Annotated in this window: 52 protein-coding genes and 2 pseudogenes (2 of these 54 cut by a window edge); 31 read left to right on the top strand and 23 right to left on the bottom strand. The window is 71.5% G+C overall.

Features of this window, described 5'->3' with window-relative positions; translation table 11 throughout:
* Together glgB and ACZ48Z_RS16140 are read left to right on the top strand one after the other, a co-directional pair.
* Positions 1–794: the end of a 1,4-alpha-glucan branching enzyme gene (glgB, locus tag ACZ48Z_RS16135; protein ID WP_468736470.1), read on the top strand. 1,414 nt of this gene lie to the left of the window's left edge; only the last 794 of its 2,208 coding nucleotides appear in the window; the start codon falls outside the window, past its left edge; the stop codon is at positions 792–794.
* Positions 795–922: 128 nt separating this feature from the next.
* Positions 923–2,011 (top strand): glutamate--cysteine ligase 2, encoded by a 1,089-nt coding sequence (locus tag ACZ48Z_RS16140; RefSeq protein WP_468736471.1) that lies wholly within the window; start codon positions 923–925, stop codon positions 2,009–2,011.
* Between the two features lie 44 nt (positions 2,012–2,055).
* On the opposite strand, the gene ACZ48Z_RS16145 is transcribed toward ACZ48Z_RS16140, so the two are convergent.
* Entirely contained in the window at positions 2,056–2,202 is a 147-nt protein-coding gene (locus tag ACZ48Z_RS16145) for a DUF6480 family protein (RefSeq protein WP_468736472.1), read from the bottom strand.
* Between the two features lie 152 nt (positions 2,203–2,354).
* Here ACZ48Z_RS16145 and ACZ48Z_RS16150 point away from each other — a divergent pair, with 152 nt between their 5' ends.
* Entirely contained in the window at positions 2,355–4,259 is a 1,905-nt protein-coding gene (locus ACZ48Z_RS16150; RefSeq protein ID WP_468736473.1) for an AMP-dependent synthetase/ligase, read from the top strand.
* A gap of 135 nt (positions 4,260–4,394) precedes the next feature.
* Complete coding sequence (locus ACZ48Z_RS16155; protein ID WP_468736474.1) at positions 4,395–4,829, top strand: ATP-binding protein; 435 nt, start codon at positions 4,395–4,397, stop codon at positions 4,827–4,829.
* 16 nt (positions 4,830–4,845) lie between these two features.
* Here ACZ48Z_RS16155 and ACZ48Z_RS16160 read toward each other — a convergent pair whose 3' ends face one another.
* Entirely contained in the window at positions 4,846–5,205 is a 360-nt protein-coding gene (locus ACZ48Z_RS16160) for a PRC-barrel domain containing protein (protein WP_468736475.1), read from the bottom strand.
* 268 nt (positions 5,206–5,473) lie between these two features.
* Here ACZ48Z_RS16160 and ACZ48Z_RS16165 point away from each other — a divergent pair, with 268 nt between their 5' ends.
* The 3 genes from ACZ48Z_RS16165 to ACZ48Z_RS16175 all read left to right on the top strand — a co-directional run bounded on the left by ACZ48Z_RS16165 (position 5,474) and on the right by ACZ48Z_RS16175 (position 9,452).
* Positions 5,474–6,850, top strand: a complete 1,377-nt coding sequence (locus ACZ48Z_RS16165) for an NAD(P)/FAD-dependent oxidoreductase (RefSeq protein ID WP_468736476.1) — start codon at positions 5,474–5,476, stop codon at positions 6,848–6,850.
* A gap of 94 nt (positions 6,851–6,944) precedes the next feature.
* Entirely contained in the window at positions 6,945–7,157 is a 213-nt protein-coding gene (locus ACZ48Z_RS16170; RefSeq protein WP_468736477.1) for a DUF4287 domain-containing protein, read from the top strand.
* A 63-nt stretch (positions 7,158–7,220) separates the two neighbouring features.
* A complete protein-coding gene (locus ACZ48Z_RS16175) occupies positions 7,221–9,452 on the top strand; it encodes an FUSC family protein (RefSeq protein WP_468736478.1) in 2,232 nt (743 codons plus the stop codon).
* A 10-nt stretch (positions 9,453–9,462) separates the two neighbouring features.
* Here ACZ48Z_RS16175 and ACZ48Z_RS16180 read toward each other — a convergent pair whose 3' ends face one another.
* From ACZ48Z_RS16180 to ACZ48Z_RS16200, 5 genes are all read right to left on the bottom strand, one after another.
* Positions 9,463–9,894 (bottom strand): hypothetical protein, encoded by a 432-nt coding sequence (locus ACZ48Z_RS16180; RefSeq protein ID WP_468736479.1) that lies wholly within the window; start codon positions 9,892–9,894, stop codon positions 9,463–9,465.
* A gap of 28 nt (positions 9,895–9,922) precedes the next feature.
* Positions 9,923–10,756 carry a DUF1206 domain-containing protein gene (locus ACZ48Z_RS16185; RefSeq protein ID WP_468736480.1) on the bottom strand — a complete coding sequence of 278 codons (834 nt, stop codon included), beginning with the start codon at positions 10,754–10,756 and terminating at the stop codon, positions 9,923–9,925.
* A 54-nt stretch (positions 10,757–10,810) separates the two neighbouring features.
* A complete protein-coding gene (locus ACZ48Z_RS16190) occupies positions 10,811–11,029 on the bottom strand; it encodes a DUF5133 domain-containing protein (protein WP_468736481.1) in 219 nt (72 codons plus the stop codon).
* 5 nt (positions 11,030–11,034) lie between these two features.
* Positions 11,035–11,910: a SigB/SigF/SigG family RNA polymerase sigma factor gene (locus ACZ48Z_RS16195; RefSeq protein ID WP_468736482.1), complete on the bottom strand. Its 876-nt coding sequence runs from the start codon at positions 11,908–11,910 to the stop codon at positions 11,035–11,037.
* A 203-nt stretch (positions 11,911–12,113) separates the two neighbouring features.
* Positions 12,114–12,557, bottom strand: a complete 444-nt coding sequence (locus ACZ48Z_RS16200) for an ATP-binding protein (protein ID WP_468736483.1) — start codon at positions 12,555–12,557, stop codon at positions 12,114–12,116.
* 217 nt (positions 12,558–12,774) lie between these two features.
* Between ACZ48Z_RS16200 and ACZ48Z_RS16205 the strand changes: the two genes are divergently transcribed.
* The 4 genes and pseudogenes from ACZ48Z_RS16205 to ACZ48Z_RS16220 all read left to right on the top strand — a co-directional run bounded on the left by ACZ48Z_RS16205 (position 12,775) and on the right by ACZ48Z_RS16220 (position 14,454).
* Entirely contained in the window at positions 12,775–12,984 is a 210-nt protein-coding gene (locus ACZ48Z_RS16205; protein ID WP_468736484.1) for a hypothetical protein, read from the top strand.
* A gap of 200 nt (positions 12,985–13,184) precedes the next feature.
* Positions 13,185–13,352: pseudogene (locus ACZ48Z_RS16210) on the top strand (Orn/Lys/Arg family decarboxylase); the annotation flags it as partial.
* A 259-nt stretch (positions 13,353–13,611) separates the two neighbouring features.
* Positions 13,612–14,067, top strand: coding sequence for a cyclic nucleotide-binding domain-containing protein (locus ACZ48Z_RS16215; RefSeq protein ID WP_468736485.1), 456 nt, complete (start codon positions 13,612–13,614; stop codon positions 14,065–14,067).
* A 60-nt stretch (positions 14,068–14,127) separates the two neighbouring features.
* Entirely contained in the window at positions 14,128–14,454 is a 327-nt protein-coding gene (locus ACZ48Z_RS16220; RefSeq protein ID WP_468736486.1) for a hypothetical protein, read from the top strand.
* A 171-nt stretch (positions 14,455–14,625) separates the two neighbouring features.
* On the opposite strand, the gene ACZ48Z_RS16225 is transcribed toward ACZ48Z_RS16220, so the two are convergent.
* Entirely contained in the window at positions 14,626–15,924 is a 1,299-nt protein-coding gene (locus ACZ48Z_RS16225; protein WP_468736487.1) for an MFS transporter, read from the bottom strand.
* Positions 15,925–16,034: 110 nt separating this feature from the next.
* Entirely contained in the window at positions 16,035–16,652 is a 618-nt protein-coding gene (locus ACZ48Z_RS16230; RefSeq protein WP_468736488.1) for a LysE/ArgO family amino acid transporter, read from the bottom strand.
* A gap of 69 nt (positions 16,653–16,721) precedes the next feature.
* Here ACZ48Z_RS16230 and ACZ48Z_RS16235 point away from each other — a divergent pair, with 69 nt between their 5' ends.
* Positions 16,722–17,612 (top strand): LysR family transcriptional regulator ArgP, encoded by an 891-nt coding sequence (locus ACZ48Z_RS16235; protein WP_468736630.1) that lies wholly within the window; start codon positions 16,722–16,724, stop codon positions 17,610–17,612.
* A 69-nt stretch (positions 17,613–17,681) separates the two neighbouring features.
* On the opposite strand, the gene ACZ48Z_RS16240 is transcribed toward ACZ48Z_RS16235, so the two are convergent.
* A complete protein-coding gene (locus ACZ48Z_RS16240; protein ID WP_468736489.1) occupies positions 17,682–18,386 on the bottom strand; it encodes a TetR/AcrR family transcriptional regulator in 705 nt (234 codons plus the stop codon).
* 119 nt (positions 18,387–18,505) lie between these two features.
* Between ACZ48Z_RS16240 and ACZ48Z_RS16245 the strand changes: the two genes are divergently transcribed.
* Together ACZ48Z_RS16245 and ACZ48Z_RS16250 are read left to right on the top strand one after the other, a co-directional pair.
* Entirely contained in the window at positions 18,506–19,726 is a 1,221-nt protein-coding gene (locus ACZ48Z_RS16245) for a saccharopine dehydrogenase family protein (RefSeq protein ID WP_468736490.1), read from the top strand.
* Between the two features lie 109 nt (positions 19,727–19,835).
* Complete coding sequence (locus ACZ48Z_RS16250; RefSeq protein ID WP_468736491.1) at positions 19,836–20,087, top strand: WhiB family transcriptional regulator; 252 nt, start codon at positions 19,836–19,838, stop codon at positions 20,085–20,087.
* A 49-nt stretch (positions 20,088–20,136) separates the two neighbouring features.
* Here the strand turns inward: ACZ48Z_RS16250 and ACZ48Z_RS16255 are convergent.
* The 5 genes and pseudogenes from ACZ48Z_RS16255 to ACZ48Z_RS16275 form a co-directional block, all read right to left on the bottom strand.
* Positions 20,137–20,362: pseudogene (locus ACZ48Z_RS16255) on the bottom strand (DUF6098 family protein); the annotation flags it as partial.
* Positions 20,363–20,390: 28 nt separating this feature from the next.
* Entirely contained in the window at positions 20,391–22,232 is a 1,842-nt protein-coding gene (locus ACZ48Z_RS16260) for a sensor histidine kinase (RefSeq protein WP_468736492.1), read from the bottom strand.
* Positions 22,229–22,939, bottom strand: a complete 711-nt coding sequence (locus ACZ48Z_RS16265; RefSeq protein ID WP_468736493.1) for a response regulator — start codon at positions 22,937–22,939, stop codon at positions 22,229–22,231. Before ACZ48Z_RS16265 ends, ACZ48Z_RS16260 begins: the two co-directional genes overlap by 4 nt.
* 19 nt (positions 22,940–22,958) lie before the next feature.
* Positions 22,959–23,702: a L,D-transpeptidase family protein gene (locus ACZ48Z_RS16270; protein ID WP_468736494.1), complete on the bottom strand. Its 744-nt coding sequence runs from the start codon at positions 23,700–23,702 to the stop codon at positions 22,959–22,961.
* A gap of 41 nt (positions 23,703–23,743) precedes the next feature.
* Entirely contained in the window at positions 23,744–25,129 is a 1,386-nt protein-coding gene (locus ACZ48Z_RS16275) for a M1 family metallopeptidase (RefSeq protein WP_468736495.1), read from the bottom strand.
* A 143-nt stretch (positions 25,130–25,272) separates the two neighbouring features.
* Between ACZ48Z_RS16275 and ACZ48Z_RS16280 the strand changes: the two genes are divergently transcribed.
* The gene (locus ACZ48Z_RS16280) at positions 25,273–25,623 is read left to right on the top strand and encodes a DUF488 domain-containing protein (protein ID WP_468736496.1); all 351 of its coding nucleotides are present in this window, start codon (positions 25,273–25,275) and stop codon (positions 25,621–25,623) included.
* 130 nt (positions 25,624–25,753) lie between these two features.
* Here ACZ48Z_RS16280 and ACZ48Z_RS16285 read toward each other — a convergent pair whose 3' ends face one another.
* Both ACZ48Z_RS16285 and ACZ48Z_RS16290 read right to left on the bottom strand, forming a co-directional pair.
* Entirely contained in the window at positions 25,754–27,427 is a 1,674-nt protein-coding gene (locus tag ACZ48Z_RS16285; protein ID WP_468736497.1) for an FAD-binding dehydrogenase, read from the bottom strand.
* Between the two features lie 17 nt (positions 27,428–27,444).
* Positions 27,445–28,083: a TetR/AcrR family transcriptional regulator gene (locus ACZ48Z_RS16290; protein ID WP_468736498.1), complete on the bottom strand. Its 639-nt coding sequence runs from the start codon at positions 28,081–28,083 to the stop codon at positions 27,445–27,447.
* Between the two features lie 115 nt (positions 28,084–28,198).
* On the opposite strand from ACZ48Z_RS16290, the gene ACZ48Z_RS16295 reads away from it, so the two are divergent.
* From ACZ48Z_RS16295 to ACZ48Z_RS16305, 3 genes are all read left to right on the top strand, one after another.
* The gene (locus ACZ48Z_RS16295) at positions 28,199–28,828 is read left to right on the top strand and encodes an alpha-ketoglutarate-dependent dioxygenase AlkB (RefSeq protein WP_468736499.1); all 630 of its coding nucleotides are present in this window, start codon (positions 28,199–28,201) and stop codon (positions 28,826–28,828) included.
* A 175-nt stretch (positions 28,829–29,003) separates the two neighbouring features.
* Positions 29,004–29,750, top strand: coding sequence for an MBL fold metallo-hydrolase (locus tag ACZ48Z_RS16300; RefSeq protein ID WP_468736500.1), 747 nt, complete (start codon positions 29,004–29,006; stop codon positions 29,748–29,750).
* Positions 29,751–29,791: 41 nt separating this feature from the next.
* Entirely contained in the window at positions 29,792–31,033 is a 1,242-nt protein-coding gene (locus tag ACZ48Z_RS16305) for a DUF4032 domain-containing protein (protein WP_328744459.1), read from the top strand.
* Position 31,034: 1 nt separating this feature from the next.
* Here ACZ48Z_RS16305 and ACZ48Z_RS16310 read toward each other — a convergent pair whose 3' ends face one another.
* Positions 31,035–31,907, bottom strand: a complete 873-nt coding sequence (locus ACZ48Z_RS16310) for a universal stress protein (protein ID WP_468736501.1) — start codon at positions 31,905–31,907, stop codon at positions 31,035–31,037.
* Between the two features lie 60 nt (positions 31,908–31,967).
* Here ACZ48Z_RS16310 and ACZ48Z_RS16315 point away from each other — a divergent pair, with 60 nt between their 5' ends.
* The 5 genes from ACZ48Z_RS16315 (at position 31,968) to ACZ48Z_RS16335 (ending at position 38,924) form a co-directional block, all read left to right on the top strand.
* Positions 31,968–32,321, top strand: coding sequence for a VOC family protein (locus ACZ48Z_RS16315; RefSeq protein WP_468736502.1), 354 nt, complete (start codon positions 31,968–31,970; stop codon positions 32,319–32,321).
* 122 nt (positions 32,322–32,443) lie between these two features.
* The gene (locus ACZ48Z_RS16320; RefSeq protein WP_468736503.1) at positions 32,444–34,120 is read left to right on the top strand and encodes an NAD(P)/FAD-dependent oxidoreductase; all 1,677 of its coding nucleotides are present in this window, start codon (positions 32,444–32,446) and stop codon (positions 34,118–34,120) included.
* The gene (locus ACZ48Z_RS16325) at positions 34,117–35,574 is read left to right on the top strand and encodes an ATP-binding protein (RefSeq protein ID WP_468736504.1); all 1,458 of its coding nucleotides are present in this window, start codon (positions 34,117–34,119) and stop codon (positions 35,572–35,574) included. The genes ACZ48Z_RS16320 and ACZ48Z_RS16325 overlap by 4 nt, the downstream gene beginning before the upstream one ends.
* Positions 35,571–35,924, top strand: coding sequence for a UBP-type zinc finger domain-containing protein (locus tag ACZ48Z_RS16330; RefSeq protein WP_468736505.1), 354 nt, complete (start codon positions 35,571–35,573; stop codon positions 35,922–35,924). Before ACZ48Z_RS16325 ends, ACZ48Z_RS16330 begins: the two co-directional genes overlap by 4 nt.
* 54 nt (positions 35,925–35,978) lie before the next feature.
* On the top strand, positions 35,979–38,924 hold the full coding sequence (locus ACZ48Z_RS16335; protein ID WP_468736506.1) for an ATP-binding protein: 2,946 nt from the start codon (positions 35,979–35,981) through the stop codon (positions 38,922–38,924).
* A 7-nt stretch (positions 38,925–38,931) separates the two neighbouring features.
* On the opposite strand, the gene ACZ48Z_RS16340 is transcribed toward ACZ48Z_RS16335, so the two are convergent.
* Genes ACZ48Z_RS16340 through ACZ48Z_RS16355 form a run of 4 tightly spaced genes read right to left on the bottom strand, consistent with a single transcriptional unit; the run spans position 38,932 to position 45,471 of the window.
* The gene (locus ACZ48Z_RS16340) at positions 38,932–40,137 is read right to left on the bottom strand and encodes an SGNH/GDSL hydrolase family protein (protein WP_468736507.1); all 1,206 of its coding nucleotides are present in this window, start codon (positions 40,135–40,137) and stop codon (positions 38,932–38,934) included.
* Entirely contained in the window at positions 40,134–42,464 is a 2,331-nt protein-coding gene (locus tag ACZ48Z_RS16345; protein WP_468736508.1) for a glycosyl hydrolase family 95 catalytic domain-containing protein, read from the bottom strand. The genes ACZ48Z_RS16340 and ACZ48Z_RS16345 overlap by 4 nt, the downstream gene beginning before the upstream one ends.
* Positions 42,465–42,484: 20 nt before the next feature.
* Entirely contained in the window at positions 42,485–44,263 is a 1,779-nt protein-coding gene (locus ACZ48Z_RS16350) for an alpha-galactosidase D (RefSeq protein ID WP_468736509.1), read from the bottom strand.
* A gap of 29 nt (positions 44,264–44,292) precedes the next feature.
* Positions 44,293–45,471, bottom strand: a complete 1,179-nt coding sequence (locus tag ACZ48Z_RS16355) for an ROK family protein (RefSeq protein ID WP_468736510.1) — start codon at positions 45,469–45,471, stop codon at positions 44,293–44,295.
* Between the two features lie 94 nt (positions 45,472–45,565).
* On the opposite strand from ACZ48Z_RS16355, the gene ACZ48Z_RS16360 reads away from it, so the two are divergent.
* The 7 genes from ACZ48Z_RS16360 to ACZ48Z_RS16390 all read left to right on the top strand — a co-directional run bounded on the left by ACZ48Z_RS16360 (position 45,566) and on the right by ACZ48Z_RS16390 (position 54,054).
* A complete protein-coding gene (locus ACZ48Z_RS16360) occupies positions 45,566–46,759 on the top strand; it encodes a serine hydrolase domain-containing protein (protein ID WP_468736511.1) in 1,194 nt (397 codons plus the stop codon).
* Positions 46,760–46,835: 76 nt separating this feature from the next.
* Entirely contained in the window at positions 46,836–48,260 is a 1,425-nt protein-coding gene (locus ACZ48Z_RS16365; protein ID WP_468736512.1) for a CAP domain-containing protein, read from the top strand.
* A gap of 90 nt (positions 48,261–48,350) precedes the next feature.
* On the top strand, positions 48,351–49,028 hold the full coding sequence (locus tag ACZ48Z_RS16370; RefSeq protein WP_468736513.1) for an AIM24 family protein: 678 nt from the start codon (positions 48,351–48,353) through the stop codon (positions 49,026–49,028).
* Positions 49,029–49,199: 171 nt separating this feature from the next.
* Entirely contained in the window at positions 49,200–50,240 is a 1,041-nt protein-coding gene (locus ACZ48Z_RS16375; protein ID WP_468736514.1) for a tetratricopeptide repeat protein, read from the top strand.
* Positions 50,237–51,211 carry a polyprenyl synthetase family protein gene (locus tag ACZ48Z_RS16380; protein ID WP_468736515.1) on the top strand — a complete coding sequence of 325 codons (975 nt, stop codon included), beginning with the start codon at positions 50,237–50,239 and terminating at the stop codon, positions 51,209–51,211. The genes ACZ48Z_RS16375 and ACZ48Z_RS16380 overlap by 4 nt, the downstream gene beginning before the upstream one ends.
* Positions 51,212–51,283: 72 nt before the next feature.
* Positions 51,284–52,243, top strand: coding sequence for a threonine/serine dehydratase (locus ACZ48Z_RS16385; RefSeq protein ID WP_468736516.1), 960 nt, complete (start codon positions 51,284–51,286; stop codon positions 52,241–52,243).
* 164 nt (positions 52,244–52,407) lie between these two features.
* Positions 52,408–54,054 carry a serine/threonine protein kinase gene (locus tag ACZ48Z_RS16390; RefSeq protein WP_468736631.1) on the top strand — a complete coding sequence of 549 codons (1,647 nt, stop codon included), beginning with the start codon at positions 52,408–52,410 and terminating at the stop codon, positions 54,052–54,054.
* 8 nt (positions 54,055–54,062) lie between these two features.
* On the opposite strand, the gene ACZ48Z_RS16395 is transcribed toward ACZ48Z_RS16390, so the two are convergent.
* The gene (locus ACZ48Z_RS16395) at positions 54,063–55,487 is read right to left on the bottom strand and encodes a serine hydrolase domain-containing protein (RefSeq protein WP_468736517.1); all 1,425 of its coding nucleotides are present in this window, start codon (positions 55,485–55,487) and stop codon (positions 54,063–54,065) included.
* Positions 55,488–55,574: 87 nt separating this feature from the next.
* Here ACZ48Z_RS16395 and ACZ48Z_RS16400 point away from each other — a divergent pair, with 87 nt between their 5' ends.
* Positions 55,575–56,059, top strand: partial view of an LLM class F420-dependent oxidoreductase gene (locus tag ACZ48Z_RS16400; RefSeq protein ID WP_468736518.1) — the start only. Its footprint extends 487 nt past the window's final position; 485 of the gene's 972 nt are visible here — the first part of the coding sequence; the start codon lies at positions 55,575–55,577; the stop codon falls past the right edge of the window.

A 56,059-nucleotide genomic window follows, 5' to 3' on the forward strand; every position in this document is an offset into this window, starting at 1 on the left:
CCTGGGAGGGCGTGACCCGGCCGACGGACAGCGGGGGCCTGGGCTTCGGCCTGAAGTGGAACATGGGCTGGATGCACGACTCCCTCGGCTACATCAGTCATGAGCCGGTGCACCGCAAGTACCACCACAACGAGATGACGTTCTCGATGGTGTACGCCTACAGCGAGAACTACGTCCTGCCCATCTCCCACGACGAGGTCGTCCACGGCAAGCAGGCCCTGGTGTCCAAGATGCCCGGCGACTGGTGGCAGCAACGGGCCAACCATCGCGCGTATCTGGCCTTCATGTGGGCCCATCCCGGCAAGCAACTCCTCTTCATGGGCCAGGAGTTCGCCCAGGGGGCGGAGTGGTCCGAGGCCCACGGCCCGGACTGGTGGCTCCTCGACCCCGCCTACCCGGCCGAGGCCGACCACCGGGGCGTCCGCGATCTGGTGCGCGACCTGAACACGGTCTACGGCGCGACCCCCGCCCTGTGGCAGCGCGACTGCGACCCCGCCGGATTCCGTTGGGTGGCCGGGGACGCGGCCGAGGACAACGTGTTCGCCTTCCTGCGGTTCGACGCGGCGGGCAACCCCCTGCTGGCGGTCTCCCACCTGTCTCCCGTGGTCCGCGACGACTACCGCCTCACGGTTCCCGACGGCTTTCCCCTCTGGCAGGAGTCCCTCAACACCGACCGCGCGCGGTACGGCGGCGGCGACCTCTCCCAGCGTGACCCGGTCAAGGCGGAGGACGGAGTACTGCGGCTCACCCTGCCGCCCCTCGCGACGGTGTGGCTGGTCCCGGTGTCCGGCTGAGGCCGCCCGGCGACTTCGAGGTGTCCGACCGGTCCGAACGGGGCAGTCGGGGTCGTACACGGTCGAGCATCCTCGATCTCGACCGAGCATCCTCGTTGTCGCCGAGGGCCACAGAAGGGCTGCATCACGTGCGCACCGTCGGAGTGGAGGAGGAACTCCTCCTGGTCGACCCGGAGACCGGCGAACCACAGGCGCTGTCCGCGGCCGTACTCGCGCGGGCCGAGCAGAGCGAGCCGGACCAGGACGTCTTCGAGAAGGAACTGCACAACCAGATGCTGGAGTTCGCCACCCACCCGCAGTCGGGCATGGACGAACTCCGCGCGGAGATCGTGCGCTGCCGCAAGGAGGCCGCCCGGCTGGCCGGCGAGAGCGGCTGTGCCGTCGCCGCCCTGGCCTCCTCACCGTTGCCCGTCAGCCCCTCCGTCGGCGTCGGGCGCCGCTACCAGTGGATGGCGGAGCAGTACGGCATCGCCACCCAGGAGCAGCTCGTCATGGGCTGTCACGTCCATGTGTCCGTCGAGTCCGACGAAGAGGCCGTCGCCGTCGTCGACCGGATCCAGCCGTGGCTGACCGTGCTGGCCGCGCTGAGCGCCAACTCGCCGTTCTGGCAGGGCAAGGACACCGGCTACAGCAGTTACCGCAGCCGGGTGTGGCAGCGCTGGCCCTCGGCCGGCCCGACCGAACCGTTCCGCTCCGCGGAGCGCTATCACCGACGGGTCGCGGGCATGGTGGCGACCGGCGTCATCCTCGACGAGGGGATGATCTACTTCGATGCCCGGCTGTCACGGGCCTACCCGACGGTGGAGATCAGGGTCTCGGACGTCTGTCTGCACGCGGACACGCCCGTGCTTCTGGCGACCCTCGCCCGGGGCCTGGTGGAGACCGCAGCCCGCGAGTGGCGGGCGGAGCGGGAGCCGGTCACGCACAGCGTGAGCCTGCTGCGGCTGGCGGCCTGGCGGGCCGCGCGCTCCGGCCTGACGGAAGAGCTGCTGCACCCCGCGACGATGCACCGCATGCCCGCGGAGACGGTGGTGCGAGCCCTGCTGGAGTACATCGGGGACGCGCTCGCCGAGAACGGCGACCTGGACATGGCCCGCGAGGCCTGCGACCGACTGCTGCGGTACGGCAACGGCGCCCGGGTGCAACGGGAGTTGCTGGAGCGCACCGGGAGTCTGCGGGACGTGGTCACCGAGTGCGTGCGCCTGACCCAGGCGTAGCTGTCACAGGGCCGGCACGATCGCGTACGCCAGGAAGAACGCGGCTACGAGGACGGTCGGGACGAGGATGGGCCGGCCCCCTGGAGACACATGCTGCTCTCGGCGGGCGGGGTCTCGCCCGGAGGCACGCCACCGCCCGGTTCCAGGCCGGTGGTGCGCTCGGGTTCGGGGTCGGGGTTCGTATGGCTCATGCGTTCCGAGTCCCCCGATCACGGCGGGATCACCGTTGACCGTCTACTTCCGTATTCCGGTTACCGTCCGGTCCGACCTGGACTAGATTCGAGCACCGCCGATGACCCAGCTCATCGGCGCAGTCACAGCCCGTACACGTCAGGAGCAGCGCATGCGCGACTTCGCCCTCGCTCCCCGGACCATCTCGCACTCCAGTGGTGGTCTGGCGGACAGCGTCTTCGAGAGGGCGGAACTCGATCCCACACTCCCGGTGCTCGCCCGCCGTCCCGAGGGCTCCTCGGCCGGCTGGCAGGAGGTCACGGCCGTGGAGCTGCGGGACGAGGTCATGGACCTCGCGAAGGGGATGGTGGCGTCGGGGATCTCCCCCGGCCACCGCGTGGCGATCATGGCGCGCACCCGTTACGAGTGGACGGTCCTGAGCTACGCGCTGTGGGCGGTCGGCGCCGAGGTCGTGCCGATCTATCCGACGTCGTCGCGCGAGCAGGTCGAGTGGATCCTGCGGGACGCCGGCTGTGTGGCCGTGGTGGTGGAGGACGAACAGGCCGTGATGACGGTCGGGTCGGTGTGCGCCTCGCTGCCCCGGCTGCGGCACGTCTGGCAGCTGGACGCGGCCGCGCTGGAGGACCTGACGGAGCGGGGCGAGGTGATCCCGCTCGCCACGGTCGAGTCGCTGCGCCGCATCGTGCTGCCGGACTCCACGGCGGTCGTCGCCTACACCTCCGGCACCACGGGACGTCCGCTGGGCTGCGCGCTCAGCCACCGCGGCCTCGCGAGCCCCTGCGACACGATCCTGGAGGGCTGGGGCCACACCGCGGCGTCGCCGGGACAGCAGCCGTCCGTCCTCGCCTTCCTGCCCTTCTCCCATGTGTTCGGCCTCATGATCCAGGGCGTGTGCATCCGGGGCGGTGTGCTCATGGCCCACGAGCCCGACCTGAGCGAGGAGGCGCTGGCGGCGTCCCTGCAGTCCTTCCGCCCCACGTACTTCTACGCCGTCCCCTCGCTCTTCGAGAAGATCTACAAGACCTTCCTGCGCACGGCCCAGCAGGCGGGCCGCGGTGCCCTGTTCGAGCGGGCCGCGGACACGGCACGCCACTTCGCCCTGGCCTGCGAGCGGCAGCGGCTGGGCGAGGGCCCCGGCCCCGGTTTCGACCTGCGCCTGCAGCACGCCCTGTACGAGCGGACGGTGTACCGCAGACTGCGGGCCGCGCTGGGCGGCCGGGCCCGCCGTGCCACGTCGGGCGGCTCCACCCTCAACCGCGAACTCTCCCTGTTCTACGAGGGCATCGGCGTCTACGTGCACGACGGATACGGCCTAACGGAGACCAGCGGCGGGATCACCATGCAGCCGCTGGGCCGGGAGAAGTCCGGTACCGTCGGCCGGCCCCTGCCGGGCGTGGACCTGCGGGTGGCGGACGACGGGGAGATCCTGGTGCGCGGGCCGTCGGTCTTCCAGGGCTACGTCAACGACGAGGCCGCCACCCGGGCCGCGCTGTACGGCGGCTGGCTGGCCACCGGGGACCTCGGACGGCTGGACGCCGACGGCTATCTGACGATCACCGGCCGCAAGAAGGACATCCTTGTCACCACCAGCGGCAAGAGCGTGGCCCCGTCCGCCCTGGAGCACCGGCTGAGGATGCATCCGCTCATCCACCAGGCGGTGGTGGTGGGCGACAACCGGCCCTGTGTGGGCGCCCTGCTCACCGTGGACCCGGTGTACCTGGCCCACTGGCGCCGGGTCCTGGCGCCGCAACAGGACCCCTCGGCGAGGGAGGCCAGGGAGGAGAACGCGCTGCGGGAGGAGATCGGGCGAGCCGTGGCCTCCGCCAACAGCATGGTCTCGCGCTCGGAGTCGATCCGGGTCTTCCGGGTGCTGCCGGAGCCGTTCGACCTGGCCAACGGTCTGCTGACGCCGTCGATGAAGCTGCGCCGGGACGAGATCGTGCGCCGGTACGCGATGGAGATCGACGCGATGTACCAGGCCCGCTCGGCCGGCGCCCGGCGCTACCCCGCGGACGACCTGCTGAGCTGGGACGACTCGGACGACGTTTTCAGGTGACCGGTCGCCCGCGGACCACGTCAGGTGAGGTGAGGACGATTGGGCCGCGCGCCCAAGGGAACACGGCTCAGTGGCGACACGAGAGAGAACGAGACAGCCGACACAGCCGTGTTGACGCCAAGCCGTGAGAGCGGCATGGCGACCGAGCCGCGTAGGGACGAGACACTGACTTCCGAGGCGATTCCGAGCCGTACCACCCGTTTCGCGGGCGAACCGCAATGTGTGACGGGTGCGCGGCTCGCTGCCGAAGAGTTCCTCTGCGACCTGGGCGAGAGCGTGCCTCCCGCCAGTCCCGAGCACTGGGACGACATCCTGCTGGTGGTCACGGAACTCGCCGCCAACGCCGTCCAGTACGCACCCGGCCCGTTCGCCCTGCGCATGCGGCGGACCTTCGACGGCGTGCATGTGACCCTGCGCGACACCAACACCACGCCGCCCGCACCCCGCGCCTTCGATCCCCACGCCGGTGGCGGGGGCATCGGATGGCACCTGATCCACGCGCTGTGTGACCAGGTCAGCGTGGTGACGGACGAGCGTGGCAAGGACGTGCACGTCTTTCTTCCGTGGTGACGTGCTCCGGGGCCGGTCAGGCCGTGGCCGAGAGCCGCAGATAGTAGGTGCCGACCGCCGCGAGGTACTCGCGGTCCCTGGTCTCGCTGTCGGTCCCGAAGCGGGGGGCCGCCTTCACCTCGGATCCGGTGCAGGCCAGCGTGACCCGGTGGTCGTGGGTGTCGATGCCGGTGATCACGCCCACCGGCACCAGGACGCTTCTGCCGAAGACCCACACGCCCGTGTCGACGACGAGGTGGGCCATCCCGTGGGGAGCGGCCTGCCGGTCCACGTGCCCGATCGTGCCGTCGCTCGCGACGACGCTGAAGCCCGTCAGGTCCTGTCCCTCGGCGTATCCGCTGTCCGGCGCGTACGACCAGATTCTGTCGGTGGTCACACTGCTCCTTCCCTGTTCGTGCGCTGCGCGGGTCCCGGCGGTCCGCTGCGTCCGGGCCCACAGCACCAAATACCCGTCTGTCGCACGCGCATTCGGCGACGGCCCCCTCACAAGCGGTGGCCTCGGGTCCGGTCCGTGCACCTCCTTCACCTTTCTCCCGGTGCACTTTCAGGCCAGGGCGGGCATGGTGGTCCTCGACGCGTTTCGTCGTGGCCCCGCGGGCAGACGAAGGGCGTTCGAGGCAGACCGCCTGGAGCCGCAGAAAGGGATGAAAACCGTGACACGACCCAGGATCCTGGTGGTTGGCGCCGGCTTCGCCGGTGTCGAGTGCGTTCGCCGGCTGGAGCGGAAGCTCTCCCCGGACGAAGCCGACGTCACCCTGGTGACGCCGTTCGCCTACCAGCTCTATCTCCCGTTGCTGCCCCAGGTCGCCTCCGGCGTGCTCACGCCGCAGTCGATCGCCGTGTCCCTGCGCCGCAGCAAGAAGTACCGCACCCGGATCATTCCGGGCGGTGCGATCGGCGTGGACCTCAAGTCCAAGGTGTGCGTGATCCGCACCATCACCGACCAGATCGTCAACGAGCCGTACGACTACATCGTGCTGGCTCCCGGCAGCGTCACCCGTACCTTCGACATCCCGGGCCTCACCGACCACGCGTTCGGCATGAAGAGCCTCGCGGAGGCCGCCTACGTCCGCGACCACGTGATCTCCCAGCTGGACCTCGCCGACGCCAGCCAGGACGAGGCGGAGCGCACCTCGCGGCTCCAGTTCGTGGTGGTGGGCGGCGGTTACGCCGGTACCGAGACCGCGGCCTGTCTTCAGAAGCTCACCCACGCCGCCGTCAAGCGCTATCCGCGTCTGGACCCGGCGCTCATCAAGTGGCACCTGATCGACATCGCCCCGAAGCTGATGCCCGAACTCGGGGACAAGCTGGGCAGCAGCGCCCAGGAGGTGCTGCGCAAGCGCGGGATCGACATCTCGCTGGGCGTCTCCATCGCGAAGGCGGGCCCGGAGGAGGTCACCTTCACCGACGGACGGGTCGTTCCCACCCGCACCCTGATCTGGACCGCCGGAGTGGTGGCCAGCCCGCTGATCGCCACGCTCGGCGCGGAGACGGTCCGGGGCCGGCTCGCGGTCACCGCGGAGATGAACCTCCCCGGCCAGGACGGGGTGTTCGCGCTGGGAGACTCCGCCGCCGTACCCGACAAGGCCAAGGACCAGCAGGACGCGGTCTGCCCGCCCACCGCGCAGCACGCGATGCGCCAGGGCAAGCACGTCGCCGACAACGTCATCGCCACGCTGCGGGGCCGGGCGCTCACGCCGTACGTCCACAAGGACCTCGGTCTCGTGGTCGACCTGGGCGGCAAGGACGCCGTGTCCAAGCCGCTCGGCATCGAACTGCGGGGCATCCCCGCCCAGGCCGCCGCCCGTGGCTACCACTGGTCGGCACTGCGCACCAACGTCGCCAAGGTCCGCGTGGCGACGAACTGGTTCCTCAACGCGGTCGCGGGCGACGATTTCGTCCGTACCGGTTTCCAGGCCCGAAAACCCGCCAAGCTGAAGGACTTCGAGTACACCGACGCGTATCTGACGCCGGAACAGGTCAAGGCGCACGTCGACGGGACGCAGCGGCTGGACCAGTAGAGGTGACATACATCACTCCGTATCGTCGATCGGCTTCCGGCCGGTCGACGGTCATAGGAGGGACGGCACAACGCCCCTGCGAAAGGACACCACCATGGCCGAGACAGTGAAGGGCCCCGCGAGCTACTTCCCCTCGATCGAGAAGAAGTACGGCCGCCCGATCACCGAGTGGCAGGACCTCATCCGTTCCTCGCCGCTGACCCGGCACATGGAGCTCGTCGCGTGGCTGAAGACCGAGCACGGCCTGGGACACGGGCATGCCAACGCCCTGGTCGCCCACACCCTCGCGGAGACCGGAGGGAAGTGATGTCATTCCGCCGTGCCATGCTGGAAACGGATCATGACATGACACGGGAGTGAGTACGGCGGAGTGAACACAGCAAGGCTGCGCGATCGCGTCGCGGCGTCGGACCCCGGGCTGCTGCGGCTGGCCGCCGGTCTGCGCACGGTGGGCGCGATCGCACTCACGCTGGTCGTGCTCGGTCTGCTGGGGATGAGCGTCCCGCATCTGGTGGCGGGCGCGATCGCGGCGATGGTCGCGACCTTCGCCATCCGCGAGAAGCAGCGCGTCCCGCAGGCCGTGACGCTCGCCCTGGGCCTCCCCGTGGCGCTGGCCTCCATGTCGCTCGGCGCCCTTCTGAGCTCCCGTGTCCTGGCGGGTGACCTCTTCTTCGTCGCGCTGATCTTCTGCGCCGTCTACGGGCGCCGCTTCGGCGACCGGGGCACCGCGCTCGGCCTGATCGGCTTCCAGGTCTACTTCGTGTCGCTGTTCGTCGGCGCCACCGTCTCCGGCCTGCCCGAGCTGTACGGCGTCCTCGGCGTCGCCTTCTCGTGCAGTGCGGCGGCGCGCTTCCTGCTGGTGCCGGAGACTCCCGCCGGCCTCCTCACACGCCTGCGGGAGGCCTTCCGGGCCCGGCTGGCCCAGCTGGTGTCCGCGCAGCTGCAGCTGCTGGACGCCGGGCCCGGGGAGATCGACGAGGCGCTGTCGGACGTACGCGAGGGGACCGCGCGGCTGCACGAGACGGCGCTGATGATCCAGGGGCGGCTGGAGGAGGGCACCTCCGACGAGGCCACGGCACGGCTCGTGCAGCGGCGGATCGCGGACGCCGAGATCGCCGCCGAGCGGCTCGGCCTGCTGCTGCTGACGGCCCGCAGTGCCGAGCGCGCCGACACGCTGACCCTGCATCTGCCGGGTGCGCCCGCTCCCCGGGCGGGCCGGATGCCCGGCCGGGACGAGGCGATGGGCACGGTGCGCCGGGATCTTGAAGCGCTGCGGCTGCTGGTGCTGCGCCCCGTCGCCGCCAGGACCGGCACCGCCCTGTCGCAGGTCCGCAACCGGCTCCTCGGCTACCGCGAGGAGGAGAACCTGCCGCCCGCGCCGCCCGCGGTCCAGGACGTCCTGCGGGGCATCGGCGAGACCGCCCGCGCGGTACTGGGCCTCAGGATCGCCCTGGACGGTCCGCAGGACGAGTCCGACGACTCCCCCGCAACGGCCCGCTCGCGCGAGGAGCTGGACGCCGAGGACGCCGTCATCGACGCCGGCGAGGAGGAGGCCGAGGCGCAGGAGGAGCTCAGAGGGCTCAGGCGGCCCACGACCCGGGCCGCGGTACAGGTGGCCGTGGGATCGTCACTCGCCATCGTCGGCGGCGAGTTCCTGTCCAGCCAGCGCTGGTACTGGGCGGTGCTGACCTGCTGGATCGTCTTCATCAACACCGCGTCCACGGGCGAGATCCTGGTCAAGGGCTACCGCCGGCTGGTGGGCACCGTCCTCGGCGTGCTGGCCGGGATCGTGCTGGCGGGGGCGGTGGGGCAGCACACCTGGACGGCGTTCGCCCTGGTACTGGTGCTGGTCTTCGCAATGTTCTACACCGCGCCGCTGTCCTACACACTCATGTCGTTCTTCGTCACCGCCGCGCTGGGCCTGCTCTACACCCTGCTGCACACCTACAGCCTCTCGGTGCTGTTGCTGCGCGTGGAGGAGACCGCGCTCGGCGCGGCCTGCGGGGTGATCGCGGCGGCGCTCGTCCTGCCGGTGCGCACAGACCGCCGTACGAACGAACTGCTCGTCACCGTCCTGGAGCGGCTCGACGAGGTCACCGAGGCCGCCGTGGACCAGCTCAGCGGCGGCTCCCCCGTCGAACTGCTCGACCAGGCGCGCGACCTGGACCAGTCACTGGCCGATCTGCGGGCGGCCACCAAGCCGCTCACGCACCCGATCACGCCGCTGCGGGCCAGGCGAGACACGGCACGCTATGTCGTGGCGCTGCTGGAGACCTGCGCCTACCACGCGCGCTCGCTGGCGGCCACGGCCGAGCTGCTGCCCACACATCCCTCGATCGCGGCGGATCCCCGGCTGCGCCGGGCCGGCCGGCGCATCGGGGACAACATCACGGCGATCGCGGCGCATGTCGCCGACGAGCGCTCCACCGCCGAGGTCGAGACCGGGCCGAGCATCGCGTCCCTCCTGGAGACCGAGGTCCCCGGCATCGCGCGCTACGGCCGGGTCACCGACCGCGTGCTGCGGCACGTCCAGCGGCTGGACGAGACCCTGGTGGGTCTGGCCCGGCCGCTGAACGTGCCGGTCGCGGCGCCGAAACGATAAGGCACGGCGCTCAGAGATCCGTGGGCAGGTTGCTCACCTCGGCGATGCCGCGCAGTTCCTCGTCGGTCTGCCGGCGCTCACGGATGTAGTCGGCGATCTCGCCGAGGCGCTCCGGATCGGCCGCGGTGTCCGCGTCGGTGACCACCCGGACGGGGCCGGTGTCGTCGACTTGGAGTTCGACCACCTTGTTGTCCAGGCGGCCGGTGACGGCGGTGGCGATGACCAGGGCGGCCTCGTCGCGGATCTCCTGGGGCAGCCCGTCCTCCTGGGCGTCCTCCAGGGCGAAGTCCAGTGCGGGCAGGTGATGTTGGTCGATCGCCTGCAGGACCGGGCGGACCACGCTGAGCAGCAGCTCGTAGTCCTTGGAGGCCATGCGGATGCGCAACAGGTCCAGGTAGACGTCCACGGGCCTACCGTCGGGCGGAAGCTCGGGTTGGTTCATGCGCTTCGGGTTCCCCGTCTCCGGCCGGTCAGACCCGCCGCCAGCGGGCCATCGCGAACGAGAACACCCCGAACAGCACGAACCCCGCCGCGACACAGACGAGCAGCCACGGCCCCAGCGGGGTGTCGGAGAAGGAGCGGAGCGTGTCGTCGAGCCCCTTCACCTTCTTGGGCTCGTAGTCGACCGCGGCGCGGACGGCGGAAGCACCCGCCGCGGCGAACACCACGCCGCGCGCCACTCCGCCGCCCACCCCCGTCACGTCGACGAGCTTCCTGATCCGCGGGCTCATCTCGGCAAGCTTCAGCTTGTCGTGGAAGGACCGGCGCACCGCCTGCACGGCGATCCAGACACCGGCCGCCGCGACACCGACGCCGGCCGCACCCACCAGCCACTGTCCGCCGGTCACCCCGAGGACCCGGGCGGTGATGTCCTTGGACTGCTTGTCGCTCGATCCACCGCTGCCGGTGCCGACGGCAAAGGAGAGTACGGAGTAGGCGACGAACGAGTAGAAGACACAGCGGGCCGCTGACAGCAACCGTTTCCCCGCCTTACGGCCGTCAGGTCCGACCGCGCCGAACAGGACCTCCGACAGCCGCCACAGGGCCATTCCGACGAGCCCGATGCCCAGCGCCCACAGGATGACGGCACCGAAGGGCTTGTCGGCGACCGCGGCGAGGGCGCCGCCGCGGTCGGCCTGGTGCTCGCCCTCGCCGAAGGCGATCTGCAGCGCCAGCACGCCGACCAGCAGATAGATCACACCGCGGGCGGTGAAACCAGCGCGGGCGGCACCTTCCATGACGGAGTCGCGTGCCGCGCGACCGGACGTGGACCGGCCGGTCTGAGCCATGGAGCTCGTGTTCATGTCGACCTCCTGGAATTCGGATGCCCGGGTGACAGATGCCCGTACAACATGCGATCAGTCGCCCAGTCGCGCGCGCTCGGGCATGGCCGCGAGCAGACGGTGGGCGGTTTCCAGGGCGACCCGGACGTCCCGGGTGCCGGTCGACACGCAGAGCGTGTAGGCGAGGTCCCTCGACCGAGGGCCCGGTTCGGCGGCCGTCGTGGCCTGCTCGGCCCGCAGTTCCTCGTACTCCTCGACGAGGCGGCGCAGGAACGTGGGGTCGGGTATCAGCATCTGGTTCACTCCTCGTACGCTCCGGCCGCCGACTGCCCGTCGGCGGTTTGCCGCCTCGACCGATCCGCCATCGCCTCGTCGCGCACACGTGCGCAGCTGCGGTTGATGAGCCGGGAGACGTGCATCTGCGAGATGCCGAGCTGGTCGGCGATGCGACTCTGTGTCATGTCCTCGAAGAAGCGCATGTAGAGAATGGCGCGCTCGCGCTCGGGCAGCCGGCGCAGGCCCTCCTTGGCGGACTCGCGGTCGATCACGGTGTCGTACGACGTGTCGGGGCCGCCCAGGGTGTCCGCGAGGCTGTAGCCGTCGTCACTGGCCGAGAGTTCGGCGTCCAGGGACAACGTGCTGAAGCTTTCGAGGGCCTCCAGGCCGGTGGTGACCTCTTCCTCGGTCAGCCCGGTGTGGGCGGCGAGGTCGGCGGGCGACGGTTCGGCGGAACCGGGGTTCTGGGTCAGTTCGCGCCGGGCCACCCGCACCTTGTTGCGCAGTTCCTGCACCCGGCGGGGCACCCTCAGGGCCCACATGCGGTCGCGGAAGTGGCGCTTGACCTCTCCGGTGATGGTGGGCACGGCGTAGCTCTCGAAGGCTCCCCGTTCCGGTTCGAAACGGTCGATGGCCTTCACGAGCCCGAGTGCGGCGACCTGTCGCAGGTCCTCGAGGGACTCACCGCGGTCGCGGAACCGGCCCGCGATGCGGTGGGCCATGGGCAGCCAGGCGGTGACGAGTTCGTCGCGCAGGACATCGCGCTCGGGGCCGTCGGGCAGCCCGGCGAGCCGGCCGAACAGGGCCATGGTGTCAGGGGCGTCGTCGTGCCGACGCCTGGTCGAGCTGGTGGGACGGTCGTTGGTGGTCGAACGGGCGGTCGACGTGTCGGTGAGCATGCGGATTCGCTCCTGAAGAACGGGTTCAGGGACTGACCGCGGAAGGGACGCAACAGGACCGCCGAAAAGGGGCCCGCAGCAGCGATACCGCTTCCGCTGGCGCGCCTCCGGTCCGAAGCACGAAATTGCGTCTGCCCTGCTGTATGGGGTCCAAACACCGCTGCGAACACTCCGTGTCCGGCGCCTTTCCCACCGGTGCCGGATCAGCTCAGGGGCACCACGGCGGTGATCTGCTTGCCGCCGGAGGGCAGGTCGGTCACCCGGACGTCCCGGGCCAGCCGGCAGACGATGGGCCAGCCGCGGCCGCCGGGCCGCCACCTGCCGTGCGGGTCGGTGTGGTCCTTGGCGACCGGCAGCGCGGCGCTGCGGTCGCTGACCGAGACGCAGACGCCCCGCCCCTCGACGACGACATGGAAGTCGGTGATGCCGCCGCCGTGCAGGATCGCGTTGGTGGTGAGTTCAGAGGTGACGAGCAGCGCGTCCGAAAGGGCCTGGGGCTCGCACGGGGTGTGCGTGGCCCGGCAGCGTTCGGACACGGCTCGTTCAACTGCCCGGCGCGCCTCGGCCGGCCTGGATGGCCGAGTCCGTGGGCGCCGGTCCGCGACGGAGGTTTCGGGGGCGGCTTCGGTCCTGTGCTCGTCGCACATGACGTAGCTCCTGATCGATGGAACGGCTGGTTCTCTGGTCGGTGAAGCGGCAGCCGGCCGGGCCTGGGCCCGGTCCATGGACACGGTGACCGCTGCTGTACGGTGCGCGCTCTCCGTGGGCCTCTTACTCGGCTGACCTCTTCGCTCCGTGCCAAACCTCCCCGATCCGGACGACGTGCCCGGCCATTCGTTCGTGATCCCGGGGTAGGCGAACCTCATGACCGATGTCGTGGACTCAGACGAACTGCTGCGCCGCATCCGGCGCGCCCGGGACTGCGCGGCCGAGGAGGAGCGGTCCTGGCAGGCCCGGAGCGACGAGATGCGGCCCACCGATCCTGCGGCCGCCCAGGACGCCGCCGTGCGCACGCTGGCCTACGAGGCGGTGACCAGGGTGCTGGACGAGGTACTGCGGCCGGGCAGCCGCTGAGCCCGGCCTGTCCGGTCCGTACTGATTGAGGCGCGCCCAGGGCGGGCGCCCGGGGCGCAATGGCTGTCGATCACGCCCAAGCACCGGTACTGGACGCCCAGGCGGACTATCACCGTCGGGGGCGGCTGCCCTTCGCACCGCCGGGCCACGAACAGGCCCGCGGGGCGGACCCCGCGGTGCGGGAGGTGCTGGGTGACGCGGTGATCACGCCGTACCCGCCGGGGATCCCGGCCGTGCTGCCCGGTGAGCTGCTGGCCGAGCCGGTGCTGCGGTATCTGCGCACCGGACCGGCCGCGGGCATGAACCTCCCCGATCCCACCGACGCCGAGTTGAAGACGATCAGGGCCGTAAACGGGTCCGCTGAGTGAAACCGGTCACTCGCCCGGGATTTGAGTGCGCACAATCGCCATGAATGGTTTACGGTTCATTCATACGTGGTGGCGGGGTCGACCGACCGGCCTGCGGACACCACCTCTGACTGCCCTGGCTGGTCTCCCCCGTCCAGCCAGGGCTTTTTCATGCCGTGGGCAGATCCCTCCGTCCGTCGAGGTGCCCCTGACGGCTGCAGCCGCTGAAATGGGCGTAGGCACAACACCGGAATCCATCGCCGGCGAGGAGCCCCGCGTCATGACCAAAGCGACGAGACTGCTGACCGCGCTGCCGCAGCCGCAGCGCCAGAGCCTGATGACGCTCGCCAAGGAGGTCTCCTTCCCCGAGGACTTCCGCATCTTCGAGGCAGGCGGCACGGCCGACCGTTTCTGGGTCATCCGCTCCGGAGCGGTCACCCTGACCCAGCAGGTGACCACCCAGCAGCGGGTCACCGTCGCCGGGCTCGGCTCGGGCGATCTGCTCGGCTGGTCCTGGCTGTTCCCGCCGTACCAGTGGGACTTCGGCGCGGAGGCCTTCAGTCCCGTGCGTGCCTACGAGTTCGACGCCGCGGCGGTGCTCCGGCTGTGCGAGGAGGACCAGCAGCTCGGGATGATCCTGGTCCGCACGGTCGCCGAGATCCTCGCCCACCGGCTGGAGACGACACGGGGCAAGCTCATGGAGCAGTACGGCTCGCACCGGCGAGGTGTTCTGTAGGGGCCCCGCGGCCCGGCTGGACCGGGCCAGGAGTCAACGGTGCCTTGTCGGCACAGATGTGTGGCTGCGGGGCTCCCGGAGGCCGCCGCAGCAGCCACCGCGTGGTCGGCGACCAGGAGCCCGCCCCACCCCCACCCCCGCAACCCGGTGCCGGGCGCACGCGCGGGGGCGGCCGATCCCGCCGCCGTCCTCCTCACCGCCGCCGCCGCCGAGCAACTCGGCACCGCCACGCGCGCGTGTGAGCTGGCAGGGCCGTGCAACACGCCGGGACATGAGAGCAGTTCGGGCAACCGATTCGGGGCCCTCCAGGCAGTCGAGCACCTGTGCGCGCAGCTGCTGGTGCGGGCGGAGACGGCGCGGGCCGCGCGGTGTACGCGGCCGCCGTGACCGGAGACCCCGCGCCGGACCGCTCGGCGCCGAGCGCACCCGAGCTCAGACGCGGTGACGACACCATGAAGGCCAGGCCCAGCACCACGGGGACCACCAGGGGCCCGCCGCCGACAGTGCCGCTGAAAGAGCACCCCACCACACCGGACCGCGGGGCGACGCCCGCCCGCCTCAGATGCGGTAGCGGCGCAGTGACGGCACCGCGAAGGCCAGGCCCAGCATGGCGGCGACCACCAGGAGTCCACCGCCGGCGACCGCGGTGCGCGCGCCGAAGACCGAGCCGGCGGTGCCGTGCAGGACGTCGGCGAGGCGGGGTCCGCCGGCGACGACGACGGTGAAGACACCCTGCATCCGGCCGCGCATCTCGTCGGTGGCCGCGGAGAGCAGGATCGCTCCGCGAAAGACCATCGAGACCATGTCGGCGACCCCGGCCACCGCGAGGAACACCACGGCGAGCCACAGACTGCCGCTCAGCCCGAAGCCGGTGATGGCCACACCCCAGGCGACGACCGCGCCGATGACCATCCAGCCGTGCCGGCGGGCCCGGGAGAAGGTGCCCGAGAACAGTCCGCCGACCACCGCGCCGATGGGGATGGCGGCGAACAGCAGGCCCAGCGCGAGCCCCTCGCCGTACGGGGCGTAGGTCTCGGAGGCGAGCTGCGGGAACAGGGCCCGGGGCATGCCGAGGACCATGGCGATGATGTCGGCGAGGAAGGACAGCAGCAGCACCTTGTGCGCGGAGATGTACCGGAAGCCCTCGGCGATCTCGCGCACACCCGCCCGACGCGCCACCGCGGCGGCGAGCGGCGGCAGGGAGGGCAGCCGGTACACCGCCCAGACCGTGAAGCACAGCGCCAGGGCGTCGATGAGATACAGCTCCGGAAGGCCGATCACCGGGATCAGGACACCGGCGAGCAGCGGGCCGACCACCTGGCCTGTCTGCATCACGGTCGAGCCGAGCGCGTTGGCCGCGGGCAGCTGTGCCTCGGGGACCAGGCGGGCGATGGACGCGTTGCGGGCGGGGGCGTTCAGGCCCCAGAACGCCTGCTGCACCGCGAGCAGGACCATGAGCGCCGCCACCGAGTCCAGTCCGGTGACGGCCTGGAGCCAGAACAGGACGGAGGTGACGGCGATGCCGGTGTTGGTGATCAGGAGCAGCTTGCGGCGGTCCATGGTGTCGGCGACCGCGCCGCCCCACAGCGCGAACACGATGAGCGGCAGCAGTCCGGCCATGCTCGCGGCGCCGACCCAGGCCGAGGAGCCGGTGATGTCGTAGATCTGCTTGGGCACGGCGACGGCGGTGAGCTGGCTGCCGACGGCCGTGACGATCGTCGAGCTCCACAGCCGACGGTAGGCCGGCAGGCGCAGTGGGCGGGTGTCCATGGCCCAGCGGCGCCAGCCACGCCGGGGTGGCGGCGCCTCGTCCGCGGCCGGCGTCCTGGGGTCGGTGCTGTCCTCGCTGGTGTCCACGCGCTTCCTGGTTGCTCGTTACATCTAACGGGTCCAGGGTTCACTATGGCAGCACCGCCCGGGAGTTCCGGACGCGGTATCTCATCCTGCGGACCGCGTACTCGGGGTCCTCACGCCCCGGCCACCAGCGCGGCGCCGAGGGTGATCATCATGGCGGCCACCAGTCCGTCGAGAACCCGCCAGGCGGCCGGCCCGGCCAGGAACCGGCTGAGCAGCCGGGCCCCGAAGCCCAGCGCGGTGAACCAGCACAGGCTCGCCAGCACGGCACCGAGCCCGAAGGTCCAGCGCAGCGGACCGCGGTCGGCGGCGACCGAGCCGAGCAGGAACACGGTGTCGAGATAGACGTGCGGGTTGAGCCAGGTCATGGCCAGACAGGTCAGCACCGCCCGTTTCCGGGACCCCGCCGCCTCGCCCTCGGCCCGCAGGCCGGACTTCCCCGGCCGGAACACGCGCCGGGCGGCCAGCACGCCGTAGCAGAGCAGGAATCCACCGCCGATCCAGCCGACCAGGGTGAGCGCACCAGGCCAGGCGACCACCACCGCGCCGATCCCGCCGACGCCGAGGGCGATGAGCAGGGCGTCGGACAGGGCGCAGATGCCGACGACGGCGAGGACCGCGTCGCGGCGGATCCCCTGGCGCAGGACGAAGGCGTTCTGGGCTCCGATGGCGACGATCAGCGAGAGGCCGGTGCCGAAACCGGCGGCAGCGGCGGACAGGGAAGCTTGCATGGCTTCGACGGTACGGAGACGATCACTGCCCGTACAGCTAAAGATTCTTACGTATCATTAGTTGTCGTGATGATGACCGAGCTGCCCTTGGATCAGGTACGGACTCTGCTCGCGGTTGTCGACGAGGGGACGTTCGACGCCGCGGCGGCGGCCCTGCATGTGACGCCGTCCGCGGTGAGCCAGCGGGTGAAGGCACTGGAGCAGCGCACGGGGCGGGTGCTGCTGGTGCGCACCAAGCCGGTGCGGCCGACCGAGTCGGGCGAGGTGGTGGTGCGGTTCGCCCGGCAGCTGGCCCGGCTGGAGCGGGACGCGCTCGCCGAGCTGGGGATGCCGGGTGAGGGGGAGGTGACGCGGGTCTCCGTCGCGGTGAACGCGGACTCCCTGGCGACCTGGTTCCTCAAGGCCCTCACGCGGGTCCCGGGCCGCGAGCGGCTCTGTTTCGAGCTGCGGCGCGAGGACGAGACGCGTACGGCGGAGCTGTTGCGGGAGGGGCTGGTGATGGCGGCGGTGACGTCGTCGCCGGATCCGGTGGCGGGGTGTTCCGTGCGGATGCTGGGACGGATGCGGTATCTCGCGGCGGCGAGTCCGGAGTTCGCCTCGCGGTATCTCGACGGGCCGCTCCGCGACGCGCTGGCCGAGGCACCGGTGATGACCTTCGACCGCAACGACGACGTCCAGGACGGGTTCCTGCGGAAGCTGGGCCGCGGCGGGGCGAGCCGGGTGCGGCACGCCGTGCCGACGTCGGAGGGGTTCGTGGAGGCGGTCGCGCTGGGACTGGGGTGGGGAATGGTGCCGGAAGCGCAGGCGGAGGAGCTGTTGCGGGCGGGTCGGCTGATCTCGCTGGCGCCGGATCTTGCGGTGGATGTCCCGTTGTACTGGCAGCAGTGGAAGCTGGATTCGCCGGCGTTGGGAGTGGTGGCCGAGGCGGTGGCGGCCGCCGCGTCGCACACGCTGCGATGACGCACCCATGGGACGCCGTCTGGCGAGCGCGGGTTCGTTGTGCCTGGTCGTGCAGCGGGGCAGCGCACCTTACGGGGCGCTGCCCCGCTGTACCTCCACGCTGTCCAGGAGCATGTCCAGGGCCGTCGGATACGCGCTGGTGACCATGCGGGTGGCAAGGAGGGCCGATGCCTCCGCGATGCGCGGATAACGATCGGCCGGCAGGTGCGCGTACGTCGAGCGCCACTTGCCCTCGTCCGCGTCCAGCGCCTCGCTCGGCAGGGCCAGTGACGCCGCGTCCAGGGCGGCGAAAGCCAGGGTCTGGTCGATGAAGGCGTGGTAGATCCGGACCGTGTCCGGGAGCGGCAGGCCCGCCGTGCGCAGGACGTCCAGGACCGCCTCGTCCGCGGCCAGTTCGTTCGCCCGGCCGGTGACCCTGCTCGTCGTCAGCAGGGCGGCCTGGGGGTGGGCCACGTACGCGGCGTGGATACGCAGGCCCATGGAGCGCAGGTCGGGCCGCCACTCCCCCGTCGGCGCCCAGCCCTGCAGCGCCTGTCCGATCAGGGCGTCGCCGATGGCCAGGGTCAGCTCGTCCATGCCGCGGAAGTAGCGGTAGAGCGTGCTCGGGTCGGCGTCCAGCGCCAGACCCAGACGGCGGGCGGTCAGACCGGTGCTGCCGTGTTCGCGGAGCATGCGCAGGGCGGTCTCGACGATCAGCTCCTCGGACAGCACGGTGCCGCTCCTGGTGGGCCTGCGCCGACGGCGGTTCTCCTCGCGGACCACGGGCTTCGGCATCCTGAGCCTCCCTTCGCCTCCTTATGCCAACGCCATTGACCTTAAACGAGGGCACGGCGTTGTATCTCAGCCAGGGGCCCCGCACATCCGCGACGTCGGCCCGTGAAGGAGTGCTTGTCATGCGTGTACTGCTCGTGGGCGCCGGAGGCGTCGGCACCGCCATCACCCGGATCGCCGCCCGGCGGCCGTTCTTCGACACCATGGTCGTCGCCGACTACGACCCGGCCCGCGCCGAGGCCGCGGTGGCCGCGCTCGGCGAGCCGGGCGAGCGGTTCAGCGCCGAGCGCGTGGACGCGAACGACGAGTCGGCCGTGGCCGCCCTGCTGGAGCGGCACGCCTGCGACGTGCTCCTCAACGCCACCGACCCGCGCTTCGTGATGCCGCTGTTCCGCGCGGCGCGCACCGCCGGAGCGACGTATGTCGACATGGCGATGTCCCTGTCACGGCCGCACCCCGAGCTGCCGTACGCGAAGTGCGGGGTGAAACTCGGCGACGAGCAGTTCGCGCAGGCCGAGGAGTGGGAGAAGGCGGGCGCGCTGGCCCTGGTCGGCATGGGTGTGGAGCCGGGGCTGTCGGACGTCTTCGCCCGGTACGCGGCCGACGAACTGTTCGACGAGATCGAGGAGATCGGGGTCCGCGACGGCGCGAACCTCACCGTCGACGGATACGACTTCGCCCCCTCCTTCAGCATCTGGACCACCATCGAGGAGTGCCTGAACCCTCCCGTGGTCTACGAGGCCGACCGCGGCTGGTTCACCACGGAACCCTTCAGCGAGCCCGAGGTCTTCGACTTCCCGGAGGGCATCGGTCCCGTCGAGTGCGTGAACGTGGAACACGAGGAGGTGCTGCTCGTCCCCCGCTGGGTCGGCGCGCGCCGCGTCACCTTCAAGTACGGGCTGGGCCGCGAGTTCATCGAGACGCTGAGGACGCTGCACCTGCTGGGCCTGGACCGCACCGACCCGGTGACCGTGCCGAGTGCCGGCGGGCCGGTCGCGGTCTCGCCCCGGGACGTCGTGGCCGCGTGTCTGCCCGATCCGGCGACGCTGGGCGAGCGGATGCACGGCAAGACCTGTGCGGGCACGTGGGTGAAGGGCGTCAAGGACGGGGCGCCGCGCGAGGTGTACCTCTACCACGTGGTCGACAACCAGTGGTCCATGGCGGAGTACGGCAGTCAGGCGGTGGTGTGGCAGACCGCGGTGAACCCTGTCGTCGCCCTCGAACTCCTCGCCACCGGCGTCTGGTCCGGCACCGGCGTCCTCGGCCCGGAGGCCTTCCCTGCCCGCCCCTTCCTGAACCTGCTGACCGCGTACGGCTCCCCGTGGGGCGTCCGCGAACAGTGAAGGGAGTGTGTCCCACGGGGCCCGGTTGTTTCATCGCGCATCGACAGGTGACCCGAAATCAAGTAAGGCTTCCACGAGGGCACGTACGACCCGATCGCAGGTGACTTTGATGGACAACTGGCGAGACCATGCCGCATGCCGACAAGAGGACCCCGACCTCTTCTTCCCGATCGGCAACACCGGCCCCGCACTCGTACAGACAGAGCAGGCCAAGTCCGTCTGCCGGCGCTGCCCCTCCCAGGAGCAGTGTCTGCAGTGGGCTCTCGACACCGGGCAGGGCATCGGCGTCTGGGGCGGCACCAGTGAAACGGAACGCCGCGCACTGGCCCGGCGTGCGGCCGCGCGCAGAAGGTCCGGCTGACCGGGCCCGTTCAGCGGCCTCGGCGCCGGAGCGGACCCCAGGCGTTCGCCTAACGGTCCACCTCGGCCCACGCCTCCTCGATCACCCGGGGGTCGATCCAGCACATCGGCCGCACGTCGCTGACGAGCGGCTCGTTGTCCGGGCCCCCGGCCCCGCTCGCGGCCCTGAAGGACCCAGGGGCGTACTCCTGGGTCCTTCTCGTGCGGCAGACGGGAGTAGTCGAAGAGACGCCGGGCCACCCACAGCCGCACGGGACGCCCCCGCCACCACCTTCTGTCGCGGGAAGACCGGGGTGCCCGCACGTCACGGAGGGAATCGGGCAGGTTCCTGCGGCTTCGCGCCGCCGGGCAGCCGCAGGCTGAAGACGCTTCCGCTGCCGGGCTCGCTGCTCACCCCGACCGTGCCGCCGTGGGCGGCGACCAGGTGGCGGACGATGGGCAGGCCCAGACCGCTGCCGCCGGTGCGGCGGCTGCGGGACTTCTCCGCGCGCCAGAACCGGTCGAAGACGTGCGGCAGGTCGTCGGGCGCGATGCCTGAACCGGTGTCGGCCACTTCCAGGACGACGTCGTCGCCGTCCCGGCGCGCGCTCAGGGTGACCGTGCCGTCGGCGGGGGTGTGGCGCACCGCGTTGGAGACGAGGTTGCCGAGCACCTGCCGCATCCGGACCGGGTCGGCGTCCAGCCAGGGCCTGCCGTCGGCGGCGGTGCGCAGCTCGACCCCGGCCGCGCCGGCGGCGACCCGGTGGGCCGCGGCGACCTGCTGGAGGAGTTCGTCGCAGCGGACAGGCTCCGGGTGCAGGCGCAGGGTGCCCGCGTCGGCGTCCGCGAGGTCCTGGAGGTCGTCGATGACGCGCTGCAGGACGAGGGCCTCCTCGTGCAGGGAGCCCAGCAGGGCGGGGTCGGCGGCGACGACGCCGTCCCGGGTGACCTCCAGCCAGCCCCGGATGTTGGTGAGCGGACTGCGCAGTTCGTGGGCGATGTCGCTGACCATGGCCCTGCGCTGGGCTTCGAGGCGTTCGCGGCGCTCGGCCAGGTCGTTGAAGGCGGCGGCGAGGATGCCGGTCTCGTCCCGGGTGGTGACGGGCACACGCGTGTGGAGTTCCGGTGGCTGCTGGGCCGCCGCGGTGAGGGCGCGCAGCGGCCGCACGAGCCGGGTGGCGACCAGCGCGGTCACGACCACGGTGACGGCGAGCACGAGGCCGGCGGTGCCGACGACCTTGGCCTTGTTGGCCGGGGACATGTCGAACAGCACGGCGGGCGTGTCCCCGGTGCCCAGGAAGAGTTCGGCGACCGGTGCCACGTACGGGTCGAGCTGGGCGCGGCGCGCTGCGTCGACGCAGGGCTGGGCCTCGCGAGTCACCTTCGCGCTCTGTTTGGCGTACGCGGGTGCCAGGGTCGGGGACCCGAAGTCGGAACCGGGGACCCCGGCGCCGAGGACCAGGGGTGTGTCGCCGGGCAGGCCCTTGCGGATGAGGCAGGAGCGCGCACCTCGGCGTAGTGCGCCCAGGGCCTTCTCCTCCGTGGGGGTCGGCGCGTTGAGCATCCCGTCGGCGCAGGCGTCGGGCACGTAGGAGGGCTGCGCGGCGCTGTCCGGTTCGGTGAGGACCGGGCGGCCGCTCGGGGTGTGCACGACGCTGGTCTCGATGCCGAACCGGGCGAAGCAGGTCCGGCGTTTGCCCGCGATGATGTCGATCTTGACGCGTTCGGCCCTCGTGAGCCGGTAGGGGCCGACCACCCGCGGATCGGTGCCACTGATCTGGGCGCCCCGTTCGGTGTAGGTGTCGGTGCGCAGCGGGTCGACGGTGGCGGCGGCGGTGGGCGGCAGTGTGGTGCCGCGCGGTGCGGAGTCGGCGATGGTCCTGCGGTCGGGGGTGGTCAAGGCGATGCGTCGGCCGGTCTTCGCCGACAGCCGCCGTACGGTGGCGCTCGCGCCCGTCCAGTCGGGATGGGTGGCTGCATAGCCGCTGAGCTCGGCGAGGACGTCCATGTCGTCGGCGAGCGCCTGCCCCTGCTCCTCGCGCAGGGCCTGGGTGGTGGTCGCCACGGCCAGCCAGGCGGTCGCGGCCACCGAGCACACGGCGATGAGCCCCGACGTGATCAGCAGCCGCACCAACAGCCGCTTGTGCAGGGGGATGCGAGCACTCATCCGCGGCCGCCGCTGAGCTTGTAGCCGACGCCGAACACGGTCAGCAACCGGACCGGGCGGCGCGGATCGGCCTCGGTCTTGCGGCGCAGGTTCATGATGTGCACGTCCACGGCCCGTTCGGTGGACGCCCGGTCGGTACCCCGGGTGACCTCCAGCAACTGGCGCCGTGAGAAGACCCGTTCCGGCTCGGCTGCCATGGCGAGGAGGATCTCGAACTCGGCCGGTGTGCAGTCCACCGGCGCTCCGTCGCAGCGCACTTCGTGCCGTACCGGATCGACCGCCAGGCCGCCGGCGCGTATGACGGGATCCTCGCGCCGGTCGGCGAGCGCGCCTCGTCCGCTGCGCCGCAGCACGGTCCGGATGCGGGCCATCAGCTCGCGCGGACTGTACGGCTTGGTCATGTAGTCGTCGGCGCCCAGCTCCAGGCCCAGCAGGACGTCGTCCTCGGCCGAGCGCGCGGTGAGCATCACGACGGGGATGGCGGAGCTGTCGTCGTCCTGCCGCAGCACCCGGCACACCCCGAAGCCGTCGATCACCGGAAGCATCAGGTCGAGGACGACGAGGTCGGGGGCGAGTCGCCGGGCCGCGTCGAGGGCGGCCCGCCCGTCGTGGACCACGGTGGCGGTGTGCCCCTCCGCGAGCAGGGACCGCCGGATGAGTTCGGCCTGCATCTCGTCGTCCTCGGCGACCAGCACATGTGCGCACACGTGGCGGATCCTAGGCGCTTCAGCGGGCCAGCGACGTGGCGTCGCCCATGACGACCACGGGACGCAGATCCGGGTCCAGGGCGAGGAGCAGTGCCTTCATGTGTTTCTCGTCGACGCTCACACAGCCGTGCGTGGGTCCGCCGTGGTCGACGTGCAGCCATATCCCGCCGCCGCGGCCCGCGCCGAGGGGACGTGTCCAGTCCAGGGGTGAAGTGCCGGGCCGCCGGTTGTAGTTGATGGCGATCACGTAGTCGAAGGACCCGGCCAGCGGTTCGCCCTCGAAGCCCGTGCCGGGTGAGGTGAAGCCGGGGCCGCGGTCGTAGGGCAGCTTGGTGCCGGGGTCCTTCAGCAGTCCCCCGGCGTCGGTGAGGGTGTAGACGCCGATCGGTGAACGCAGGTCGCCCGCCAGGTGGTGGTCGCTCCAGCCCCTGAGCGCGTTGTGCGCGGGCCAGCTCTCGCCGGCCTGCCAGCCGGCCGCGGTGCGTTCGTACAGGACCACGGTGGATGCGGAGGAGTCGCGGTTCCGCCCGGTGACCACCACCGCCTGCCGTGTGTCGGCCGGTATCTCGCCCCATGTCCTGGGTCCCAGGCCGGGTATCTGCCGGGGAACGGCCTCGACGGAGATCTCCGGCGCTGGAGAGGTCTCCGGAGTCTTCCCGGGAGGCGTGGTCGTGCCCGCCGTACTCGCCATGACCCCGCCGCCGCATCCCGTCAGAAGCAGGGATGCGGCGAGCAGGGTCACATGGGCTCTACGTGTGATCATGGACCGACTCTGGCCGACACTTGTAAGGAACTGGTCAGGTTCTACGGCCGGTTCGGCTTGCCCGACGTGTAGAGCCAGGTCCGGAACAGGCTGTCGAGCTTCTTCCCCGAAACCCGTTCAGCAAGCCGCTCGAACTGCGCGGTGGTCCCGTGGCCGTCGCGGTGCTCGGACGCCCAGGCCCGCAGGATCCGGAAGAACGCCGCGTCGCCGACCGTGGTGCGCAGGACGTGCAGGGTCATGGCGCCGCGGTCGTAGACAGGAGTTCCGAAGATGTTGGCGCCGCTGCCGGGGTCTCCGGGCGGGAACTCCCACAGGTCATCGCTCGTGGGTTTCGCGTAGAGGCCGTCGAAGGTCTTCTGGGCGCTGTCGCCGCCGTGCTGCTCGGCGTAGAGCCATTCCGTGTAGGTCGCGAAGCCCTCGTTGAGCCAGATGTCCTTCCAGGAGGTCAGGGAGACGGAGTCGCCGAACCACTGGTGGGCGTTCTCGTGGACGAGGGTGCTGAGGTCGGGTGCCCGGTCGTAGACCGGACGGCTCTGGGTCTCCAGGGCGTAGCCGACGTTCGGGGCGTGGTCCACGATCGATCCGGCGGCACGGAAGGGGTACGGCCCGAAGAGCTTGCTCTCCCACTCCAGCACGGACGGCAGCTTCTTCAGGACGGGGGCCGCGGCGGCGGCCTCGCGCGAATCGACGGCGTTGTAGACCCGGACGCCGTCCCGGGTGGTGAACTGCTGCACCGTGAACTTTCCGACGGTCGCCGTGGCCAGGTAGGCGGCCATGGGCTCGCTCTGGCGCCAGCGGAACGTGGTCTTCGCGTGCGCGGTCCGCTGGGAGAGGAGAACGCCGTTGGCGACCGCGGTGCGCCCCTTGGGGACGGTGATCGTGAAGTCGTACGACGACTTGTCCGTGGGGTGGTTGTTCGCCGGGAACCAGGTCATCGCGCCCTGCGGTTCACCGGCGACGAAGGCCCCGTCGTCGGTGGGGATCCAGCCGTCGAGCGAGCCGTCCGGGTCGGTGACCGGGCGGGGCTTGCCCTTGTAGGTGACGGCGATGGTGAATCGTTCCCCCTTGCGCAGGGCGCGCTTCGGGGTGACGACGAGTTCCTGTCCGCTCCGGTGGAAGGCGGCCTTGGCGTGATCGACCGTCAGGCCGGTTACGGTCAGTCCCTTGAAGTCGAGGTCGAAGCGGCTGAGGCGCTGGGTGGCGCGGGCCGTGAGGACCGCCCTGCCGTCGAGGTGACCGCTGCCCGGGTCGTACCGCAGGGTCAGGTCGTAGTGGCCGACGTGGTATCCACCGTTCCCGGCGAGCGGGAAGTAGGGGTCGCCGGCTCCGGACGAGCCCGTGGACGCGGGCGCGGCGGCCCCGAGAAGCGCCGCGAGGGCGACCGGGGTGGTGGCGAGGACGAAAGTGCGTCTGACGGCCTTCGGCACGTGCACTCCTAAAGGTGGGGGGTGGACAAGGGCTTCACACTAAAGGTCGACTCCCCCGCAACTCACCCTTGATCAGGTCAAGTCGAGCCGCCTCGCGCAGTACGCTCCGGGCACAATCGCCCCCTTTGTCGGAGAGGCCGCCCGTGAGCGTTCGCGTCCGCCGTGTCTACGACCCGCCCGAGCCCGGGGACGGGGTGCGCGTCCTGGTCGACCGGCTGTGGCCGCGCGGCCTGTCGAAGGACGCGGCCCGGGTGGACGAGTGGCCGAAGGCGCTCACCCCGTCGACCGAGCTGCGCCGCTGGTACCACGCGGGCGAGGGTGCGTACGAGGAGTTCGCCGAGCGGTACGAGGCGGAGCTGGCCGACCCCGGGGCCGCCGGACCGCTCGACCGCCTCCGGGAGTTGGTGAACGAGGGCGACGTGACCCTGCTGACCGCGTCGAAGACGCCGGAGCAGAGCCACGCCACCGTGCTGGTGCGGCTGTTGGAGTCGTAGGGCTGCCCGACGGATCAGGTCGGCGTCCCGGGGTCCGGCACGCCGACCTGCGTCGCATCGGACGGCGGCCACCCGCGCTCCCGGCGCCGTACGACCAGCCGTGACCCGACCCGGGTGGTCCCCCGGGGTTCTAGCCGACCTGCTTCGCCGCCGCCCGGCCCGCCGCGCGTCCCGAGAAGAGGCAGCCGCCGAGGAAGGTGCCCTCCAGCGCGTTGTAGCCGTGGACGCCGCCGCCTCCGAAGCCGGCGACCTCGCCCGCCGCGTACAGGCCCTCCAGGGGCTTGCCGTCGGTGCCCAGCGCGCGGGAGTCGAGGTCGGTCTGGATGCCGCCCAGGGTCTTGCGGGTCAGGATGTGCAGCTTGACGCCGATCAGCGGGCCGGCGGCGGGGTCGAGGATGCGGTGCGGGGTGGCGACCCGGCCGAGGCGGTCACCGATGTAGCGGCGGGCGTTGCGGATGCCCTGCACCTGGGCGTCCTTGCTGTAGGAGTTGGCGATCTGCAGGTCGCGGGCCTCGATCTGGCGGCGGACCGAGTCGGCGTCCAGGAGTGCCTTGTCCGTGAGCCCGTTCATCTTCTCGACGAGCTGCTCCAGGTTGGGGGCGGTCACGAAGTCCGCGCCCTTGCGCAGGAACGCGTCGACGGGGCCCGGCGCGCCCTTGCCGAGGATGCGCTCCTTGAGGAAGCCCGCGCGGTCCTTGGCGGTGATGTCGGGGTTCTGCTCGGAGCCCGAGAGCGCGAACTCCTTCTCGATGATCTTCTGGGTGAGGATGAACCAGGAGTGGTCGTGCTCCGCGATGTCCTCGGTGGTGCGCAGGTGTTCGAGGGTGCCGAGGGTGTCGTAGCCGGGCAGACAGGGCTCGGGCAGTCGGCGGCCCAGGGCGTCGAACCACATCGAGGAGGGGCCGGGGAGGATGCGGATGCCGTGGCCGGGCCAGATCGGGTCCCAGTTCTGGATGCCCTCGGTGTAGTGCCACATGCGGTCGCGGTTGACCAGGCGGACTCCGGCGTCCGCGCTGATGTCGAGCATGCGGCCGTCGACGTAGGCGGGGACGCCGGTGACCATCTCGGTGGGCGGGTTGCCGAGCCGTTCGGGCCAGTAGCGGCGGACGATGTCGTGGTTGGCGCCGATGCCGCCGGTGGTGACGACGACGGCCCGGGCGGTGAGTTCGAAGTCGCCGACGCGGTCGCGGTTGGAGGCGACACCGCGCGCGGAGTTGTCCTCGGCGAGGACGGTGCCGCGCACGCCGCGGGCCGCGCCCTCCTCGACGACCAGCTCGTCGACCTGGTGGCGGTGGTAGAACGTCAGCAGTCCGTCGCGCGCCGCCTGCTTGGCGTAGCCGACAAAGGGCTCGACGACTCCGGTGCCGGTGCCCCAGGCGACGTGGAAGCGGGGCACGGAGTTGCCGTGTCCGTGGGCGGTGAGGTCGCCGCGCTCGGCCCAGCCGACGGTGGGCAGGAACTTGATGCCGTGCCCCTCCAGCCAGGACCGCTTCTCCCCCGCCGCGAACTCGACGTAGGCGCGCGCCCAGCGCACCGCCCAGGAGTCCTCGTCGTCGACGCGGTCGAACTTGGCGCTGCCCTGCCAGTCGTTCCAGGCGAGGTCGAAGGAGTCCTTGATGCCGAGGCGCCGTTGTTCCGGGGAGTCGACGAGGAACAGCCCGCCGAAGGACCAGAAGGCCTGGCCGCCGAGGTTGGCGGCGTTCTCCTGGTCGACCAGCGCGACCCTCTTGCCGCGGCTGGTGAGCTCGTGCGCGGCGACCAGGCCCGCGAGCCCGGCTCCGACGACGATGACGTCGGCGTCCATGGCGACCGTCCCTTCCCTCATACGGTGGTGTCGCTGCCGTCGGTGAGCAGCGCGGTGAGCAGTTGCTTGAGCCAGACGCGGGCCCGCTCCAGGTCCGCGTCCAGCAGCAGTTGGACGGTGACCCCGTCGTAGGCGGCGATCACGGCGTGGGCGGCGCCTTCGACGTCGCCCAGGACGGCGGGCAGTTCGGCGTGTCCACGCGTGCGTGCCAGCCGGTCGGCGATCGCCCGCCTGAGCCGGGCCCGGTGTTCGAGCAGGGTCCGGGCGACCTCGGGCGCGCGGGCGGCGTGCACCAGGAAGTCGGTCTTCACCAGGAGCCAGTCCCGGTCGAGGAGGAGCACCTCGGTGACCCGGTCGACGGCGGCCGTCACGTCGAGGCCGGGTCCGTCGAGGGCGAGGGCCCCGGAGACCTGTTCCGCGATGAGGTCGGCGCGCTGCTGGTACAGGGCGAAGAAGAGCTCGTCGAGGCTGTCGAAGTTCGAGTAGAAGGCGCCCCGGCTGTAGCCGGCGGCCTCGCAGACCTCTTCGATCGACACGCGCCCGAAGCCCTTGGCGGCGAAGACCGCGAAGGCGGCGTCGAGGAGATTGGCGCGGGTGCGGACCCGGCGCCTGGTCACACGCCTGGTCGTGTCCTCCACCACCGCACCCTCCGCCATGTCGCCCCCTGCGTTCGATACACGAATGTATCCGATACGGCGATGTATCGAAAGAGTCGAACCACCGGCGGAATTTAATGGGAACATATTTTCGAATGAAGGGTACGCTGGATCCATGACCGCGCACTTCCAGGGCTCCCTCTTCGACCAGACCGACCAGCTCCGGCTCGGCCCCCTCGACGGGATCCGCCGTACCGTGCTCGGGTTCGGCGCCTGGATCGACGTGCTGCCCGGATGGCTCGGCGGCTCCGACGCCCTCTTCGAACAGCTCGCCGCCGAGGTGCCATGGCGGGCGGAGCGCCGCACGATGTACGACCACGTCGTCGACGTACCGCGCCTGCTCGCCTTCTACGGTGCGGAGGACGAACTGCCCCACCCCGTCCTCACCGAGGCCCGTGAGGCGCTCACCGCGCACTACTCCGACGAGCTGGGCGAGCCGTTCGCCACGGCCGGCCTGTGCCAGTACCGCGACGGCCGGGACAGCGTCGCCTGGCACGGCGACCGGAGCGGGCGGGGCGCCCGGGAGGACACCATGGTCGCCATCCTCTCCGTGGGCGCGCCCCGGGATCTGCTGCTGCGCCCGGTCCGCGGCGGCCCGGACACGGTCCGTCGGCCGCTGGGCCACGGCGACCTGATCGTGATGGGCGGTTCCTGCCAGCGCACCTGGGAGCACGCCGTCCCGAAGACCACGCGCGCGACGGGACCGCGCATCAGCGTCCAGTTCCGCCCGCACGGCGTGCGCTGAGGCAGAGAGGTGGCTGCTTCGGCCGCGCGCGGGGGCTGCCTCCGGCGGACGGCGCCGGAGGCAGCCTCGTCTCAAGGAAGTTGACGCCTGGAGGACCGGTACCCGCCGCTCCGGTTCGCCTGAGCGTCTGCTTTGCTGTGTGCCGTCGGGCAGGGACTCATCGGACGGGGCGATCATGAGCGCGGGCGTGCAGCAAGTCGCGGACGGCACCTATCTGGTGCACGGCAGCAACACCAACTGGGTGATCCTGACCGAGGGGAACTCCGCCACGCTGGTCGACACCGGCTACCCGGGCGACCGCGAGCAAGTGCTCGCCTCCCTTGCGGAGGTGGGCAGTTCACCGGAGGCGCTCACGGCCGTACTCATCACGCACGCCCACAACGACCACCTCGGCTCCGCCGAGTACCTGCGCGGCAGCTACGGCACCCCGGTGTATCTGCACGAGGCCGAAGTACCGCACGCGCGGCGGGAGTTCCTGCACCAGGTGACCGTGGGGACGGTCCTGAAGAACGGCTGGCGGCCAGGGGTGCTGCCGTGGGCGGTGCACGCGATCCGCTCGGGCGGCACGGCCCATGTCCCGGTCGCCTCCCCGCAGCCGTTCCCGGCGGACGGCGCCCTCGATCTGCCGGGCCGGCCCGTGCCCGTGCACACGCCCGGCCACACCGACGGGCACTGCGCCTTCCACCTCCCCGAGCGCGGGCTGGTGATCTCCGGCGACGGCCTGGTGAGCGCCCACCCGACCTCGCGGATCAAGGGGCCCCAGCTGCTGCCCGACATGTTCCACCACGAGCGTGCCCGGGCCGTGGCGTCCCTCGACGTGTACGCCGAACTGGACGGCGAGCTGATACTGCCCGGCCACGGTCCCGCGCACCGCGGTCCGGTCCGTGAGGCGGCACTTCAGGCCAGGGACCGCGCGCTCTAAGGTGAGGTGACGATCACCGGCGAGACAAGGACAGATCAGCCATGGCACTGCAGATCAGCGCTACGAACCCGGAGCATCCCGCGCTCCTGCTGGAACTGCCGTGGCACCTGCCGCTGGAGGAGTGGCCGGACGAGGTCCTGGTCCCCCTGCCGCGCGGCATCTCCCGACACGTCGTTCGCTACGCCAGGGCCGGCGACGAGGTCATCGCCGTGAAGGAACTGGCCGAACGCCCGGCACTGCGCGAGTACGAACTGCTGCGCGACCTGGACCGGCTCGGGATCCCCGCGGTCGACCCGCTGGCCGTGGTCACCGGGCGCACCGACAGCGGCGACGCCCCGCTGGAGCCGGTGCTCATCACCCGGCACCTCGGCGGCTCGATGCCGTACCGCTCGATGTTCGAGACGACCATGCGGCCCGCCACCATGCACCGCCTGATGGACGCCCTGGCCGTCCTCCTGGTCCGCCTGCACCTGGCCGGGTTCGCCTGGGGCGACTGCTCCCTGTCCAACACCCTGTTCCGGCGCGACGCCGGCGCCTACGCGGCCTATCTGGTGGACGCGGAGACCGGCGACCTGCATGCGCAGCTCAGCAACGGGCAGCGGGACTACGACCTCGACCTCGCCCGCGTCAACATCAGCGGCGAGCTGCTCGACCTGGAGGCGTCCGGGGCACTGCACCCCTCCGTGGACGCGATCGAGTTCGGCATGGAGATCTGCTCGCGCTACGCGAGCCTGTGGGAGGAACTGACCCGCCGGTCGGTGTATCCGGCGGGCAAGTACCACTTCATCGAGCGCCGGATCCGGCGTCTCAACGAACTCGGCTTCGACGTGGCCGAGATGCAGATCGAGCACGCGGCGAACGGCGACACCGTCACCTTCGTCCCGAAGGTCGTGGACGCCGGCCACCACCAGCGCCAACTGCTGCGCCTGACGGGCCTCGACACCGAGGAGAACCAGGCCCGGCGGCTGCTGAGCGACCTGGAGAGCTGGATGGCCACCCAGGACGACTACGCCCCGGGCGACCCCCTCGGCGCCCGTCCCGAGGTCCTCGCGCACCGGTGGGTGCGGGACGTCTTCCGTCCCACCGTGCGGGCCGTACCGCTCGAACTGCGCGGCTCGATGGACGCGGCCGAGATCTACCACGAGCTGCTGGAGCACCGCTGGTACCTGTCGGAGCGGGCCCAGCACGACATCGGGCTGGACACGGCCGTCGAGGAGTACATCAACAACATCCTCCCGAAGGCACGGGAGACGCTGCAGCCCACACCCGCCACCGCGGACTGACTCAGACGTGCGGCACCACGGCCACCGGGCAGTCCGCGTGGTGCAGCACGCCATGGGCGACCGACCCGATCCGGGCCCCCACGGCGGTACGGCGGGCCCGGCGGCCGACGACCATCAGCTGGGCGCGCGCGGTCACCGACAGCAGCACCTGCCCGGCACTGCCCATCTCCACGTGCTCGACGACCGGGACGTCCGGGAAGTGCTCCCGCCACGGCTGGAGCGCCGAGGCGAGGGCTTTCTTCTCGTACGGTTCCAGGCCCCCGGCCTCGTCGAGGAGTTTGAGCGAGCCGGGGCTGTAGGCGAACACCGGAGGCAGCGTCCAGGCCCGTACGGCACGCACCGTGGCGCCCCGGGCCGCCGCCGTCTCGAAGGCGAACCGCAGGGCGGCGGCACTGTCCTGCGGGTCGCCCTCCTGGCCCACGACGATCTCGCGGCCCGCGGCCTCGGCGGTGGCCTGGTCACCGGAGCGGACCAGGACGACGGGACGGCTCGCCTCGGCGATCACCTGCTGGCCCACCGAGCCCAGCAGGAAGCCGACGACGGGCCCGTGTCCGCGGGAGCCCAGGACCAGCAGTTCGGCGTCGGCCGCGGCGGCGACCAGCACGTCGACGCTGCCGCCATCCAGCACGTCGGTCGACACGTCGAGTTCCGGATGCCCCCCGACCACGGCCCGCACGGCCTCGGTCGTGGCGTCCCTCGCCCAGCCGGCCTGGGTGTCCCGGTCCCCCGCGTCGATCCCTTCGTACGGCTCGAACCGCCACGCGTGCACCACCCGCAGCCCGGTCCCCCGCCGGACCGCCTCCCGGGCGGCCCACCCGAGGGCCGCGAGGCTCTCCTCGGTTCCGTCGATGCCTGCGGTGATCGGGCGCGTCATGCGCTGGCCTCCCTGTTCACGGTCACGTCGGTTCGGCCCAGTCTTCACTACGCTGCCCCTATGGCCTTGGAATGGGAGCAAGTCATCGTGGACTCGGCCGATCCCGCCGCTCTCGGGCGCTGGTGGGCCGAGGCGCTGGGATGGGTGGTGGTCGGGGACGCCCCGGACGAGTTCGAGATCCGCCCCGCGAAGGACCGGACGCCGGGACTGCTCTTCGTGCCGGTTCCGGAGGCGAAGACCGTCAAGAACCGGCTCCATCTCGACTTCCGGCCGGATGACCAGGACGCCGAGGTCACCCGCTTCCTCGCCCTGGGCGCCCGGCACGCGGACGTGGGGCAGGGCGAGCAGCCCTGGGTGACGCTGATGGATCCGGAGGGGAACGAGTTCTGCGTGCTGGGCGAACGCCGAGCCTGACCCCGGCAGGGTCAGTCATACCTGCGCGCGCGGCGGGTCGATCGAACATACGATGGCGTGGACCGGGCCGGTGACGACGGCGACACCGTGCTCTGAAGCCGACCGCTCGGGGTGGGAGACGTATGGCACAGGCCGCCGAATCGGCGCGGACCGTCATCCTGACCGTGGACGACGACCCGGGGGTCTCCCGCGCCGTCGCCCGCGATCTGCGGCGCCGCTACGGCGAGTCGTACCGGATCGTGCGCGCGGAGTCCGGTGAGTCCGCGCTGGAGGCGCTGCGGGAACTGAAGCTGCGCGGCGACCTCGTGGCCGTGATCCTGGCCGACTACCGCATGCCCCAGATGAACGGCATCGAGTTCCTCGAACAGGCCCTGGACGTGTACCCCGGGGCCCGCCGCGTGCTGCTGACGGCGTACGCGGACACCAGCGCGGCCATCGACGCCATCAACGTCGTCGACCTGGACCACTATCTGCTCAAGCCGTGGGACCCGCCCGAGGAGAAGCTGTACCCCGTCCTGGACGACCTCCTGGAGGCGTGGCGGTGCAGCGACTTCCGGCCCGTGCCCGCCACCAAGGTGGTCGGACACCGCTGGTCGGCGCGCTCCTCGGACGTACGCGAGTTCCTGGCCCGCAACCAGGTGCCCTACCGCTGGTACTCGACGGACGAGCCCGAGGGACAGCGGCTGCTGGCCGCCGCGGGGCAGGACGGGCAGCGGCTGCCGGTGGTGATCACCGCGGACGGCACGCCCCTGGTCGAACCGGAGGCGCCGGATCTGGCCGCCCACGTGGGTCTCGCCACGACGCCGACCGCCGACTTCTACGACCTCGTCGTCATCGGCGGCGGTCCTGCCGGGCTCGGAGCGGCCGTGTACGGGGCCTCGGAGGGGCTGCGGACCGTCCTCGTGGAGCGCTCGGCGACCGGCGGGCAGGCCGGGCAGAGCTCACGCATCGAGAACTACCTGGGCTTCCCCGACGGCGTGTCGGGAGGTCAGCTCACCGACCGGGCCCGGCGGCAGGCGACGAAGTTCGGCGCCGAGATCCTCACCGCCCGTGAGGTGGCGGGTCTGGAGGTCAACGGCGCGGCCCGCACCGTGCGCTTCTCGGACGGGTCGGCGGTGGCCGCGCACAGCGTGATCCTGGCGACCGGCGTGTCCTACCGGCAGCTGGAGGCGCCCGGCTGCACGGACCTGACCGGCTGCGGGGTGTTCTACGGCTCGGCGCTCACCGAGGCCGCGTCCTGCCAGGGTCAGGACATCTACATCGTCGGCGGCGCCAACTCCGCGGGACAGGCGGCGATGTACCTGTCCCGGGGTGCCAAGTCGGTGACCCTGCTGGTGCGCGGTCCCGACCTCGCCGCGTCGATGTCGCACTATCTGATCCAGCAGATCGAGGAGGCTCCCAACATCTCGGTACGCGCGCGTACCGCCGTGGAGTCCGCGCACGGTTCCGACCACCTGGAGCAGCTCACCCTGCGCGACATCCAGACCGGGGAGACCGAACTCGTCGACACGCAGTGGTTGTTCGTGTTCATCGGCGCGGCCCCGCTGACCGGCTGGCTGGACGGCACGGTGCTGCGGGACGAGCGCGGGTTCATCCTTGCCGGGCCCGACCTCACCCCCGACGGGCGGCCGCCGGCGGACTGGGAGCTGGACCGGCCGCCGTACCACCTGGAGACCAACATTCCGGGCGTGTTCGTCGCGGGCGACGCGCGCGCCGAGTCCGCGAAGCGGGTCGCGTCCGCCGTCGGAGAGGGAGCCATGGCCGTAATGCTCGTCCACCGGTATCTGGAGCAGTCATGAGCGGCCAGTTGATGCCGTGCAGTCCCGGGGAGATCGGGTCGCTGTTCCTGTTCGAGAAGCTCTCCCCCGAGCAGCTGGGGCAGTTGTGCAGCGCCGGCCGGGTGGAGAAGTTCGAACCCGGGCCCGTCTACACCGAGGGTGAGCCCGCCACCTGCTTCTACGTGATGATCGAGGGCACGGTCGTGCTCTCGCGCCGGGTCGCCGGCGACGACGTGGAGGTCAACCGCACCTCGCAGCGCGGGGTGTACTCGGGGTCCATGCAGGCCTACCTCGGCGACCGGGTGCAGCAGACCTACAACAACTCCATGCGGGTCACCGAGCCCTCGCGGTTCTTCGTGCTGCCCGCGGAGAAGTTCTCGGCCTTCATGCAGGAGTGGTTCCCGATGGCGGTCCATCTGCTGGAGGGGCTCTTCTTCGGTTCGAAGAACACCCAGCGGGCCATCGGACAGCGGGAACGGCTGCTGGCGCTCGGCTCGTTGTCCGCCGGTCTCACGCACGAGCTCAACAACCCGGCCGCGGCCGCCGTACGGGCCACGGCGACGCTGCGCGAGCGGGTCGGCAAGATGCGGCACAAGCTCGCGATCATCGCCCAGGGGTCCTACAGCCCCGAGGTGATGGCGAACCTCATCGACATCCAGGAGCGCACCGCCGAACGGGTCGCCAAGGCGCCCGTGTTGAGCCCGCTGGAGGCCTCCGACCGCGAGGACACGCTCAGCGACTGGCTCGACGACCACGGCATCCAGGAAGGCTGGCGGATCGCGCCCACCTTCGTGCAGGCCGGCCTCGACGCCGACTGGCTGGACCAGATCGCGGCGGCCGTGGACGAGGAGATCCTGCCCAACGCGATCGGCTGGCTCAACTACACCGTCGAGACCGAGCTGTTGATGGACGAGATCAACGACTCCACGAACCGGATCTCCCATCTCGTCGACGCGGCCAAGCAGTACTCGCAACTGGACCGGGCGCCCTACCAGGTGGCCGACGTGCACGAACTCCTCGACAGCACGCTGCTGATGCTGTCGGGGAAGATCGGGCCGCAGATCAAGGTGGTCAAGGACTACGACCGGACGCTGCCGAGGATCCCGGCCTACCCCGCTGAACTCAACCAGGTCTGGACGAACCTGATCGACAACGCAGTGGGGGCCGTCAACTGCGTGGGCGGGGAAGGCACGTTGACCGTCCGGACCGCTCTCGACAACGACCGGCTCCTGGTGGAGTTCCGGGACACCGGACCCGGGGTGCCGGCGGACATCCGCGGGCGTATCTTCGATCCGTTCTTCACCACCAAGCCGGTGGGCGAGGGGACGGGACTCGGGCTCGACATCTCCTGGCGGATCGTGGTCAACAAGCACCACGGGTCCCTTCAGGTGGAGTCGTCGCCCGGGGACACGCGATTCCAGGTGCTGCTTCCGCTCACCGCCGCGGACAACGACACGACCGAGGAGCCCGAGTGACCGACATCAAGGGGATCGACCCGAGCGTGGCACCCAGCGGGGAGGGCTGTGTGGAGTGCGACGCGGCGGGCGGGTGGTGGTTCCATCTGCGGCGGTGCGCTCAGTGCGGGCACGTGGGGTGCTGCGACTCCTCACCCGGGCAGCACGCGACCGGGCACTTCCGGGAGACGGGCCATCCGCTGGTGCAGAGTTTCGAACCGGGTGAGGAGTGGTTCTGGAACTTCGAGACCAGCGACATGTTCGAGGCGGGGCCCGATCTGGCACCTCCGGTGAGTCATCCGGTGGAGCAGCCCGCGCCGGGGCCGGCGGGCCGGGTGCCGGCGGACTGGGCGCGGACACTGCGCGGATGAAGTCGACGTGACGTCTCCGGCTTCTCTGTCAGTGGCAAGTGCCAGGATGTAGGCGTGTCGCAGATCTCCGTCAGTACGCCGTTCATCGGGCGAGAAGACGAACTTGCCCGGCTTTCCGGCGTGCTGGAGCGGGCCCGGGGCGGGGAGGCCCGGGCCGTGCTCGTCGCCGGAGACGCCGGAGTGGGCAAGACCCGCGTCCTGAACGAGGTGACGGGCACGGCCGCCCGCAGCGGGATGACCGTGCTCACCGGGCACTGCGTCGACCTCGGCGACGTCGGGCTGCCCTATCTGCCGTTCACCGAGGTGCTGGGGGTGCTGGCCGCCGATCCGCGGTTCACCGACGTGGTCTCCTCCCGTCCGGCGGTGGAGCGGTTGCTGGGGGCCGGGTCCCCGGGGGACTCCGGCGGGCGGCTTCGGCTGTTCGAGGAGATCGCCGGGCTGCTCGCCGATCTCGCGGACATCGCACCCCTCCTGCTCGTCCTGGAGGATCTGCACTGGGCAGATCAGTCGTCGCGGGATCTGCTGCGGTTTCTGCTCAGCCGGGGGATCCTGCAGCGCTCGGCGGGCGGGGCGCCCACGCACCGGCTGGCCGTCCTCGCCTCGTACCGTGCGGACGACCTGCACCGGCGTCATCCTTTGCGTCCGCTGCTCGCCGAGCTCGTGCGGCTGCCCGGCGTCGAGCGGCTCGAGCTGCGGCCGCTGGCCGACGGCGAGGTCGCCAGGCTGGTGCGGGCCCTGCGCGAGGGGCCCCTGCCCGACGCCACCCTGCGGCGGATCGTCGAGCGGGCGGAGGGCAACGCCTTCTACGCCGAGGAACTGCTCGCCGCCACGGGCAGCGGGGGCGGCGGAGTGCCCAGCGGGCTCGCGGACGTGCTGCTGATCCGCTTCGAGCAGCTGTCCGACACAGCTCAGCAGGTACTGCGCACCGCCGCCGTGGCCGGGCGGCGCGTCGAGCACGACCTGCTGCGGGACGCCGTACGGCTGCCCGTGGAGGAGTTGGAGACGGCACTGCGGGAGGCCATCGGACGGCAGCTTCTGGTGCCGGGTGACGGTGGCACGTACGCGTTCCGGCACGCCCTCGCCCGGGAGGCCGTGTACGCCGATCTGCTGCCGGGCGAGCGGTCACGGCTGCACGGAGCCTTCGCCCGGCTCCTCGACGGGCCGGGGCACCGGCCCGAGAGCGCCGCCGAACGGGCCCATCACTACCGGGAGAGCCATGAGCCGGCCCCCGCGCTCGCCGCCTCGCTGGAGGCCGCGGACCACGCGCGGCTGGTGGGGGCGCCCGCCGAGGAGCTACGGCATCTGGAGGCGGCCCTCGACCTGTGGTCGGCGGTGGAGCCGTCCGCGCGGCCCGTGGGTGAGGGGCTCGACCGGGTCCGGCTGATGCTGCGGGCCTCGGCTGCCGCCGCGCACACCGGGGAGCTGCACCGGGCGGTCTCCCTGACACGTGCCGCGCTCGCCGGTGTCGGCCAGGAGACGGACCCCGAACTCGCCGCCCAGGTGCGGTACACGCTCGCCGGAACGCTGATGAGCGTCGACAACCTCACCGCGGCCTTCGCCTACAGCCGCGAGGCGCTGGCCATGATCCCCGCCGATCCGCCGTCCCGTACCTGGGTGTGGGCCGCGGCGACCCATGTGCTGGCGGCCCGGCAGGTCGCGGAGAACGAGATCGCGCTGCGCGTCGCCCGGCAGGCCCTGGCCACCGCCGAACAGCTGGATGTGCCGGACGCCCAGGCGGATCTGCTGATCTCGCTCGCCATTCTCGAAGGCGGCGGCCGTCGCACGGTGGCGGGCCGGGAGCGGCTGCGTCAGGCCCGGGAGCTGGCCCGGAGTGCGGGGAACACGCCGGTGGAGATGCGTGCGCTGTTCAATCTCGCCGTCGGCTCCTTCGAGTCCGGTCACCTCGACGAGTGTCTGCCCTGGCTCACCGAGGGCCTGGACCGGGCCCGCCGTGCCGGGCTGCTGTCGTCGCCGTATCCGATGGAGATGCGCTACCTCCGGTTGCTGCTCCTGTACACGCTCGGCCGCTGGGACGAATGCGTCCGGGCGGCGGACGCCGATGTCGAGGTGCTGCCCGCGGCGGGCGGGTACACGGTGGCGCCCGCGCTGTACGTGGCGCTCGCGCGGGGTGACTTCAGGGCCGTCGACCGGGCCCGGGTGCTGCTGGAGGGGCCGTTCGACTGGATGGCCTCGCTCGTGGCGGGCATCGCGCTGACCGACGCGGCGGCGCTGCAGGGTGACGCGGAGGCTGCCGTGGCACACACACGGTCCACCGTGGCGGCCCTCACCGACGACGCGGGCACGCCTCCCCACGTCACCGTCCGGCTGGCCGCCCTCGCGCTGTCCGCGGTCGCCGACCGGTGCGCCGACCTGCGTCTCAAGGGGGACGGGCCCGGGGCGGGCCGTTGGGCCGAGACCGCGACCGAGCTGGTGGAGCTGGCACGGAGTGCGGCCGGGCACGGCGAGGGCGGGACGCCGCAGGGGCCGGAGGGACAGGCGTGGCTGGCCCGGGCCGAGGCGGAGTGGACCCGGGCCGTGTCGGGGCCCGACGCGCAGGCCTGGGCGAAGGCGGTCGCCGCGTTCGACTTCGGTGACGTCTACGAACCGGCGCGCTGCCGGCTGCGGTACGCCGAGGCCCTCCTCACGGCCGACCGGCGCGAGGAGGCCGCCGCGCAGGCCCGCGGCGCCCGCGAGGTGTTCGCCGGGCTCGGCGCCAAGGTGCTCCTCGAGCAGGCGGACGAGCTGATCCGGCGTGGCCGGCTGGGCGACGCCCCTGCCCCCGTGTCGCTGCTCACGGCCCGGGAGCAGGACGTGCTGCGGCTGCTCGCCCGGGGGCGCAGCAACCGCCAGATCGGCGAGGAGCTGTTCATCGCCGGCAAGACGGCGAGCGTGCACGTCTCCAACATCCTCGCCAAGCTCGGCGCGGCGAGCCGTACCGAAGCCGTGGCCGTCGCCTACCGCAAGGGGCTGATCGCCCCGGACACGGCGCCCGGCGACTGACGGGGCGTCAGTGATGTGTGCAGTCCAGGCTGTTCACGTCGACGGCGTCCGCCATGGCCTGCATTCCCTTGTCGTTGGGGTGGATGTGGTCTCCGCCGTCGAAGAAGGGGAGCATCCGCTCGTGGTCGTAGGGGCTGCGGAGGATGTGGTCGAAGTCGGTGACCGCGTCGAACTCGTCGCCGTGGGTCCTGATGAAGGCGTTGACCTCCTGGCGTACGGTCTCGGCGGCCGGGTCCCATTCCGGCCAGCCCTTGAAGGGGGCGATGGTGGAGACGACCACGCACCTGCCCGCGTCGTGGGCCCGGTCGACGATCTCGCCGTATCCGTCGATCAGGTCCTGCGCGGTGACGCCGGAGCGGGCCTTGAGGTCGTTGACGCCCTCGAAGAGGAAGACGGTGTGCACGCCCGGCTGGGAGAGCACGTCCCGGTCCAGCCGGTTCAGGGCGCTGGGCCCGGCGCCGTCGGCCAGTACCTTGTTGCCGGAGATCCCCTCGTTGGCCACGCCCTTGACCGTGGTGTGCGCCTTCTGGAGGCGACGTGCGAGGTAGTCGGGCCAGCGGCGGTTGAGGTCGCCGGTGGACTGCCAGCCGTCGGTGATGGAGTCGCCGAGCGCGACCACGGACCCGGTGGCGGCGGCCGTGCGCACCGAGACGGCGTCGAGGTAGAACCACGATCCGACGGTGTCGGGCCAGTTGGCACCGCTCTCCTCGGCGGTGTGGTCGCCCCGGGTGGCGTACGACGTCTGCAGGGCCATCGAGTGCCCGGTGACCGGGCCGGCCGCGTCCGGGGTGTGCAGGCTGACGACCAGGTTCGACCCGGCGGCCAGCGGGCCGGGCAGCGGGTCGCTGTACACGGTGGCGCCCGGCTCCAGGGTGACGGAGGGCGAGGCGTCGAAGGTGAGCCGCCGGTTGGAGCCGCGCGCCAGTTCGGCGCCCTTCAGCTGGAGCCCGGCGTAGACGCTGTCGAAGGTCACCGGCCGGTCCCCGAAGGCGTTGGAGAGCCGGATGCGCGGGTCCCGGCCGCCGACGCTGGTGTGCACGACCATGCGGTAGCCGCGGTCGGCGACCGACTCGCCGATCCGGTAGGCGCTCGCACCCCAGGTGACGACCCCGTCGGGCGGGCCGACGGCGGCATGTGCGGGCGTGGCCTGGAACACGCCGGCCGCGACCGTGACAGCGATCAGCCGGGCCCTGCGGGCTGTCCGGCGCCTCATCGGCCGAAGCCCTTCAGGGTGACGGTGGCACCCGGCTTCAGTGTCACCGTACGGGTGCTTCCGGCGTGCGCGACCGTCGTGGTGCGGCCGCCGACGCTCCGGATCCGTGCTTCGGTCGGTTTCCCATCCCGCCAGCGTAGGTCGACGACGAAGCCGCCGCGTGCGTTCGCTCCGGTGAGGGAGCCGGAGGCGGCCCAGGCGTCGGGCAGGGCGGGCAGGAGTTCCAGGTGGCCGGGGCGGGAGTAGAGCAGCATCTCGATCATCGCTGCAGGGGTACCCAGATTCGCGTCGATCTGAAAGATCCCGCGGCCCTGTTCCACCTGGTAGATGTCGAACAGGTTGAAGGCGCTGCCGTTGCTGCCTCCGCTGGAGGGGCGCAGGTTGTTGACCACCACCTGGTAGGCCTTGTCGGCGTTCTTGAGCCGGGCCCAGCACAGAGCACGCCAGGCGTTGGCCCAGCCGAAGCTCTCCGTGCCGCGTGCGGTGAGCAGGGCGGTGGCTCCCTCGACGATCCCGGCCGGGGTGGAGCCGTCGGGGCGGATGCGGTCGCCGGGGAAGAGGCCGACGAGCGGGGACAGGTGGCGGTGGGTTCTCTCGCCGAGGTTGTCGGGGGACATCCACTCCTCCAGCCAGCCCGTGGTGGGGCTGACCTGGGGCAGGTACAGGCGTTTGCGGAGGCCGGCGATCGTGTCGGCGAACGCCGTGTCCTTCTTCAACTGGGCCGCGGCGACGCAGTAGTTGCCGAACAGGGCCCACACGAGTTCCTGGGCGTAGGTGATGCCCTTGGCATCGAGGGGACCGTGCTCGGGCGACCAGTCGCTGTCGGCGACGAGGACCTCCCGTGAGGTGCCCGGGAGGGTCATGGTCAGCAGCCGGGCCTCCCAGAACTCGCAGGCCCCCTTCAGGAGCGGGTAGATCTTGTCCAGATGGGCCCGGGAGGCGGTGAACTCGTAGTGTTCCCAGAGGGAGTTGCACAGCCAGGCGTTACCCGCCGGATGCCACCACCAGCCGCCTCCGCCGAAGGGGTTGGTGGAGATGGCGACCGTCCAGCCGGCGTTCTTGCCGGTGGAGTTGCGATAGCGGTTGCGGGGGTCGTTGAACAGCCTGCGGGTGAGGTCGGTCCAGGACGGGAGCTGGGCGACGCAGTAGTCGGTGAAGGCGTCGAAGCACTGCGACAGGCCGGCACGGTCGGCCGCCCAGTAGTTCATCTGGATGTTGATGTCGGTGTGGTAGTCGCCCATCCAGTCGGGGTCGTTGCCGTCGAGCCACAGCCCCTGCAGGCCCAGCGGCAGGCTGCCGCGCGATCCCGCGATCATCAGGTAGCGGCCGAACTGGAGGTACTGCGCCTCCAGTTCGGGATCGGGTTCACCGTCCCGGGCGCGGGCGCGGATCCGCTCCCAGGTGTCGAGGGCCCGCTGCTCGGCGGAGGAGGTGCCGAGGGAGACGTCGAGCTGCCCGAACAGGGCCCGGTGGTCCGCGGTGTGGGTGCGGAGCAGGGTCTTTGCCCGGTGGCGGGCGGCGTCGCGGACCTTGGTGACGGCGATTCTCTCGGGATCGAGGGCCGGGTCCCGGAACCCGGCCGCCGCGTCGGGCGCGTAGTCGGTGCCGCCGCTCAGCACCACGGTGAGGTCCGCGCACCCGGTGAACGTGATGCGCGGTCCGTCCACGCGGACGCGGCCACCGGTGCCGTAGGCCGTGACGGCGGCGCCGTATCTCAGGCCGTTGGGGAGGGTGGCCCCGAACGTGACCGCGGGCTCCTCGCCGTGCGTTCCCTCCAGCGTGACCGTGCCGGTGTAGTGGCCTCCCCCGCTCTGGCCGAGATGCAGGACGATGACGTCGTCGGGTCGGCTGGCGAAGATCTCGCGTCGGTAGGTCACACCGGAGCGGACGTAGGACACCGAGTTCACGCCTCTGGCCAGGTCGAGGGTGCGGCGGTAGCCGGAGACGGCGGACAGGTCGTGGTCGGGGATGTCCACGGTGAGCCGGGCCAGCAGGGTGAAGGAGCCGAAGTCCTGTCGGCCGTACGGAAATTGGCCGTCGGCGTCGAGGGTGTCGTTGCGGCCGCCGGTCCACAGGGTGGCGTCGGTGACGAGGAGGAGTTCACGGCCGGGGTCGTTGCTCGCGAGGGCGCCGAGGCGGCCGTTGCCGACCGGCAGGCCCTGTTCGATCATCGAGTGCTCGTCGGCGGGGGCCTGCCACCAGAGTTCATGGCGTGCGTCACCGGTGCGGGCAGGTGTGTCGGCGGCCGCTGTGTGCGTCGGCAGGGCGGTCAGGGCACTTGCGGCGGTGGCGGCGAGGACGCTGCGTCTGGACGGGGCGGGGATCATGGCGGCTCCTGGAGGCTCGGTCAGGACTTCGGTATGTCGATCCGGTCGATGTCCGGTGCGTAGCCGGTGCCGCTGTCGAAGGTGATCGTGTTGCTGCCGGCCTTGAGCGTCACGGGTACGTGGACGCTCGCCACGGTCCCCCAGTCGCCGGTGGAGGGGAGCTTGTGGCGAGTGGCGCCGCCGCCGTTCGCCGAGACGTCCACCGAGCGGGCGTCACCGCTGATGTAGGAGATCTTGATCTGGTAGGTGCCGGCCTTGGCGACGACGACGTCACGGAAGGTCAGGGAACCTCCGAGGTACAAGTTGCCGACCTTCTTTCCGTTCGAGCAGGCGGAGCAGTCGGCGACGGAGGCGTTGCCGCCGAGGGAGTTCGTGGAGGCTTCGGCCTCGTAGCCGGTGAAGGTGAGTGCGGTGCCGTGCGGGGTGACCGTGAAGAGACGGGAGCCGTGGGCGGGCAGGGCCTGGGTCACCTTGTTCTTGAAGGTGCCGAGGTTCTCGTGGTTCCACAGGTCCCGGACGGCCGCGTTGCCGGTGAAGCCGAGGGTGGACCAGTCGGCGGTGACGGCGGCCGGGGCGTCGGCCAGGTTGAACAGGGCGACGGTGTAGGTGCCGTCTGGGTTCTTCGCGGCCCAGACCTGCTGGGGGTCGGACGGGGTGACGGGGTGTGCGGGCGGGTTGGGACCCTGGTCGAGGGCGATGACCTCGCGGTTGGTCAGCAGGGAGAGGCCGTAGGAGTCGAGGCGGGTGAGGTCGTCGCCGGTGTAGAGGGGGGACTTGGCGATGGCCCACAGGGTGGCGTAGCTCTGGCGTTCGGCCTTGGTGAGGCCGTCCATGGCGCCGTTGCCGACGTCGAGGGAGTCGAGGTCGTTCCAGCCTCCGGGTCCGGCGTGCCGGGTCCAGGCGGGGGTGTCGTCCCAGCGGTCGTCGACGGAGTTCTCCCAGCTGACGAGCGTGTTGCAGTAGCACTCGACGTCGGTGTCGATCCGCCGGCCCTGCGAGTACTTCTTCCAGTCGGCGGCGTGCCCGATGTCGAGGGACCAGGACAGTTCAAGGTGGATCGGGCGTCCGGTGGCAGCGATCGCCTTGTTCCAGGCGGCCACATCGGCAACGTTGTCGTACTGGTCGCCGCTCTTGCCGGAGCCGGGGCCGACACCGTCGAGCTTGAGGAAGTCGTAGCCCCAGCCGGCGATCAACTGCGCCTGGGAGTCTATGTACTTGGCCGTGCACGGCTTGGAGAAGTCGAGCTTGTACGAGCTGTCCCAGCCGTTGGTGGTGCGCAGGTCGCCGTAGACGATGTCGGCGGTGGTGCAGCCGTCGGCGTTCCAGACCGGTGTCCTGCCGTCGCCGTACGCTGCCTTCTCCAGGCCCGCCGGGAGGTAGATGCCGGCCTTGAGACCCTTGGCGTGGATGCGGTCGGCGACGGCCTTCATGCCGCTGGGGAAGCGGACCGGGTCGGGCTTCTGGCGGCCGTACCGGTCGAACCCGGACTTCCAGGTCTTGTCCATCCACCAGCCGGCGTCGATGTTGACGTACTCGTAGCCGTACTTCTTCAGCTTGGCGGCCATGGCGTCGGTCTGCTTGAGGACGTTGGCCTCGGTGAGGTAGCTGTAGTCGCCGTCCGGGTTGAGGCCCGGGTACTTGGACGACTGCATGCTCCAACTGGTCCAGCCCATGTAGGGCTTGGCGGCGAGGGCGGCAGCGGGGGTGTCGGCGGCGTGGGCCGTGGGGACGGCGACCGTGGTGAGCGCGAGCACCAGCAGGGCTCTCGCGGGCATGGCGAAGTACGAGGATGACCGCATGGGTCGTGCCTCCAATGGGGTGCGGGTTCTTATCGGCTCGTGTCCGGGGTGATGAAGGACTGGATGGCGGTGGCGGCGGCGCCGCGCGCCCACTCCTCGAAGGGCAGGGGGCGGGTGCGGACGTCGCACCGGGCGGCGGAGCCGAAGGCGGCCGCGACGAAGGCGTCGCGGATCTGTTCGGCGAACAGGTCGTAGGCGGCGAGTCCCTCGCCGGAGATGATCACGCGTTCGGGGCCGAGGAGATTGGCGACGGTGGCGATGCCCCGGCCGATCGCCTCGCCCGCGCGCGCGTACACGTCCCGGGCTCCGGCGACGCCTTCGCGGGCCAGGGTCAAGGCCGCTCCGGCGTCGGGGAGTTCGACGCCGGTGGCCTCGCTGATCTGCCGGACGATCGCGGCCTCCCCCGCTATCGCCTCGACGCAGCCATGGTTGCCGCAGTGGCAGAGCGGGCCGGACGGATCGACGGTCACATGCCCGATCTCGCCCGCCACTCCGTGCGCCCCGGCGACCACCCGGCCGTGCACCACCAGACCGCATCCGATGCCGGCGCCGACGGTCACGACGGCGAAGTCGGACAGACCCACGCCGGCCCCGAACCACTGCTCGGCGACCGTCAGGGCGCGTACGTCGTTGTCGACGGTGACCGGCAGTCCGGTGGTCGTCGTCGCGAGTTCGGCGAGCGGGACGTCGCGCCACTCCAGGAAGGGCGAGTAGCGGACGGCGCCCTCGCCACGGTCCACGTCGCCGGAGACGGCGATGCCGAGGCCCAGGACCGGAGCCGTGGAGCCGTCCGCTTCGGCGAGGAGCCCCTGGACGAGTTCCGTGATGCTCGCGAGCACCGTCTTCGGGTCACGGTCGGGCAGGGGCAGGTGCCGGGCTGTGCGGATGCGGCAGCACAGGTCGGTGAGGACCGCGATGATCTCGTCGCCGGTGACCTTGACGCCGATGAACAGGGCCCGCCCGCCGTCGACCCGTACGAGGTTCGCGGGCCGCCCGAGGGCCGGGCGGGCCTCGTCGTCCGCGCCCTCGACGAGGTATCCGGCCTCGATGAGCGGGCGGACCGCCTTGGTGACGGCGGCCGGTGACAGTCCGACACGCCGGGCCACCTCCAGACGGGGGAGGGGGCCCTGGGACAGGACGGTGGTGAACACCTGTGAGGCGGCGGGTGTGTTGACGGGGAAGGTCTCGGCGCGAGAGGTCTGGCGCATGGCCGCGAACTTAGAGGGGTTCTTTTCCGTCGTCAATAAAAGAAGCAGGATTGGCTGTGCCGTTGCTGTGGCCAGTCAAGGAGAGAAGAGCCGGATGACATCAGCAGGAGTGCTCGGTGGCACGTTGGCGGGGGCGGTTCTGCTGTCCCTCGTCGCGACTCCCGTCCATGCCGCACCCCGGGGGCCCGACGCCGATCTGGCAGGTGTGCGCACTGTGTTGCGGTCGGCGCTGCGGGACGGCGCCCCTGGCGCGATGGCCAGGATCGACGACCATGGCACGGTGCTGCGGGCCGCCGTCGGTGTCGCCGACCGGACGACGGGACGGGCGATGGACGACGCCGACCGGTTCCGCATCGGCAGCGTGACCAAGGTCTTCACCTCCGTGGTCCTGCTCCAGCTGGTCGACGAGAAGAAGCTGAAGCTCGACGCGCCGGTCGACCGCTACCTGCCGGGACTGCTGCCGGACGACCGGATCACGGTCCGGCACGTGCTGGGCCACCGCAGCGGGCTGTACGACTACACGAACGACATGTTCGCCCAGTCGGTCCCGGGCTTCGAGGCGGTCCGCAAGAAGGTCTTCACCCCCACGGAACTGGTGAACCGCTCGCTGCGACGACCGCGCACGAACGCGCCGGGCGCCGCGTACTCGTACTCCAACACCAACTTCGTCGTTGCCGGGATGCTGGTCGAGAAGCTGACCGGGAACCCGGTGCGGACCGAGTACCAGAACCGGATCATCGAGCCGCTGAAGCTGCGCGACACCTTCTATGTGCACCCGGGCATGAAGATCCCCGGCACTCACACCCGTGGGTACCTCACCCAGGACCGGGCGGGCGCCCCGCTCGTCGACGCGACCGAGCAGACCGTGTCGTGGGCGCAGAGCGCGGGTGCGCTGATCTCCAGCACCCGGGACCTCAACACGTTCCTGTCCGCGCTGCTGGGCGGCCGGCTGACCTCGGCCGCGCAACTGGCGCAGATGGAGCGGTGGCTGCCGTCGGGCACCGGCCAGGCGTACGGTCTCGGCCTGCGGCGTCGCGATCTGTCGTGCGGTGTCTCGGTGTACGGCCACACAGGTGCCGTACAGGGCTTCTACACGTACGCGTTCGCCTCGAAGGACGGCAAGCGCACTCTCGCGGCGGTCGCCAACACGTCCAACAACGGCACGGTCCTCACCACCATGCTGGGCACCCTGGACTCCGCGTTCTGCGGCAAGGCGACCAGGGCCCCACGCGGAAAGGCGCCCGTGGAGCGGCACGAGGACGTGGCACCGGCGCTGTCGCTGGACTGAGTCCGGCCGCGGGGCCGGGAACCCCTGTGACCTGGTGTGCGTTCCTGCCAGTGGACGACGACACCAGGGCGGCACGATGAGCGAGTTGGTCCCCGGAGGCAATCTGCCCCTGCCCGATGGGGCTGTCACCGTGCGGGTTCCCGGCCCCTTCGACGTGTCCGCCCTCGTCCTGGGCGAGGGCGGCAGGGTCGGGGGCGACGCCGACTTCGTGTTCTACAACCAGCCGTCCGCTCCCGGCGCCCGGCTCTCCGGCGACACGCTCACCGTCGATCCCCGGCGACTGCGCGCGGGTGCCGTGCGCGTCACGGTCGTCGTGAGCCCGGCCGACCCCGCCACTCCCCTGGGCCGGCTGCCCACCCCGGTCCTCCAGGTCACCGGCGCGGCGGGCAGCCCGCTCGCCCGGTTCGCACCACCGCGGCCACGGCAGGAGACCGTGCTGCTGCTCGCGGAGATCTACCGGCGGGGCGACGGCTGGAAGCTGCGGGCACTGGGGCAGGGGTACGCGGACGGACTGGCGGGCCTGGCGCGTGACTTCGGGGTGGACGTGGTCGACGACCCGTCGACGGCCGCGGCGCCTCCCTCGTCGTTCACGGCGACGAGGGCACGTCCGGCCGTTGTTCCGGCCGTCCCCCCTACGCAGGTTTCCCCTCAGCCCATGAGGTCGAGCGGGCCCCGTCCGCCGACTTCCGGCCTGCGCTCCCCCACCGCTTCGGCACCCTCCGCCGACCTCTCGGACTTCCTCACCCTGGTCAACTCGGCGCGTGACCGGGCGGGTTCACCCTCGGTGTCCCACGACCCCCGACTCACCGAAGCGGCCCGCGCCCATGCCCGCGCCATGGCCTCGGCCGGACACCTCGGCGTCGAGGGCCCGGACGGCGTCTCCGTCTTCCAGCGGGTCACCGCCACCGGGTACGCGTACGTCACGGTCGGCGAGCACCTCGTCTCCGGGCCGCGTGGCCCGGCCGAGTTCGTCGAGTACTGCCTGCGCACCGAGCAGCCCAGGCGGACCCTGCAGAACCCTGCCGTGACCGACGTCGGCATGGCGTACGTCGGCGGCGGCCGCTCCGGCGACACGTACTGGACGGCGTTGTGGGCGAGGCCCCTCACACCCGTCGCTCTGACCAGGACCGTGGACGAGGTCGTCGTCCTCACCAACCAGGAGCGTGTCGGGGCAGGTCTGCCGCCGCTCGCCGTCGACCCCCTCCTGGCCCGCGCGGCGCAGGCGTACAGCACCGACATGGCCGTCCGCGCGTTCTACTCCCACACCTCGCCCGAGGGCACCCAGCCCTGGGACCGGGCCGCGGCAGCGGGCTCCACCCGCCGTTCGATCGGGGAGAACATCGCGTGCGGCCAGCGCTCCGCCGCAGAGGTCGTCGAGGGCTGGATGAACAGTCCCGGCCACCGCGCCAACATCCTCAAACCGGCTTTCACCCACATCGGCATCGGCTTCGCGGGCGGCGGTCCCGCGGGCACGTACTGGACGCAGTTGTTCGGCGCCTGAGCGGCCCTCACGGGTGCGCGGGCGCGCCCTGGGCACGACAGCCGGTCCGCGATCTTGGCGGAGGGGATCCCTCCGGGCCAGGATGCCTCCATGAAGGGTGATCTCTTTTCCAGCGAGCACATGGTCCAGCCCGCCACCGCGCCGGGCATGACGGTCGAGAACTCCAAGTGCATCCGGTACACGGTGAACGGCGAGATGCACGCCCGTCAGGGGGCGATGGTCGCCTACCGGGGCAATCTCCAGTTCGAGCGCAAGGGCCAGGGCGTCGGCGGCATGCTCAAACGGGCCGTCACCGGTGAGGGCCTGCCGCTGATGGCGGTGCGCGGTCAGGGCGAGGCCTGGTTCGCGCACGAGGCGCAGAACTGTTTCGTCGTCGACGTGGAACCGGGTGACGAGTTCACGGTCAACGGGCGCAACGTCCTGTGTTTCGACGCCTCGTTGGCGTACCGGATCTCGACCGTGAAGGGCGCGGGCATCGCCGGCGGTGGTCTGTTCAACAGCGTCTTCACGGGACACGGCAGGCTCGGGCTGGTCTGCGAGGGGAACCCGCTGGTGATCCCGGTGTCCGCTCAGGCCCCGGTGTACGTCGACACGGACGCGGTGGTCGGCTGGACCGCGGGTCTGGCGACCTCGCTGCACCGTTCGCAGTCCATCGGGTCGATGCTGCGCGGCGGTTCCGGTGAGGCCGTGCAGCTGATGCTACAGGGGTCGGGATACGTCGTCGTCCGGCCGAGCGAGGTGACCCCGCAGAAGGCCCAGCAGCACTGAGGGCCCCGCGCAGTGATCTGCGCCTCACAGGCAACCCCTGCGGCTCCGTCCACGTCTTGACCGGCAACAGATGATGCCCCGGCCCGCGGCCGGGGCTCATTTTCGAGGCACTATGCACACCATGTATACGCAGCATGTAGAGATGCGGTGTATACGGACGGAAGGGCATGCATGTACGGCAAGGCATTCGCTCCGGAGTACCAGGGCGCTCTCACCGCGCTCTCCGTGAACTCCTCACTGGACGACGTACTGGCCGCCGGTACCGAGCAGTTGAGAGCGGCCGAGCGGGCGGGCCGGCACGGGGAGGCGGCCCGCTCCGGGCTCGCGGTCGCGGAGGCGCAGCGCCGGCTCGGCCGGATCGGCGACGCGGACCGGGCCTGGAAGGCGAGCTACCGGGCCGCCCGGCAGGCCGGGGACACCGCGGCGATGGCCTGGGCGCTGTGGAGCGGCGGCACGCTGGCCCGCCAGCGCGGCGGCTTCGCCCTGGCCCGGCGCCTGTTGGGCCTCGCTGCCGAGTTGGGCGAGCGGGGCGGCGACGTCGTCGTCCGCGGTTACTCCCTGGCGGGTCTCGCCGAGACCGGCCGCATCCAGGGCGACTACGAGGCCGTGGGGCGGCTGCACGAGCAGCTGCTGGCCGAGGCGCGGCGGCGCGGTGAGGCACGGCACACCGTGTGGGCGCTGTCGGGCATCGCGCAGATGCACCGCAACACCGGGGCCCACGACACCGCGTTCGCCATGTTCGAGGAGGCGGCGTCGATCGCCGCGGGCGCCGACGACCGGCGCGGTCACGCCTGGGCGCTGCGCGGGCTCGCCGACCTCGCCTCCGTACGGGACGGCGACACCGAGCGGGCCCTCGCCCTGCTGTCCGAGGCGGAGACGACGTGCCGGGCGATGAACCTGTCCAGCGCGCTGGCCTACAACCACAAGATGCGCGGCAACGTCTACTACCGCGCCGGTCGTTACCCGGAGGCCCGCGAGCTCTACGAGCAGGCGCTCGCGGAGTTCCGCGCCATGAGCGAACCGCGCGGGGAGGCGCTGGCCCGGCTGGGCCTCGCCAAGTCGCTGGCCCGGCTGGGCCGCGACCGGGCCGAGACCGCGGCCGAACTGGACGATCTGGCCCGCACGCTGGAGCGGACAGGACTGCGGCACGCGCGGGAGATGGTGGCGCGGGCCCAGGAGGAGTTCGGCGTGCGGACGGAGTCGGCACGGTGACGACGGTCGTTGTTCCCGATGTCCTCGCCCGCTGCCGCGAGTTGGTGCGACCGGCGCTGCGGGAAGCGGTCGACGGGCTGCATCCCTGGGTGGCCGAGATGGCCGCCTACTCCCTGGGCTGGTGCGAGGTCGGCGGTGCCCCGGTGGCGGCGTCCGGCGGCAAGGGGGTCCGGCAGGCGCTCGCCGTCCTGGGCGCCGAGGTGTCCGGTGCGCCCGGACGGGCCGGGGTGCCCGCGGCGGTCGCGGTGGAGCTGGTGCATGTGTTCTCCCTGCTCCACGACGACATCATGGACGGCGACCCGGCCCGGCGTGGCCGCCCCTCGGTGTGGAAGGCGTACGGCACCGGCCCCGCGGTCCTCGCGGGTGACGGTCTGTTCGCCCTGGCCGTCGGGACCCTGGCCGACGCCGGATCGGACGCTGTGCGCCGCCTGTCCGGGGCGTTGTCCGACCTGGTGCACGGACAGGCGGACGACCTGCTGTTCGCCACACGTCCCTGGAGGGGACCGGAGCGGGTGCGGCCGGACGAGTACCGGACCATGGCCGAGCACAAGACCGGGGCGCTGCTCGGCTGCGCGGCGGCGCTGGGCGCCCTGCTCGGCGGAGCGCCCCCGGCCACGGTGGCCGCTCTGGACCGGACCGGGCGGCACCTGGGGATCGCGTTCCAGATCGTCGACGACGTCCTGGGCATCTGGGGCGACCCCCAGGTCACCGGGAAGCCCGTGCACGGCGATCTGCGGGAGCGCAAGAAGACGTTCCCGGTACTGGCCGCGCTCGACTCACCGACACCCGCGGCCGCACGGCTGGCGCGGCTCCTGGAGTCGGACGGGCCCGTCTCCGAGATGGCGGACCTGGTCGAGGAGTGCGGCGGCAGATCGGCCGCCCTCGCCGAGGCCCGCCGTCATCTCGCGTCCGCCGCGCCGGCGCACGAGCTGCGGCCGCTGCTGGACTACCTCCTGCGACGCGACCTCTGAGGCCGAGTTGACCGGCGCCGTTCGTGGGGACAGGGTGCGAGACGACCTCTCTCCTTCGGAAGGACGACCGTCTTGATCGGGATCACGGACATCGAGCAGCAGGCCGGGCGGATCGCCGGACACGTCGTACGCACGCCGGCCCTGCCGAGCCCCGGTCTGTCGGCGCTGCTCGGTGCTCCCGTCACCGTCAAGCTGGAACAGCTCCAGCGCACCGGCTCGTTCAAGGCCCGCGGGGCGACGGCCAAGCTGCTGTCGCTGAGCAAGGCGGAGCGGGCGGCCGGTGTCGTGGCGGTGAGCGGCGGCAACCACGGGATCGCCCTCGCGCACATGGCCGCGGCTCTCGACGTCAAGGCGACGGTGGTCATGCCGCGTTCGGCACCCGCACGGTCCGTGGAGATCGTGGCGGCGGCCGGTGCGGCGCTGCGGCTGACGGACGACATGGACGGCGCGTTCTCGCTGGTGAACCGGTTGCGGGACGAGGGGCTGACGCTGGTCCACCCCTTCGACGACCCGGTGGTGATCGCCGGGCAGGGCACGGTGGGACTGGAGTTCGCCGAGGACGCGGGCGACCTCACCGACGTCCTCGTCAGTGTCGGGGGCGGCGGGCTGATCGCCGGGGTCGCGGCGGCGCTGCGAGCACGTCGTCCGGACGTCCGGGTCTGGGGCGTGGAGACGGAGGGCGCCGAGGCCATGTCCCGGGCCCTGGACGCGGGCGGGCCGGTGCCGGTCGCACTGTCGTCCATCGTGTCCACGCTGAGCGCCCCCTCCGTCTCACGGCTCACGTACGACCACGTGGCGGCTCTGGTCACCGAGGTCCTCGTGGTCCCGGACCGGGAGGCCGTGCGGGGCTGCCTCGACCTCGCCGACCACGCCAAGGTGTGGGGCGAACCGGCGGCCGGCTGTCTGCTGCCCGCCGCCCGGCGGGTGCTGGAACGGATCGGGGACGGCTGCCGGCTGGGCCTCGTCGTGTGCGGCGGCAACACGACCACCACCGAAGTCATGGCGTGGACCGAGCGGTTCGGGCTGCGCTGAGAAAGATGCTCGACTTCGACGCTTCACCTGGCCGTTCTACTGACTTCTGAGTCAGAAAGTGAACGGCGGGAAAGCGGATTCCATCGGTTGGGGATTTGATTGAACGCACCCCGCCGCACCCGCCGTACCACTGGGAAAGGTGAGAACCAGTGGTTCAGCGAGGGATGAGCATGGTCAAGGCGCACGTCTCCACACACGAGTTGGTCGCAGGACGGTACCGGCCGCTGGACGTCCTGCACCGTGAGACCAACCGGACGTGCTGGTACGGCGAGGACGTCTCGGCGGAACGCCCCTGTCTGCTCACCGAGATCGGACTCCCGGCCGACGCGGACGAGGACGCCTCGCAGCGCACCGCTGCGGGAGTCGTGCGGATGTCCAAGACCATGCGGGTGCTCGCCCCCGGCCGGATCGCCCCGGTCGTCGACGCCGTCGCGCAGGAAGGCTCCCTGTGGACCGTCACCGAACCCGTCGACGGCGTCCTGCTGGGCGAACTCCTCGCCCAGCAGGGAACGTTCGACCATGTGCGGGCGGCTCGCGTCGGCCTGGAACTGCTGGAGGTGCTGGAGGCGGCCCACGGCGAGGGCATCACCCACGGTGAGCTCAGCCCGGGCCAGGTGTTCGTGCGCAGCCAGGGCCCCGTCGTCGTCACCGGCTTCGGCCTGGCCGGCGCGACGCTCGCACCCAGGGTCTCGGCACCGTCGTACGCCTCACCCGAGCAGGCCCGTGACGAGCGGATCGGGCCGGCCGCCGATCTGTGGGCGCTCGGCGCGATCCTCTACACGATGGTGGAGGGCCGTCCGCCCTTTCGTGACCGCGACCGGCCCTCGGCCACCCTCAAGGGCGTGGACCGGTTGCCGCTGCGGGCACCGGTACGGGCCGGACCCCTCACGCAGACCGTGCAGGGGCTGCTGCGCAAGAGCTCCCAGGAGCGGCTGACCCGCGCGGCCGTGCGTGCCGCCCTCCTCCGGGTCGTCAGCGAGGACCCCGACGGGATCCCTCCGGAGGAGCCCAGGTCCCGTCTGCGCGCCATGCACGGCGTGGCCCCGGGCCGCAGCAGCCGCCTCCTCATCGCGGGGACCGCCCTGGCCGTCGTCGCGGTGGCCGCCACCGTCCTCACGGTCACCAACGCGCTGCCCGGCGGCGACGGCACGACGACCGGTGAGGCGCCCGCCCCTTCCGCATCCGCCTCCGCGTCCGTGTCGGTGTCCGCCCCCACGACAACGACGTCACCGTCCCCGTCGGCCTCCGCGCCCGGCAGTCGCACCGACGAGAGCACGCGCCCACCCGGAACGCCCACCCCCACGCCGACCGTGACGGCCTCCCCCACCGCGGGCACGGGTCTGCCGCCCGGATACAGCGTCTACCGCTCCCCCGAAGGCTTCTCCATCGCCCTGCCCAAGGGCTGGAAGCCGCTGGGCACCCAGCGCCAGGAAGACCTGGCCTACCGCGTCACGTTCGGCGCCTCCGGCGACCCGCGCACGCTCGCCATCACCTACACCAAGGCCGTGGGCAACACGAGTGCGGTGGCCGTGTGGCGCGACGACGTCGAACCGAAGCTCAAGGAGCACCCGGGCTTCGAGCGCCTCGGTGACATCCGCGCGACGACCTACCAGGGCCGCAAGGCCGCCGACATGCAGTGGATCGAGCAGGTCGACGGCACCAGGGTGCGCACCTTCGGCCGCGGTCTCCTCATCGGCGACGGCAGCGGCTTCTCCCTGCGCTGGACGACCCCGGCGGCCGACTGGAACGACGACGCGAACCAGAAGGCGCTGGACACCTTTCTGAGCACCTTCCGCGTGCCCTCGAACTGAGCGTCTCCTCAGGGGCGCGGCGCCCGCATCCGCCGCAGCGGTCCGGCGTGCAGGGGCTGGGTGCGCCAGCGCGCGGTGAACGTCCGGTCCGCGAGGGAGCACGTCACCAACAGGTGGTGGGGAGTCTCCAGGAACGCCACGTCCACGGCGAGGGTCTCCTCGTCGGTCCAGCCACCGCTCACCGCGACGGGCACGGGCTCGTCGACGACCGTCCAGCCCGCCTCCCCGGCTTTCAGCCGCAGCTCCAGCCGATCGCCGTCGTCGACCAGGGTGACGCGGCCCCCCGGCCCCACCTCGACCGCGGTCAGCGTCGGCTGGTCGCCGCAGGCACCGCCGTGGGGAGCGAGAACGGTCTCCCGGTCCTCCCCTCCCTGCGCCGGGTCCGCCTTGCCGTCGGCGGGCGGCAGCGCGAGGCGCGTCAGACGGTCGGCGAGGGCCGCGTCCGCCGCCTCGTGTCCGGGCAGCGGGTCGGCCGCGAAGGCGGGGAGCAGATGCTCCCAGGCCAGGTCCAGGACCCTCTGCATGTCCACGGTCTCCGAGGTGATCGCGAGCACCGCGTCCTGCTCGGGCAGGACCACACAGAACTGCCCGTACGCCCCGTCCCCGCGGTAACCGTGCCGGGACGTCCAGAACTGGAAGCCGTAGCCCTGCTGCCAGTCCGGCCAGCCGCCCTCCGTGGGCGCCCCGTGCGAGATCTGGACCCGTGTCGCCTCGGCCACCCATGACTCGGGCAGCAGACGCCGGCCCTCCCACATGCCGCCCCGCAGATACAGCAGTCCGAGCCGGGCGATGGCGTCGGTGGTGGCGTGCAGTCCGCTGAAACCCAGCTCACGGCCCCGCCGGTCGTGGATCCACGCCACCTCACCGATCCCGAGCGGGTCGAACAGCCGGGGCCGCAGATACTCCGTGAGCTTCTGGCCCGTGACGCGCTGGACGATCGCGGCGAGTGTGTAGGTGGCGGGCTGGTTGTAGGCGAAGACCGTGCCCGGGTCCCGCTCCGGCGGCACCAGCAGGAAGCCGCGGACGAGTTCGTCGGGATCCTGGGCGCGCGCCCGGTCCAGCGTCTCCTCCAGATGGCCACTGGCCATCGACGCCACGTGCCGTACGAGCATCGCGCGGCTGCGCGGGTCGGTGACATCGGCGTCGAACTCCGGGAAGTACGAGATCACCGGGTCGTCCAGCCGGATCAGCCCCTCGGCGACGGCGAACCCGGCGGCCGTCGCCGTGAAGCTCTTGCTGAGCGAGTAGAGGAGCTGCGGCCTCTCGGCGGCGTAGGGCGCCCACCATCCGGAGGCCACGACCTGGCCGTGGCGCAGGAGCATCAGGCTGTGCGGCTCGATCTGCGCGTCGGATTCGAGGGCGTCGAGGAAGGTCTGGATGCCGGCGGCGTCGACGCCCTGGGCTGCGGGGGTGCTCGTGGGCAGGGAACTCATGGAGGCATCCTCCCTGCTTCACCGGCCTTGATCGAGAGACCTGGGGAAGACCTGTTTTCCCCTCCTGTCACCGGGGACCCGGGCCCCATGGTGCAAATCGGATACACGATGATGACCGAGCAGGCCGGCCCGCGTGAACTCGTCGGGCATGTGGTGAAGGCCGAGGAGGCGGGCTACGACTTCTCGGTGACCTCGGACCACTACTTCCCGTGGCTGCGCTCGCAAGGACACTCGCCGTACGCGTGGAGCGTGCTCGGGGCGGCCGCGCAGGCCACCTCGCGCATTCCGCTGATGACCTATGTGACGTGTCCGAGCTTCCGCTACCACCCGGCGGTGGTGGCGCAGAAGGCGGCGACGATGCAGCTGCTGTCCGAGGGCCGGTTCCGGCTGGGGCTCGGCTCGGGCGAGAACCTCAACGAGCATGTGGTGGGCGGCGGCTGGCCGTCGGCCGACGTGCGGCACGAGATGCTGGAAGAGGCGATCGAGATCATCCGCGCGCTGTTCGACGGCGGTCACGTGAACCACCGCGGGACCCACTTCGACGTGGAGTCGGCCCGGCTGTGGGACCTGCC

This window comes from Streptomyces sp. NPDC031225, from assembly GCF_055570355.1.

Coding starts and splice junctions, on each gene's coding strand:
- ACZ48Z_RS16155 (WP_468736474.1), top strand. CDS start 4,395: ATGGCGACCGAGCCGCGTAGGGACGAGACACTGACTTCCGAGGCGATT.
- ACZ48Z_RS16350 (WP_468736509.1), bottom strand. CDS start 44,263: ATGCGGTCATCCTCGTACTTCGCCATGCCCGCGAGAGCCCTGCTGGTG.
- ACZ48Z_RS16340 (WP_468736507.1), bottom strand. CDS start 40,137: ATGAGGCGCCGGACAGCCCGCAGGGCCCGGCTGATCGCTGTCACGGTC.
- ACZ48Z_RS16250 (WP_468736491.1), top strand. CDS start 19,836: ATGGACAACTGGCGAGACCATGCCGCATGCCGACAAGAGGACCCCGAC.
- ACZ48Z_RS16260 (WP_468736492.1), bottom strand. CDS start 22,232: ATGAGTGCTCGCATCCCCCTGCACAAGCGGCTGTTGGTGCGGCTGCTG.
- ACZ48Z_RS16305 (WP_328744459.1), top strand. CDS start 29,792: ATGGCACTGCAGATCAGCGCTACGAACCCGGAGCATCCCGCGCTCCTG.
- ACZ48Z_RS16285 (WP_468736497.1), bottom strand. CDS start 27,427: ATGGACGCCGACGTCATCGTCGTCGGAGCCGGGCTCGCGGGCCTGGTC.
- ACZ48Z_RS16395 (WP_468736517.1), bottom strand. CDS start 55,487: ATGAGTTCCCTGCCCACGAGCACCCCCGCAGCCCAGGGCGTCGACGCC.
- ACZ48Z_RS16290 (WP_468736498.1), bottom strand. CDS start 28,083: ATGGCGGAGGGTGCGGTGGTGGAGGACACGACCAGGCGTGTGACCAGG.
- ACZ48Z_RS16230 (WP_468736488.1), bottom strand. CDS start 16,652: ATGCAAGCTTCCCTGTCCGCCGCTGCCGCCGGTTTCGGCACCGGCCTC.
- ACZ48Z_RS16325 (WP_468736504.1), top strand. CDS start 34,117: ATGAGCGGCCAGTTGATGCCGTGCAGTCCCGGGGAGATCGGGTCGCTG.
- ACZ48Z_RS16390 (WP_468736631.1), top strand. CDS start 52,408: ATGAGCATGGTCAAGGCGCACGTCTCCACACACGAGTTGGTCGCAGGA.
- ACZ48Z_RS16235 (WP_468736630.1), top strand. CDS start 16,722: ATGATGACCGAGCTGCCCTTGGATCAGGTACGGACTCTGCTCGCGGTT.
- ACZ48Z_RS16180 (WP_468736479.1), bottom strand. CDS start 9,894: ATGAACCAACCCGAGCTTCCGCCCGACGGTAGGCCCGTGGACGTCTAC.
- ACZ48Z_RS16200 (WP_468736483.1), bottom strand. CDS start 12,557: ATGTGCGACGAGCACAGGACCGAAGCCGCCCCCGAAACCTCCGTCGCG.
- ACZ48Z_RS16360 (WP_468736511.1), top strand. CDS start 45,566: ATGACATCAGCAGGAGTGCTCGGTGGCACGTTGGCGGGGGCGGTTCTG.
- ACZ48Z_RS16345 (WP_468736508.1), bottom strand. CDS start 42,464: ATGATCCCCGCCCCGTCCAGACGCAGCGTCCTCGCCGCCACCGCCGCA.
- ACZ48Z_RS16270 (WP_468736494.1), bottom strand. CDS start 23,702: ATGATCACACGTAGAGCCCATGTGACCCTGCTCGCCGCATCCCTGCTT.
- ACZ48Z_RS16185 (WP_468736480.1), bottom strand. CDS start 10,756: ATGAACACGAGCTCCATGGCTCAGACCGGCCGGTCCACGTCCGGTCGC.
- ACZ48Z_RS16205 (WP_468736484.1), top strand. CDS start 12,775: ATGACCGATGTCGTGGACTCAGACGAACTGCTGCGCCGCATCCGGCGC.
- ACZ48Z_RS16240 (WP_468736489.1), bottom strand. CDS start 18,386: ATGCCGAAGCCCGTGGTCCGCGAGGAGAACCGCCGTCGGCGCAGGCCC.
- ACZ48Z_RS16310 (WP_468736501.1), bottom strand. CDS start 31,907: ATGACGCGCCCGATCACCGCAGGCATCGACGGAACCGAGGAGAGCCTC.
- ACZ48Z_RS16245 (WP_468736490.1), top strand. CDS start 18,506: ATGCGTGTACTGCTCGTGGGCGCCGGAGGCGTCGGCACCGCCATCACC.
- ACZ48Z_RS16195 (WP_468736482.1), bottom strand. CDS start 11,910: ATGCTCACCGACACGTCGACCGCCCGTTCGACCACCAACGACCGTCCC.
- ACZ48Z_RS16315 (WP_468736502.1), top strand. CDS start 31,968: ATGGCCTTGGAATGGGAGCAAGTCATCGTGGACTCGGCCGATCCCGCC.
- ACZ48Z_RS16370 (WP_468736513.1), top strand. CDS start 48,351: ATGAAGGGTGATCTCTTTTCCAGCGAGCACATGGTCCAGCCCGCCACC.
- ACZ48Z_RS16215 (WP_468736485.1), top strand. CDS start 13,612: ATGACCAAAGCGACGAGACTGCTGACCGCGCTGCCGCAGCCGCAGCGC.
- ACZ48Z_RS16365 (WP_468736512.1), top strand. CDS start 46,836: ATGAGCGAGTTGGTCCCCGGAGGCAATCTGCCCCTGCCCGATGGGGCT.
- ACZ48Z_RS16300 (WP_468736500.1), top strand. CDS start 29,004: ATGAGCGCGGGCGTGCAGCAAGTCGCGGACGGCACCTATCTGGTGCAC.
- ACZ48Z_RS16190 (WP_468736481.1), bottom strand. CDS start 11,029: ATGCTGATACCCGACCCCACGTTCCTGCGCCGCCTCGTCGAGGAGTAC.
- ACZ48Z_RS16295 (WP_468736499.1), top strand. CDS start 28,199: ATGACCGCGCACTTCCAGGGCTCCCTCTTCGACCAGACCGACCAGCTC.
- ACZ48Z_RS16145 (WP_468736472.1), bottom strand. CDS start 2,202: ATGAGCCATACGAACCCCGACCCCGAACCCGAGCGCACCACCGGCCTG.
- ACZ48Z_RS16170 (WP_468736477.1), top strand. CDS start 6,945: ATGGCCGAGACAGTGAAGGGCCCCGCGAGCTACTTCCCCTCGATCGAG.
- ACZ48Z_RS16165 (WP_468736476.1), top strand. CDS start 5,474: ATGAAAACCGTGACACGACCCAGGATCCTGGTGGTTGGCGCCGGCTTC.
- ACZ48Z_RS16320 (WP_468736503.1), top strand. CDS start 32,444: ATGGCACAGGCCGCCGAATCGGCGCGGACCGTCATCCTGACCGTGGAC.
- ACZ48Z_RS16375 (WP_468736514.1), top strand. CDS start 49,200: ATGTACGGCAAGGCATTCGCTCCGGAGTACCAGGGCGCTCTCACCGCG.
- ACZ48Z_RS16355 (WP_468736510.1), bottom strand. CDS start 45,471: ATGCGCCAGACCTCTCGCGCCGAGACCTTCCCCGTCAACACACCCGCC.
- ACZ48Z_RS16150 (WP_468736473.1), top strand. CDS start 2,355: ATGCGCGACTTCGCCCTCGCTCCCCGGACCATCTCGCACTCCAGTGGT.